This is a genomic window from Ralstonia mannitolilytica, assembly GCF_905397375.1.
In the GTDB taxonomy this organism is placed as follows: domain Bacteria; phylum Pseudomonadota; class Gammaproteobacteria; order Burkholderiales; family Burkholderiaceae; genus Ralstonia; species Ralstonia mannitolilytica.
In genome coordinates this window covers 112410-168016 of sequence record NZ_CAJPVG010000010.1, presented here as the reverse complement: position 1 = coordinate 168016, position 55607 = coordinate 112410, and the positions used below count along the sequence as shown (strand labels likewise).

Sequence of the window (55607 nt, the reverse complement as noted above, 5' to 3'; positions counted from 1 at the left end):
GTGGACATCTACGGCCTGTCGGAAGTGATGGGCCCCGGCGTGGCAAGCGAATGCGCCGAAACCAAGGACGGCCCGACCATCTGGGAGGACCATTTCTACCCCGAGATCATCGACCCGAACACCGGCAACGTGCTGCCCGACGGCGAATTCGGCGAACTGGTCTTCACGTCGCTGACCAAGGAGGCGATGCCGGTGGTGCGCTACCGCACGCGCGACCTCACCCGCCTGCTGCCCGGCACCGCGCGGCCCGGCTTCCGTCGCATGGAAAAGATCACCGGCCGCTGCGACGACATGATGATCGTGCGCGGGGTGAACGTGTTCCCGTCACAGATCGAGGAATTGATCCTCAAGCACGCGGCGCTGTCCCCGCATTACCAATGCGTGCTCGGCAAGGAGGGGCCGCTGGATACGCTGACGGTGCGCATTGAGGCCGCCCTTGGCGCACCGGCCGACGCCGCCGCATCGGCGAGCCGCCAGCTGGCGCATGACATCAAGTCGCTGATCGGCGTGACTGCTGCGATCGAGATCCTGGCTACCGGTGGCATCGAGCGCTCCGTCGGCAAGGCGCGCCGCGTGGTCGACTTGCGGCGCGGATAGGTCGCGCCCTGGAATGGGCTCACGCTCCGTAGCGAACGCGCCTGATCGGCTCAGAAAGCACAGCGGTGCACCAACCAGTATGGCAAACACGCATTTGGCAAGTCGGAGCCAAGCGGGCCCCGCCGTAGGATCGTGAGCGAATTAACGGGCGGCGACGCCGACGCTGCCGCCTTTGGGTACCAGCACCCACAAGCGGCCGGCCTGCTTCATGCGCCCGGCCAGATCGCCGGCGGCGTCGCCGTGGCCGAAGTAATAGTCGGCACGCACAGCGCCGCGAATGGCCGAGCCCACGTCCTGCGCGAACACCAGCTTCTGGATCGGCTCGGCCGACAGCGGCTTGGTCGTCGACAGGAATACCGGCGAGCCCAGCGGGATGTACGTCGGGTCCACCGCAATCGAGCGCTCATCCGTGAGCGGCACACCCAGCTTGCCGATCGGGCCGGCGGTGTTGCCTGGCGTTTCGGCAAAGAACACGTAGCGCGGGTTGATGTTGAGCATCTCTTCCACGCGGGCGGGGTTGGCCCGCGCCCAGGCCTTGATGCCCTGCATGGTGGCCTGCTGAGGCGTGATCTCGCCCATGTCGAGCAGCCAGCGCGCGAAGGAGCGGAACGGCTGGTTGTTGGTGCCGCCCACGCCCAGGCGCATGATGCCGCCCTCTTCCAGCTGGACTTGTCCGGAACCCTGGATCTGCAGGAACGCGGCCTCCACCGGGTCATCCACCCAGACGATTTCCTGGCCTTGCAGCGCCGGGCTGCGGATCAGTTGCGCGCGCGCCGGCAGCGTCTTGCCGCGCCACGCGGCGGGCATGCGATACAGCGGCGTCTGGTACGGCCCGTGCCGATAGCGCGAGCCGCGCAGCAGGGGTTCGTAGTAGCCGGTGATCAGACCGCTGTCGGTGCCGTCGTCCTTCACCACGCGATACGGCGTGAAATTCTCCTCAAAGAAGACACGCATGGCGATCGGGTCGCCAGCGTCGACCATCAAGCCGGCGGAACAGACGCGCGCCCAGTCGGCGCGGCGCTTCATCGCCTGGCAGTTGGATTGCAGCGCCGGCCAGGCGGTGGCGAGATCGTCGGCGGTCCAGCCCGCCACGTCGGCCCAGGTGGCGGGCGTCAGATGGCCGCCCAGCGTCCCGGTGGGGGCCTGCGGCGTTTCGACGCGCGGCGGCGGGCCGCTGGTGCACGCCGCCAGCAGGGCGGCAACGAGCGTGGCGGCCAGGCCGGCCCATCGGCGCGAAGCCGTGCCACGGGCAGGCGTCAATACGTCGGGAGTTGCTGCTGTCATGCCTGTTCCATCCTGTCCGGCGAGGCGGCGGGCTTGGCTACAATGCCCCGCATCCGCGCACCCCGCCGTCGATCATGAGCGAATTCTTTGAAAACCATCCGATGATGCTGTTCGGCCTGGAGGCCGGTGTGGCGCTGTTCCTGCTGATCTTCATCGTGGTCTGGACGATGTCGGGCGCCAAGAAGCACCCTCGCCCGCTGCGTGCGCCCCCCGAGCATCCGTCGCGCCAGGGCTCGGGCTCCAGTCCTTCGGAATCGACCGACGCCAAGCCGGAAGATTCGCAGCCGCCCAAGGCTTCAGCGTAATCAGTGCAGCATGCGCGGCATTGCCAGCGCAAACTCGGGGATCGGCGCCTCGAAGCGGTGGCCGTCCTCTGCCACACAGAAGTATTCGCCGCGCATCGTGCCAACGGGTGTGTTGATGGTCGCCCAGCTCGTGTACTCGAACGATTCGCCCGGCGGCAGCAGCGGCTGGTGGCCGACCACGCCCAGGCCGCTGACCTCCTGCACACGGTTATCGGCGTCGGTGATCACCCAGTGGCGCGAGATCAGCTGGCTCGGCACGTCGCCGGTGTTGCGGATGGTGATGGTGTAGGCAAAAGCGTAGTTGCCCTGCTCCGGCTCGGATTGCTCCGGCAGATAGCGCGTCCGGACCTGGACGGTGAGTTCGTAGCTCGGCATGTCGATCCACAATCAGAATTGGCGCCCATTGTGGGGCATGGCCGGACCAGCGGCAAGGCGCGGCCGGGCCACTGAACCCGGCTAAAATGGCGGCCTTCTTCCTGCATCCGCGTTCAATCAGCGCTCCATCATGCCTGTCGCCATCGACCCGTCCGGTTTCCGCATCGCTCCGTCCATCCTGTCCGCCGACTTTGCCCGCCTGGGCGAAGAAGTGCGCCGCGTGCTCGAATCGGGCGCCGATTGGATCCACTTCGATGTGATGGACAACCACTACGTGCCGAACCTGACCGTCGGCCCGCTCGTGTGCGAGGCCATCCGGCCGCACGCACAAAAGGATGGCAAGCCGGTGCCGATCGACGTGCACCTCATGGTGCGCCCGGTCGATCGCATCATCCCCGACTTTGCCAAGGCCGGCGCCGACCTGATCACCTTTCACCCGGAAGCGTCCGAGCACATCGACCGCTCGCTGGCGCTGATCCGCGACAACGGCTGCAAGGCCGGCCTCGTCTTCAATCCGGCCACGCCGCTGCATTACCTGGATCACGTGATGGACCGCCTGGACATGGTGCTGATCATGTCGGTCAACCCGGGCTTTGGCGGCCAGTCGTTCATTCCCGAGGCGCTGAACAAGCTGCGCGCCGTGCGCCAGAAGCTCGATGCGTACCAGGAAAAGAGCGGCCGCAAGATCCTGCTGGAGATCGACGGCGGCGTGAAGGCCGACAACATCGCCGAGATCGCCCAGGCCGGCGCCGACACATTCGTGGCCGGTTCGGCCGTCTTCGGCAAGCCCGATGCGGACGGCGGCTACCGCGGCACGGTCGGCGCACTGCGCCAGGCGCTGGCGGGCGTGGGGGCCTGATGCACAGGCCCGTGCGCGCCGTCATCGTCGACCTGGACGGCACGATGGTCGACACGGCCGGCGACTTCCACGCCGCCATCAACGCCATGCTTGAGGCGCTCGGCGCCACGCCGGACATGCCGGTGGAGGAAGTCGTCAGCTACGTCGGCAAGGGTTCGGAGAACCTCGTGCGGCGTGTGCTCGACGCGCGCCTGCCGCCGGCCCAGGCCAACAGCCGCTTCGCCGAGGCGCTGGATGCCTACCAGCGCGCGTACATCGCCATCAACGGCCAGTACGTGCGCGTCTATGACGGCGTGCGTGAAGGGCTGGCGGCACTGCGCGACATGGGCCTCGCCCTGGCATGCGTGACGAACAAGCCACGCGACTTCACGCAACCGCTGCTGGCGCAGCTCAGCCTGGACACCTATTTCGACCTCGTCTACCCGGGCGACGCCTTCGCCTACCGCAAGCCCGATCCGTACCCCATGCTGCGTGTGGCGGAGGCCTTCGGCGTGAATCCGACCGAAGTGGTGGCGATCGGCGACTCGGAAAACGACGCCCGCGCGGCCCGCGCCGCCGGCATGCGCGTGCTGGCAGTGCCGTATGGCTACAACCACGGCCAGCCTATACAGCACGCCGGAGCCGATGCTATAGTCGACACACTTTTTGCGGCAGCCGAGTGGATCCGGCCCCATGCGGAACCCCACAACGCCGTCTCTGCCGCTTCCAACTGACGATCCATGTTCCTGAATCGCAAACGCATCTTCGCTCGTGGTGACCGGGGGGCCTGGCCCTGGCGACCCTGGCACGCCCTCGCTCGGGCGTAAGCGTTTGACCGGCTGCTGATCGTTCTTCCCCCGGTTTCGGCGTACCCTGCCAGAACCACCTCTGTATCTCCTGCCCCAAACGCTGACCGCCCGCCGGTCTTCCGTTGACTGCCCTGTCGGCTTGCGGATGGCCCTTGCGGGATCGCATGGTGTTTCGCGTTCCCATCCCTCATGTTCTGCTAACGTTCCGACGGCACAACGCGCTTTGCCGTGGAGCGAACGCATGCCGGTGCGGGCAATAGCACGTGCCGGCGAATCGATCTGACCGCTCATGACCGAACTCGAATTCAAATCGCTGGCCGACCAGGGCTACAACCGCATCCCGCTGATTGCCGAGGCACTGGCCGATCTAGAGACGCCGCTGTCGCTGTATCTGAAGCTGGCGCAATCGCACGACCGTGGCACCAACACCTTCCTGCTGGAGTCGGTGGTGGGTGGCGAGCGCTTCGGGCGCTACTCCTTCATCGGCCTGCATGCGCGCACGCTGCTGCGCGTGAAGGGCAACCGCACGGAAGTCGTGACCGACGGCAAGGTCGTCGAGACGCACGAGGGCAACCCGCTGGACTTCATCGCCGCCTTCGAGCGTCGCCAGAAGGTGGCGCTGCGCCCGGGCCTGCCGCGCTTCTGCGGCGGCCTGGCCGGCTATTTCGGCTACGACGCCGTGCGCTTCATCGAGCCCCGCCTGGCCGAAACCGCCCCGCCCGACGATCTGCAGCTGCCCGACATCCAGCTCATGCTCTGCGAAGAGCTGGCCGTGATCGACAACCTGTCCGGCAAGCTCTACCTGATCGTCTACGCCGATCCGTCGAAGCCCGAGGCGTATTCGCACGCCAAGCAGCGCCTGCGCGCCCTACGCACCAAGCTGCACCAGCCGGTGGATGTGCCGGTGACATCGCCGTCGGTGCGCACCGACACCATCCGCGAGTTCGACAAGGCGGACTACATCACCGCCGTGCTCAAGGCCAAGGAATACATCGCTGCCGGCGACATGATGCAGGTGCAGATCGGCCAGCGCCTGGTCAAGCCGTTCCGCGATGCGCCGCTGTCGCTGTACCGCGCGCTGCGTTCGCTGAACCCGTCGCCGTACATGTACTTCTACAACTTCGGCGACATGCAGATCGTCGGCGCATCGCCGGAAATCCTGGTGCGCCAGGAAGAGCGCCGCATCCCGGCATCCACCAACGGCAACGGCGCCGACGAATCCGCCCGCATCGTGACGATCCGCCCGCTGGCCGGCACGCGCCCGCGCGGCAACACGCCCGAGCGCGACGCAGAACTCGCCACCGAGCTGCTCAACGACCCGAAGGAAATCGCCGAACACGTCATGCTGATCGACCTGGCGCGCAACGACATCGGCCGCATTGCCGAGATCGGCTCGGTCAAGGTGACGGACCAGATGGTCATCGAGAAGTATTCGCACGTGCAGCACATCGTCAGCTCCGTCGAGGGCCGCCTGAAACCGGGCATGACGAACATGGACGTGCTGCGCGCGACCTTCCCCGCGGGCACGCTGTCGGGCGCGCCCAAGGTGCGCGCGATGGAGATCATCGACGAGCTGGAGCCGGTCAAGCGCGGCATCTACGGCGGCGCGGTGGGCTATCTCTCGTTCTCGGGCGAGATGGATCTGGCAATCGCCATCCGCACCGGCATCATCAAGGACGGCAATCTCTATGTGCAGGCCGCCGCCGGCGTGGTGGCCGATTCGGACCCGGATGCCGAATGGAGGGAGACCGAACACAAGGCGCGCGCCGTGCTGCGTGCGGCCGAGCAAGTGCAAGACGGCCTCGACGCCGATTTCTGAGGTTAAGGAGACCACCATGCTGCTGATGCTCGATAACTACGACTCCTTTACCTACAACATCGTCCAGTACTTCGGCGAACTCGGCCAGGATGTGCGCACGGTGCGCAACGACGAGATCACGATCGAAGAGATCGAAAACCTGAATCCAGAGCGCATCTGCCTGTCGCCCGGCCCGTGCACGCCGACGGAAGCTGGCATCCTGGTTCCGGCGCTCAAGCACTTTGCGGGGCGCGTGCCCATCCTGGGCGTGTGCCTTGGACACCAGGCGATTGCCGATGCGTTTGGCGGCCGCGTGATCCGCGCGCAGAAAGTGATGCACGGCAAGGTCAGCACCATCGAAAACACCGGCGTGGGCGTGTTCGCCAACCTGCCGCGGCATTTCAAGGTGACGCGCTATCACTCGCTTGCCATTGAGCGCGAAACGCTGCCCGACTGCCTGGAAATTACCGCCTGGACCGAAGACGGCGAAATCATGGGCGTGCGCCACAAGACGCTGCCGGTGGAGGGTGTGCAGTTCCACCCGGAGTCGATCCTGTCGGAACACGGCCACGCGCTGCTCGCCAATTTCCTGAAGGAACGCGTCTGATGCGCCGCGCATGCGCGATCGCGGTCGCGATGATGGCGAGCCTTCCGGCGATGGCCGGTACGCTGGAAGCCTGCCGCGCCGCCCAGCCCGAGGCCGGCGACGTGTCGCGCTGCGTGCAGGCTGCCCGCAAGGCGGCCCTGGCGGAACTGGCCTCCGCCGAATCGGCACGCCGCACCGCGCTGCGCGCCGGCATCGCCGCCAACAACGGCACGGACAAAGGCGCCGCCATGGCGTTCGACCGCACCGTGCGCGCCCACCAGCTCTACCGGCAGGCCGAATGCGACCTGCACCGCCGCCTGGCCCGCAATACCACCGATGCCGACCTGGCTGAAGCCGCATGCGAGGCCGACCTCTTGCGCGAGCGCATCGGCGCCTTGCGCCAAGCTGTGCCGGCAACCCCGGCCCCGGCGTCCTCCAACTGAATCCCGAACGACCATGCCCATCACCCCGCAAGAAGCGCTCGTCCGCTGCATCGAACACCGCGAAATCTTCCACGACGAAATGCTGCACCTGATGCGGCTGATCATGCGCGGCGAGATGTCGCCCGTCATGGCCGCCGCGCTCACCATGGGGCTGCGCGTCAAGAAGGAAACCATCGGCGAGATCGCGGCCGCCGCCACCGTCATGCGCGAATTCGCCACCAAGGTCGAGGTGCCCGCTGAGGTGTCCGACCACTTTGTCGACATCGTGGGCACGGGCGGCGACGGCGCCAACACGTTCAACATCTCCACCGCCTCGATGTTCGTGGCAGCGGCGGCCGGTGCGCGCATCGCCAAGCACGGCGGACGCGGCGTCAGCTCCAAATCGGGCAGCGCGGATGTGCTCGAGGCGCTGGGCGTGAACATCATGCTCACGCCCGAGCAGGTGGCCGAGTCGATCGAGACGGTCGGCATCGGCTTCATGTTCGCGCCCAACCACCACCCGGCCATGAAGAACGTCGCCCCGATCCGCAAGGAACTGGGCGTGCGCACGATCTTCAACATCCTGGGGCCGCTGACCAACCCCGCCGGCGCGCCGAACATCCTGATGGGCGTGTTCCACCCTGACCTGGTCGGTATTCAGGTGCGCGTCATGCAGCGCCTCGGTGCAAAGCACGCCGTGGTGGTCTACGGCAAGGACGGCATGGACGAAGTGTCGCTGGGCGCCGCCACGCTGGTCGGGGAACTGAAAGACGGCGTGGTCACCGAATACGAAATCCACCCGGAGGACTTTGGGCTGCAGATGGTGTCGAACCGCAACCTGAAGGTGGCCGATGCGGAAGAATCCAAAGCCATGCTGATCGACGCGCTGGAAAACAAGCCGGGCACGCCGCGCGAGATCGTCTCGCTCAATGCGGGTGCGGCGCTGTATGCCGCCAACATTGCCGGCTCCATCGGCGACGGCATGAAGCTTGCGCGCGAGGCCATCGCCAGCGGCGCGGCGCGTGCCAAGCTCGACGAGCTCGTGCGCGTGAGCAACCAGTTCAAAGCCTAAGCCTGTTCACCATGTCCGACATCCTGAACAAGATCCTGGCCGTGAAGGCCGAAGAAGTCGCCGCCGCGCGCAAGCATCGTGACCTGGCCAGCGTGCGCGCCGAGGCCGAAGCCAACCGCAGCGACAGCACCCTCGGCCCGCGCGGCTTTGCCACGGTCATCCGCGAGAAGATCGCCGCCGGCCACGCCGCCGTCATCGCCGAGGTGAAGAAGGCCTCGCCGTCCAAGGGCGTGCTGCGCCCGAACTTCAAGCCCGCCGACATCGCCCGCAGCTATGCGGAACACGGCGCCGCGTGCCTGTCGGTGCTGACCGACGAGCAGTTCTTCCAGGGCCACGCCGATTACCTGCGCGAGGCGCGCGCGTCCTGTGCGCTGCCGGTGCTGCGCAAGGACTTCATGGTCGACTTGTACCAGGTGTACGAAGCGCGCTCGTGGGGCGCAGACTGCATCCTGCTGATCGTTGCCGCACTGGACCAGGGGCTGATGGTCGAACTCGAAGCGTGCGCGCTCGAACTGGGCCTCGACGTGCTGGTGGAGGTGCACGACGGCCACGAGCTGGACCGCGCGCTGCGCCTGCAGACCCCGCTGGTCGGCGTGAACAACCGCAACCTGCGCACGTTCGAAACCTCGCTCGACACCACGCTTGGCCTGCTCAAGCACATGCCGGATGACCGCATCGTCGTGACCGAATCGGGCATCCTCACGCCTGACGACGTGCGCAAGATGCGCGCCGCCGCCGTCAACGCCTTCCTCGTCGGTGAGGCATTCATGCGCGCCGACGACCCGGGCGCCGAACTTGCCCGCCTGTTTGCCTGATCGATGGCCCGTGAAATCGAACTGAAGCTGTCCGTGCCGGCGGGCGCGCACGATGCGCTGGTGGGCTGGCTGGATGCGAACGCCAAGGCGTCAGGCTCCGTGGAGTTGGCAAACGTCTATTACGACACGCCCGACCAGACCCTCGCGCGCAACCGCGCCGCGCTGCGCGTGCGCCGCCAAGGCAACCAGTGGCTGCAGACACTCAAGACCGCAGCAGTAAGTACGGCGGGATTGAGCGCCCGGCATGAATGGGAAGTGCCGCTGCAAAGCGATGCGCTGTCGGTCGATGCCTTCGTGACGCACGACGCCGCCGAAGCCGCCGACTATGTCCGGCCCCATGCCGCCGCACTCGCCCCGCTGTTCCGCACCGACTTCACGCGCCGCCTGTGGCGCGCGGCAGTGGAGGACGGCGAGATCGAGATTGCGCTGGACGCCGGCGCCATCCTCATCCCCGGCACCCAGGCACGCGAGCCGATCGACGAACTGGAACTGGAGTGGAAGCCGGCCGCCGGCACCACGCTCGGCGAAGAGGCGATCGCCCAGCGCCTGCACGCATGGACGCGCACGCTGCGCGCCGCAGTGCCGGGCCTCACGCCGCTCGACATCAGCAAGGCGCAGCGCGGCTACCACTTGCGTGCAAAGACCATCGAGGGCCAGGCATGACGCGACGCGCCCATCCCGCGCAAGCCGCCCTCTTCGATGAGCCCGCTGCGGACACGGCTGCCGTGGGCTTCACCCCGCTGGCCCGGCAGTTCGATGCCCTCCCCGCCGACTGGAAGGCGCTGCTCACGCCGTGCATCGCGCAGACCAACTGGTCGGGGCTTTGCGCTTTCGTCGACGGGGAGCGCGCGTCGGGCAAACCGATCTTCCCGACCGAGGTTTTCCGCGCGCTGCATCTGACGTCGGTGGACGATGTGCGCGTCGTCATCCTGGGTCAGGACCCGTATCACGGCACCGGCACGGTCGATGGCCGCGAGATTCCGCAGGCGCACGGCCTGGCCTTTTCGGTACCCGCCGGCGTGCGCGTGCCGCCGAGCCTGCGCAACATCTACAAGGAAATCGAAGCGGAATACGGCTGCAAGCTGCCAGGCACGTCGGGCAACCTCGAGGGCTGGGCGCGGCAAGGCGTGCTGCTGCTGAACACCGTGCTCACGGTCGAGCAAGGTCAGGCCGCCAGTCACGCCAAGCGCGGCTGGGAACGCATCACCGATTGCCTGCTGGAACAACTCGCGCGCGTCGGCCACAAGCGCGTGTTCATGCTGTGGGGCAGCCACGCGCAGGCCAAGCGCGCGCTGCTGCCGGACGGGCACCTGGTGCTGGAGGCGCCGCATCCGTCGCCGCTGTCGGCGCATCGCGGGTTCTTGGGGTGCGGGCATTTCAAGCGGGCGAATGAATGGCTCGCGGCACAGGGCCAACCCGCGATTGACTGGCTGAAGCCCCAGGCAGCCTGAGGGCGCGCCCCGCCTAGTCGCGGGCGACCCGCAACGCGCGACCCAGCGCCCCACACCGCAGCGCGATCTTCGCCGTATCGGCGCGCAGCGCCTGCAGGCGCCGCTCCAGCAAGTGCGCGGCCGACAGCGACTCGGACTGCGTGGCCGCCTCCACCATGCGGGAGCGCGCCGACTTGTCGGCGAAATCGGCAGCGCCGAGTTCCTGCGTATCTCGCGGGCGCACGCCCCAGCCGCCTTCGTGCACGGCCTGGTCGAAGCGCTCCTTGGCGCGGGCGAGGCTTTCGAGCGCCGCCTCGGCGGTCTGCTCGACGAGGGCGCGCGTGTCGGCTTCGTCGAGCTCCTGCGCGCGCTGGCGCACGAGGATACGCACCGCCGCCACATGCGCCGCCACCAGGTAGTTCTGCACGATGAAGCGGTTCAGGTTGTCGACGGCGCGGTGGCGGCTCTTGGGCTCGTCGAGCATGCGGGCGAAGGCCGAGATCAGCCCCGTGAGCGATTCCATGTACTGCTTGCGCTGCACGCGATACGCAAAGTCGTCCTTGAGCGTGCCGAGCAGCAGATCGCGCGCGGCCTCGATGAAGCGGCGGTTGGTGCGCAGCACGTCGTCCACCAGCTTGGGCAGGTTGCGATATTCCCAGCTGGGCAGCACGTAACTGAAGACGGTGGCGATGGCCGCGCCGATCAGCGTGTCGACCAGGCGCTCGCCGATCGCGCCCTTGCTGCCCGGCAGCAGCAGGTTGATCTGGATGAGCACCTGCACGCACGCCGCAATGGCGGTATAGCGGTAGCGCACGGTGACGAACGCCGCACTGGCCGCCGTCGACAGGTACAGCACGCCCATCAGGATCCACGTCGAATGGGTGAACCGCAGGATCACCGCAGCGATCACGCAGCCGATGAGCGTACCCAGCACGCGGTCGACGTTGCGCTGACGCGTCATGCTGAAGGTCGGCTTGAGGATCACAACGATGGTCAGCAAGACCCAGTAGCCGTGCGAGCTGTACGGCAGGCGGTCCGCAATCCACAGCCCGGCCGCCACGGCCATGGAAATGCGCAGCGCAAAGCGCAGCACCGGCGAGCGCCATGTCAGCTCCTCCAGCACCAGCCGCAGTTCGTACTTCTGGCGCGTGAGGAACGGCGTCATGTCGGGGCGCAGCAGCACCTGCGACAACTCGACCGGCGTGGCGGTTGCAGCATGCAGCTGCGCCATGAGGCGGATCGCGCCCTGCACGGTCGCCACCGATTCTTCCAGCGCGGCAATCGCCTCGATCGGCACACCGTGGTGGTTGCGCTGCAGTTCGTGCAACGCCGCCTCGATGGCGGCCATCTCCTGTTCGTAGGACATCGGCGTGGGCGACGGCCGGTCGCGGCCAACAGCATAGGCCACGCCTTCGATGTCCATGCGCATGCGCTCGATCACGTCGCGCAGCAGCCGCATCACCTCGGCGTCGGCCAGCCACTGGCGCAGCACGGGGTAATCGGTGTTGGACGACAGCAGGTACTCGTAGAGATCGAGCATCCGCATGTGGATCTGCACGAGACGCCCGTCGCTGGCGGTGCGGTTGTCGCGGAAAACAAAGTCGCGCGCCACCTGCTGCTTGTCAGCCACCGAAATCTGCTGGCGCACGAGCGCGTTGAACTGCTCGTCGAAATCCTTGGCGGCATCGTAGAAACCGGCCTTGCGCTCCACGTAGACGGCCAGTTCATACAGGCATTCGGCCAGCACCTGCTCCTTGATGCGGCGCCGCTGCACCCACGCGACCACCAGGGCGAACGCCATGTAGCCGCTGGCCCCGAGGAAGAACTGCAGCGTGTGCTCGACCGCCTCCCGAAAGGCGAACTCCTCGGTGAAGGTCAGCGTCATGACGAACAGCGCCGCAAACTGCAGCGGCATCGTCTTGTTGCCGTACGCCACCATCAGCCCGGCCAAAAAGGCCACCGCCACGATCACCACGGGCAGCACCGCGTACGGCGTGGCCACCGCCACGATGAACGTGACTGCGGTGGTCAGCAGCACGCACGCCATCATCTCGTTGAACTTGTGCCGCAGCGGGCTGGGCAGGTCCATGAGACTCGTGCACAACGCCCCGATGGAGACGACCATCGCGCCCTGCAGGTCCATCACCAGCAGCGCGAGCAGCGTCAGGCCGATCACGCCCGTGGCCGTGCGAATGCCGCGTGAAACGTAATGGCTGTAAAGAAACGTGCGTGGATCGTGGACGTAGTCCATTGGGCTGCGCAGCTCAGGCCGACTTCCCGCGCGCCGAACGCGTGCTGCGCGCCGCCGCCCGCTTGCCGAGCCACGCCGAGCGCAGCGGCGAGGGCTCCGGGGCCAGCGCCAGCGTGAACTGCGGCGTCGCATCGGTGGCCAGCTTCACGTTCAGCTGCATCAGCTCGTCGCGGCGGAACACGTGCACGGGGACGGTGTCGCCGGCGCGGTAGCGCGTCAGGGTCTTGTCCAGCTGGCCCGCCGGCACCCGCAGGCCGTCGACTGCGACGATCAGATCGCCGGCCGACAGGCCGCCGCGCTGCGCCGGGCCGCCGTCGAACACCTGCTGCAGCTTGACGAAGCCGTTTTCGACGCCCGCCTTGACGCCAAGCGCAAGCGCGGAATCCACCGCCTTGCGCGTCGCGCTGACGCCCATCGCCTTGAAGAGCGCCGGCAGCGGCAGGTCATCGCGGCCTTCGGTGGCCTGGCGCACCAGCGTGCGCAGGCGCAGGCCGGTGATCTCTTCCATCAGGGCGATCAGCTCGGCTTCGGTCACGCCACGCTGCACATGGCCGGGCGCATAGAAATCGCGGCCGTAGGCGGCCCAGAGAGCGCGCATCACGTCGTCGAGCGAGCGTTCGCCGCCGGTCTGCGTGCGGATCGTCAGATCGAGCGCCAGCGCCACCAGCGAACCCTTGGTGTAGTAGCTGACGATGGCGTTGGGCGCGTTCTCGTCCTGCCGGTAGTACTTCGTCCACGCGTCGAACGAGCTCTCGGCCACGCTCTGCTTGAGGCGACCGCTGCCGCGCAGCACGCCATTCCATGTCTTGGCGATCATCTCGAGGTACTGCGCCTCGGAAATGAGCCCCGAGCGCACCAGCATCAGATCGTCGTAGTAGCTCGTGAAGCCCTCGAACAGCCACAGCAGCGGCGTGTGGACCTCGCGGTCGAGCGCATACGGCACGAAGGCCGCGGGCTTGATGCGCTTGACGTTCCAGGTGTGGAAATACTCGTGGCTGACGAGGCCGAGGAAGGTGCGGTAGCCCTCGGTGGTCTCGTCGCGGCCGACGACGGGCAGATCGTTGCGCGCGCACATGAGCGCGGTGCTGGAACGGTGCTCCAGCCCGCCATAGCCGTCGGTGGTGACCATCGTCATGAAGACGTAGCGGCGGTTGCTGTCGAGAAACGGCGCGGTGGCCGTCTGCGGCTCGAACAGGCGGATCTGCGCCTCACAGATGCGCTTGAAGTCGCGGGCAATGCGCTCCAGGTCGAGGTTCGGCACGCGGCCCGTGAAGACCGCGTCATGCTGCGCGCCGCACGCTTCGAACGACACCAGATCGAAGGTGCCCATCTCGACGGGATGGTCGATCAGTTCGTCGTAGTCGACGGCTTCGTACCAGCCGAAGCCGTAGCGCTTGGCCCCCGCCCTGCCGTTGATGCGGCCGCTGGCTTCGCGCAGCGCCGTGGCCACGCGCCAGCTGCGGTAGGCGTCTCCGGCGGGAGGCTGGATGTCGACCAGGCAGCGCTGCGCATCCGCGCCCTCGACGCGCAGGAACACCGACGTGCCGTTGAAGAAGCCATGCGTGGCATCGAGGTGTGCGGCCCGCACGGAGAGGTCCCAGGCGTAGACGTCGTACGACACCGTGAGCGGCCCGCTGCACGGAGCGGCCTGCCAGCTGTGCTTGTCCAGCTTGGTGAGCCGCACCGGCTTGTCGCCGGACGACGCCTCGATGCGCACGATGTTGCGCGCGAACTCGCGGATCATATAGCTGCCCGGAATCCACGCCGGCAGCGAGAAGCGCTGGCCCCGGCCGTCAGGCGAATCGACCGTGACCGTGACGGTGAACACGTGCGCCTCGGGCGCGCTCGGAACGATGGTGTAGCGGATCGGCTTCATGGCGAGCATTGTAGCGTTGCCGCCCCATGTTACCGACGGCCACCGCGCGCAAATCGTCCGCGAATCGGCCTATCGATTGACGTCGACGACCACGCGCCCGCGCATCTTGCCGGCCATGATGTCGTGCGCCGCGTCGATGGCGCCCGAGAGCGTCACCTCGCGCGTGATGGCAGCGAGGCGGTCGCGCAGCAGGTCGACGGCCAGGCGCTCCCACGCGGCCTGGCGCAGGGCGCGCGGCGCCATCACGCTGTCGATGCCGCACAGCGTCACGCCGCGCAGGATGAAGGGGGCGACGGTGGCCGGAAAATCCATGCCTTGCGCCAGCCCGCACGCGGTGACCACGCCGCCGTAGCGCACCTGCGCGCACGCGTTGGCGAGCGTGTGCGAGCCCACCGAATCGACCACAGCGGCCCAGCGCTCCTTCTGCAGCGGCTTGCCGGGCGCGGACAGTTCCGCGCGGTCGATCACGTCGGTCGCGCCCAGCGCCCGCAGAAAATCGGCCTCGCCCGTCTTGCCCGTGGAGGCCACCACGCGATAGCCGAGCTTGCCCAGCAGCGCGATGGCGATCGACCCCACGCCGCCCGACGCACCCGTCACCAGCACCTCGCCGTCGCCCGGCTTCACACCGGCGCGCTCGAGCGCCAGCACGGACAGCATCGCCGTGTAGCCCGCCGTGCCGATCGCCATGGCCTGGCGCGCATCGAGCCCCGCCGGCAGCGCCACCAGCCAGTCGCCCGACAGGCGCGCCTGCTGCGCGAGGCAGCCCCAGTGCGTCTCGCCGACGCCCCAGCCGTTGAGGATGACCGCATCCCCCGTCCGCCAATCCGGATGCGACGACTCCAGGACGACGCCCGCGCCGTCGATGCCCGCCACCATCGGCCATTTGCGCACGACCGGCCCCTTGCCCGTGATGGCCAGGCCGTCCTTGTAGTTGATGGTCGACCAGTCCACGCGGATGAGCACGTCGCCGGCCGTCACCTCGTTGGCGCGCGCCTCTGGCGTGGACAACGCCGCGTCGTCGAGGTCAACGATATGGGCCAGCGGCCCGCCGTCCTGCTTTTCCAGCATCAGGGCGCGAAACGACATGTCGGTCTCCCAGCGTGTTGTGAATGCAAATGCCCAAAGAAAAAGCGCCGGACGAAACCGGCGCTCTTTGCGGCATGGCTTACGACTTCTTCAGCGCGGCGAACTTGCGCTCCAGCGTGGCCGCGTCGATCAGGCCCGGCGCGCGCGAGCCATCCGGGAAGATGATCGCCGGCGTGCCGGTCACGTTCAGCTGCTGCCCGAGCTTCAGGTTGGCCTCGAGCGGCGTGTCGCAGGTGCCCGTGCCGCCCGGCGCGGTCTTGGCCGTCATCCACTCGCGCCAGGCCTTGGCGCGGTCGGCCGAGCACCAGATCTGCTTGGCCTTGGTGTTCGAGTCTTCCGACAGGATCGGGAAGAGGAAGGTGTAGACCGTGATGTTGTCGACCTGCGTGAGCATCTGCTCGAGCTTGTGGCAGTACGGGCAGTTCGGATCGGAGAACACGGCGATCTTGCGCGAGCCATTGCCCTTGACCCACTTCACGGCGCGGTCCAGCGGCAGGTCCGACCACTTCACGCGGTTCAGCTCGGCCAGGCGCTCCTGGGTGATGTTGGTGGCGGTCTGCGTGTCGAGCAGGTCTCCGTTGAGCACGTAGCGGCCGGTGGCATCGGTGTAGATCACCTGGCTGCCGAGGTTCACTTCGTACAGTCCCGCCAGCGGCGACTTGGCCACGCTCTTGATCTCCACGTTGGAGCCCAGCGCCTTCTGCACGGTGGCCTTGACCTTGTCCAATGCGGGCTCGGCGGCACCGGCGCTCAATACGTAACTCGCGCCAATGGCCGCCACAGCCACCGCAGAGGCGATGGCCGCCACCCGAATACGAAACGACATAAAAGCTCCTGAAACCCCGAGAAATCGCACCAGAGGCTGCTGACTCAACCCAGCGCGTGCTTGATCAACAAGCGTTTAATGAATGGCGTCATCCCGACCAGCGCCATGCCCGCGTTGCGTACCGTGCGGGGCAGCGCGCCGGGCAGGGCGAACAGCCGATGCAGGCCGTCCGTGGCGGCCGTGAGCGAGAGCAGGTCTTCGCGGCGGGCACGCTCGTAACGGCGCAGCAACCTCAGATCGCCATGATCGCGCATGGTTTCCCGTTCGGCCATCACACGGCCGATTTCGGCCACATCCCTGAGGCCGAGGTTCATGCCCTGCCCGGCCAGCGGATGGATCACATGGGCCGCATCGCCCACCAGCGCCACGCGCGGCGCAACCAGCCTGCTGGCGTGCTGCAGCACAAGCGGAAAGCCTTGCGCCGGCGTGATGTTCGTCAGGCGCCCGAATCGCGCGGCCACGGCTCCGCCTGCGGCGGCCTCCACGGCCCGGAACAGCGCCTCGGGCGGCAGGGCCAGCAGTTCGCGGGCGTGCGCCTCATCGGCCGACCACACCATCGAGACCCGCCGATCGGGTAGCGGCAGCATGGCGAGGATCTCGCCGCGCGCTGGCATGGCGTCGCCTGCTGCGGCGGCCCGCTCGGCAGGGGTGCCGAGAAACCACTGCCAGGCGGTGTCCTGGTGCCAGTGCTCGGCCTGGAAGTTGGCCACCACGCCCAGCTGGCCGTACGGCTTGGCTTCGGCCTGGATGCCGGCCTGCTCGCGCACCCACGACTGCTTGCCGTCGGCGCCGATCACGCATTCGGCGCGAATCGTCTGTCCGTCTGCCAGCGTGAGGCGCACCGCGTCGGCGTCCATCTCGAAGCCGGTGGCGGCGTGCGGGAAGGTCTGCACGGTGTGTGCAAAGCGCAGCGCCGTCTCCAGCGCACGCTCGACCAGCGACGATTCAGCGATCCACGCCAGCTGCGGTGCGCCGGCTGCGTAGGCGGAAAAGTGCAGGTCGGCGTCGGCGTGCTCGCCGCGCGCGGCCGCGTCGTCGCCAAAGATGCGCATGTCGTGCACGGGCTGCACCCGTGTCATGTCGAGCGCGGGCCAGATGCGCAATTGCTCCAGCAGCGCCTGCGAACTGGCAGAGAACGCGTAGACGCGCGCGTCCCAGGCGTCCGGCCCCGCGGGAGCAGACGCCGGCGCCGGCGGCGCGACGTGCGCGACACGCAGGCCGATCTGCGCGAGCCGCAGCGCACACGCCCGCCCGACGATGCCGCCGCCGACCACGGCGATGTGGTACGCCACGGCGTCTTTGGCAGCCGCCCGGGAAGAGGAAAACGCGGGTGTATTCATGGTGGGCCGATTATAGCGGCGGGGGTGGGCCCGGCTTTGCTGGCGCGCAAATGCGTCGCGGCAGCCGTTTGACGGGCTGCCGCGGGATCGGCGCAAGTCAGAGCGATTGGCCCGCCGGCTAGTAGTAGGACACCGCCGCGTAGGCCTGGCGCACGCCGATGGCGCGGCGCTCGCCGCTGGCCAGGCGCATCAGTTCGTCCTGCCGCGGGCAGACGAGCGCACGCACGCGGGCGTCGTTGGCAAGGATGCGCATCATCAGGTCGCGCTTGCGGCGGACGTCTTCCACCGACAGGGCCGGACGCCGCGCGTGGCCCAGGCGCTCCATGTGGGCGGCGCATTCGCGTTCGAGCCGGCTCACCTCTTCCCAGTCGGCGCGCTCGGCTGCGTCGACCATGTCTTCGGACAGGCCGGCGATGGCTTCGTAGCAGGCGAACATGCCGGCGCTCTCGGAAACCGCGGGGGTCGGGTGGATGCGGCCGGTCGAGGTGGTGGTGGCGACGGTCCAGGACATGCTGTGCTCCAGAGGCGTATTGTTGTTCTGGAGCGAGGCAGTGCAATAGGTGTGCCTGGCCTCAAACGCGGTCGCTCCGCTTGGGGCCGGAAGGGCCGTCAGGCCTTGTCGGACTTGGCTACGCGCGATATGGGGCGGCCATGCAACTGCTGGGCCGCCCCCCGAAAGACCATCGCCAGGTGCGAAGTTGTTACGTCGATGGAACGTAACGCGTAACGGCTTCGTAACGCGCACATCACCCGTGGCAAGCGCGGCCCGGCACCATGAAAGCGGGCGCCGGCAACGCCCCTACGGCGGTCTGACCGGAGCCGGACCGGTTACAATCACGCCTTTCCGTGAACGACGCGCGCAGCCCCGGTTCCGCTGTGCTGGCGCCTCCCCCAGCGTCACGCAACCCCTTGATTTAGAGCCTTTTTCACCATGAGCCTCCAATGCGGCATCGTCGGTCTGCCCAACGTCGGCAAGTCGACCCTGTTCAATGCCCTGACCAAAGCCGGCATCGCCGCCGAGAACTACCCGTTCTGCACGATCGAACCCAACGTGGGCGTGGTGGAAGTACCTGACGCCCGCCTGCAGGCGCTGGCCGAGATCGTCAAGCCGGAGCGCGTGCTGCCGGCAGTCGTCGAGTTCGTCGACATCGCGGGCCTGGTGGCGGGCGCATCCAAGGGCGAAGGCCTGGGCAACCAGTTCCTCGCCAACATCCGCGAAACCGACGCCATCACGCACGTCGTGCGCTGCTTTGAAGACGAGAACGTCGTGCACGTGGCGGGCAAGGTCGACCCCATCGCCGATATCGAAGTCATCAACACCGAACTGGCCCTCGCTGACCTGGGTACGGTCGAAAAGGCCCTGCAGCGCTACACCAAGGCCGCCAAGTCGGGCAATGACAAGGAAGCCGCCAAGCTGGTTGCCGTGCTGGAAAAGGCGCAAAAGGTGCTCGACGAGGCCAAGGCCGTGCGCACGCTGAGCCTGACCGACGAGGAATGGGCGCTGCTCAAGCCGCTGTGCCTGATCACCGCCAAGCCGACGATGTATGTGGCCAACGTCAAGGACGACGGCTTCGAGAACAACCCGCACCTCGACGCCGTGCGGGCCTACGCCGCCCAGACGAACTCGCCCGTGGTGGCGGTGTGTGCGGCCATCGAAGCGGAAATCGCCGATCTGGACGACGCCGACAAGGCCGAATTCCTCGCCGACATGGGCATGGACGAACCGGGCCTGAACCGCGTGATCCGCGCGGCCTTCAAGCTGCTCGGCCTGCAGACCTACTTCACGGCCGGCGTGAAGGAAGTGCGCGCCTGGACGATCCACATCGGCGACACGGCCCCGCGCGCCGCGGCGGCCATCCACACCGACTTCGAGCGCGGCTTCATCCGCGCACAGACCATCGCCTACGACGACTTCATCCAGTACAAGGGCGAACAGGGCGCCAAGGAAGCCGGCAAGATGCGCGCGGAAGGCAAGGACTACATCGTCAAGGATGGCGATGTGCTGCACTTCCTGTTCAACGTCTGACCAGGCGAGCGCAACGACAAAGCCCCGCAATGCGGGGCTTTTTTCATGGGCTGCCCGAAACGCCGGCGGGCGGTTTTCAGCGGAGTTCAGCGCCCTTCAGTTCAGGGATGAGGAAGAACGTCGCCAGCATGTCGAGCACGTAGATGCCGGCCAGCAGCGCAATCGCCACCTGGAACGAATACGCGGACGCCAGGCTGCCGATCGCGATCGGCCCGAATCCGCCGATGGCGCGGCCGATGTTGAACAGCACGTTCTGCGCGGTGGCGCGGGCGGCTGTCGGATAGGCCTCGGAGATCAGCGCGCCGTAGCCGCCGATCATGCCGTTGACGAACAGGCCCATGACGGCACCGGCCCACAGCATCGCGACGGGATCGTTCAGCCGCGCATAGGTCAACACCATCGCCACGGCACCCGCCTGGAAGATCAGGAACGTCGGCTTGCGCCCGATGCGGTCGGCGAGATGGCCGAAGGCAAAGATGCCCACCATCATTCCGACGATCGTGACGGAGGTCCACAACGCCGACTTGGTCAGCGAGAAACCGAGCGTCTTGCCGAGATACGTCGGCATCCAGATCATGATGCCGTAGTAGCCGAAGTTCTGGACGGCGCAGAGGACGACGATGCCCGCGCTGGTGCGCGTGGTGCGCGCATCGGCCACCAGCAGCCTGAACGCGTTGCGCTTGCGGCCGGCGGTGTCGACGCGGCGCACAAACACCTCGGGTTCGTGCAGCGTCTTGCGGACGAGCCAGGCCACCAGCGCGGGCGCCATGCCCATCACGAACATGCCGCGCCAGCCGATCAGCGGCAGCAGCAACGGCGTTAGCAGCGCGGCCAGCAGCACGCCCGCCTGCCAGCCCAGCGCCACATACGACGACACCCGCGCCCGCTTGTGCGCCGGCCATGCCTCCGCGGCCAGCGCCATGCCGATGCCGAATTCGCCGCCCAGGCCGATGCCGGCGATGGTGCGATAGACGAGCAGATCGCTGAAACCCTGCGCGAAGGCGCACAGGCCGGTGAAGACGGCAAACAGCACGATCGTCCAGGTCAGCACGCGCACGCGGCCGTAGACGTCGCTGAGCGCCCCGAACACGATGCCGCCGGCCACGGCGCCGACCAGTGTCCAGGTCACCAGTGCGCCTGACTGGCTTGGCGACAACGCCAGTGCCGCGCTGATGGCCGGCAGCATGAAGCCAAGGATCAGGAGGTCGAAGCCGTCCATCGCATAGCCGATGGCCGAGCCTGCCAAGGCCTTCCAGGCGTAGGCCGAGCTCTGCGCCGGGAAAGGCGCCGACGCCCCGGACCCGGCGGCCGACACGCTTGCATTCGCTTCCATGCCCGGCCCCTTACAACACTCCGCGCGGCAAAGCGCGCGCGACAAACGCGATCGTCATCTCGTCCCCCGGTCCACGATATGGCTCCGCCCTGCCGGCCGAACGCCGGTCGCTGTGCGGTCGTCCACGGGCCCTGGGCAAAGGCGGTGATGATACTCCCGCGCGTTCGCCCGACGGGCGCAGCGGGTGCGCGGCAGACGTTACAACCCGAGCCGAGCCGGGGTCACTTTTTTACAAGGCCGTCCGATCGAAAGGCGCCCTTGCAGGCGCGCCGCGCCACCCCAAGCGCCGGAAAAACCCGGCAGGCACGACGATTGCTCGGCCCCTGCAAAGATGGATTGAACCTTGCTCGACATGCGGCATGCCGCGACCGTGGGTCTGCATGGTCGGCCCGGCGCTTCGCTTCCCCAGAACATGAGTTTGCATTCGCCCCTGATCGCCGATGTCGATGCCGTGCACGGCACCGGCCTTGAGGCCACGATCCAACCGCGCGGCGTCCTGCTGTGCCTGTCCGAGCCCGACCTGCAGATCTGCCAGGTGAGCGCGAACCTGGAGGCGGCGCTGGACACGGCGGTGCAGTCGGCGTTGCAGGCGCCGGTCGAGCTCGTGATCGGCATGGCCGGCCGCGAGGCACTGGAGCGCGCCCTGACCATGCACAGCGTGGACGATCACCCGCTCTACTTCGGCACCGTGCATACGCCGCGCGGGCAGGTGCTCGATGCCGTGGTGCATCGGCACAAGGGCGTGCTGATCCTGGAGCTGGAGCCTGCGTCGCATGCCGCCGCCGGGGCGTTTGCGTCGATGTATCCGCTGGTACGCACCTTCGTGAGCAGCCTGCAGGCGGTCAGCAGTGTCGATACGGTGGCGGAACTGGCGGCGCGCGAAGTCCATCGACTGACCCACTTCGGGCGCGTGGTGGTGTGCCGCCTCGAGGGCGATGGCGCCCTGCGGGTGCTGGCCGAGGCGCGGGACGCGGCCATCGGCTCGCTGCTCGGCGCGCACCTGCCCATCAGCGACGTGTCGCCGGACGTGCCCGCGCTGCATGGGCGCAATCCACTGCGGCTCGTGGCCGACGTCCACGAGGCCCCCGTGGGCCTGGTGCCGCCGCTGAACCCGTTGACCGACGCGCCCACCGATCTGACATATGTGGCGCTGCGCGGGGCCTCCCCGGCCGAGCGCGACGCGATGCGGCGCGTGGGCGCAGCCGCGTCGCTCACGCTGGCACTGACGGTGCGCGGCCAACTCTGGGGCGTGATCGCCTGCCACCACGCACGGCCGTGCCCACTCTCGTTCGAAGTCCGCACGGCGTGCGAGCACCTGGCGCAGATCCTGGCGCTGCAGATCGAGGCCAAGGAAGACCGCGCCGAGATCGCCCACCGGCTGGAGCTGCGCCGCATCCTCGTGCGGCTGCTGGCCGCCATGACGGATCGCGAGAACTTCCAGGACGGCCTACTGGAACACCCGAGCGACCTGCTGCGCTTTGCCTCAGCCAACAGCGCGGCCATCGTCCGCCGCGACGAATGCGTGCGCGTGGGCGCGGCGCCCGATGCGCAGAGCATCCTGCGGCTGACCGAATGGCTTGCGCGCGAACACCCCGGCGAGATCTTCCACACGGACCGCCTGGCCGCCCTGTATCCCGACGGCGCCGCCCTGCTGCCGCAGGCCAGCGGGGTGCTGGCGGTCCAGGTGTCGCAGCTGCATCGTCACTATGTGCTGTGGTTCCGCACCGAGGCGCCGCACAGCGTGCCCCGCCCGGCCGGTCCGCTCGAAGGGGCCGACGACGCGCACGACGCAGATGCCGAGATCGCGGCCGCCCCCGCCTCCGTAGAGCCGCGGCGCAGGCAGGTCGCCCGCGCATCGCGCCCATGGCGCACGAGCGAAGTGGAAACCGCCGCCGAGTTCCGCTACGCGGTGCTCAACATCGTGCTGCGCCGCGCCGAGGAAGCGGCCGAACTGGCCGGCGAGCTGCGCCGCGCCAACCACGAGCTCGAAGCGTTCTCGTATTCGGTGTCGCACGACCTGCGCGCGCCGCTGCGCCACATCGCCGGCTATGCAGAACTGCTGGACGAGACCGAGGGCGACCACGTCTCTGCGCGCGGCCGGCACTTCCTGCAGACGATCTCGGAGTCGTCGCGCTTTGCCGGCAAGCTCGTCGACGATCTGCTCACGTTCTCGCAAATGGGCCGCGGTGCGCTGCGGCTGGCCGACGTCGACCTCACGCAACTGATGCGCGGCATCGCGCGCGACGTGTCGGCCGACCAGCAAGGCCGCCACATCGAATGGCACATCGCCGCACTGCCCGTGGTGCGCGCCGACCCCGCCTTCCTCCAGCTGGCCGTGCGCAACCTGCTCTCCAACGCCGTGAAGTACACGCGCGACCGCAATCCGGCCCGCATCCGGATCGAGGCCGAAGACACGCCCACCGAAACCGTCGTACGCATCGCCGACAACGGCGTGGGCTTCTCGATGGAATACGTCGACAAGCTGTTCGGTGTGTTCCAGCGGCTGCACCGGATGGACGAGTTCGAGGGCACGGGCATCGGCCTGGCGAACGTCCGGCGCATCATCGAGCGCCACGGAGGCCGCACCTGGGCCGAAGGCGAGCTCGACCGCGGCGCCACGTTCTATTTCACCCTGCCCCGCACGCCCGAGCCGCACGAGGCCGCAGAGCCGGGCGCCGGGCGGCCGTCTGTCCGCGGTCTCGCCTGACCGCCCGTTTCAAGCGCAACGCCATCATGCTGAAACCCATTTTGCTCGTTGAAGACAACCCGAACGATCTGGAGCTGACCCTGCTGGCCCTTGAGCGCAGCCAGCTCGCCAACGACGTAGTTGTCGCCCGTGACGGCGCCGAAGCGCTGGACTATCTCCATGCGCGCGGTGCCCATGCCAACCGTGTGCCCGGCAACCCGGCCGTGGTGCTGCTCGACCTGAAGCTGCCGAAGATCGACGGCCTCGAAATGCTGGCCGAGATCCGGGCCACGGCCGCGCTCAAGAGCCTGCCCGTCGTGATGCTCACGTCTTCGCGCGAAGAGACCGACCTGCTGCGCAGCTACGAACTGGGCGTGAACGCCTACGTCGTCAAGCCGGTCGAATTCCGCGCGTTTGTGGATGCCATTGCCGACCTCGGGGTATTCTGGGCGGTGCTCAACGAACCGCCGCCCGGCTCCACACGGGCGCGCCGTCCATTACAGGCGGCAGGCTAGCCGTCATTTCCGGAGCATCCGTTCTCATGCCCAACCTGCAACTGCTGCTGGTCGAAGACAACCCGCTCGATGCCGAACTCACGCGTGCACGGCTGGAGGCAGCCAACCTGCCCGCCGACACCGTCCTCGTCGACAACGAGACCGACTTCATCGCCCAGCTCAGCGCGCGCACGTTCGACGCCATCCTGGCCGACTACATGCTCCCGCAGTTCACTGGCGCCGAGGCGCTGGACATTGCGCGGCGCATGGCCCCGCAGACGCCGTTCATCTTCGTGTCGGGCGCGCTGGGCGAGGAACACGCCGTCGACATGCTCAAGCGCGGCGCCACCGACTACGTCATCAAGCAGCGCCTGCAACGCCTGCCGGTGGTACTGCTGCGCGCGCTGGCCGAGGCCGCCGAGCGCCGCCAGCGCATTGCCGCCGAAGCCGCGCTGCGCGAGACCGAGACGCACTTCCGCCTGCTCATCAACGCGCTCAAGGAGCATGCCGTGCTCTCGCTCGATCCGCAGGGCATCGTGCGCACCTGGAACGCGGCCTCGCACAGCATCCTGGGCTACGCGCGTGAAGACATCCTCGGCAAGTCGGCCGAGATCCTGTACCCGCAGGCCGCGCGCGAGGCGGGCGACTTCCAGCGCAAGCTCGAGCGCGTGCGCCGCGAGGGCAGCCTCACCGACGACCGCTGGATGCTGCGCAAGGACGGCACGCCGTTCTACGCATCGAGCGTGGTCACCGCGATCCATAACGAGAACGGGCAGCTGATCGGCTTTTCGAAGATCATCCGCGATGCCACCGAGGAACGCGTGGCGGCCGACACGCTGCGCCGCGCCAAGGAAGAAGCCGAGACGGCCAACCACGCCAAGGACCACTTCCTCGCCGTGCTGTCGCACGAACTGCGCACGCCGCTCACGCCCATCCTCACGGCCGTGCACCTGCTGGAACTGCGCCAGGACCTGCCCCAGTACGTGGTCGCCCAGCTGGAGGTGATCCGGCGCAACGCCGAGCTCGAAGCCCGCCTGATCGACGACCTGCTCGACATCACCGGCATCTCGCGCGGCAAGCTGGCCGTGAGCTTTGCGCCGGTCGACCTGTATGCGTTGCTCGAGAGCACGCTCGACATGTCGCGCAACGACATGCAGAGCAAGCGGCTGTCGCTCAAGACTCGCTTCGAGGCCAGCCGCAGCCGCCTCTTCGCAGACGGCGCGCGCATTCAGCAGGTGATCTGGAACCTCGTGCGCAACGCGGTCAAGTTCACGCCCGAGGGCGGCGCCATCGAAGTGCGCGTGTGGAATCCGGGCCCGACGACCATCGCCGTGGCGGTCAAGGACAACGGCATCGGCATCGAGCCCGAAGCGCTGCCGCGCATCTTCTCCGCGTTCGAGCAGGCCGACGCGTCGATCACGCAGCGTTTTGGCGGCCTGGGCCTGGGCCTGGCGATCGCGCATGCGCTGGTGCAGAAACACGAGGGCTCGCTGACCGCCGAAAGCGCCGGCCGCCATCAGGGCGCGACCTTCACGCTCACGCTGCCGCTTGCCGCCGCAACCGCAGAGCCGGAAACGCCGCCCGCTCCGCCCATGCCGCGTCCGCAGCCCACGCGGGGGCTGCACGTGCTGCTGGTGGAAGACAACGTCGACACCGCCGAAGCCATGTCGCAGATGCTGGAGATCCTGGGCCACACCGTCACCGTGGCCAACGGCGCGCGCACGGCCATGCAGGCGGCGGAATCGGGCACCTTCGACCTGCTCATCAGCGACATCGGCCTGCCGGACGGCAGCGGCCTGGACGTGGTGGGCGTTTTTGCCGAACGGCAGGCCGCGCCGTCCATCGCCATCACGGGGTACGGCATGGAAGATGACATCGCGCGCTGCCGCGAGGCCGGCTTCACAGACCACCTGACCAAGCCGGTGGACTTCAAGCGCCTGGAGGCGCTGCTGGCCGGCTATCTGGCCGCGCGCGATGCGCGGACCGCCGGCGCCCACGCGGGCTGACCGCGCAAGAATGCCGCACCGGGCACCGCCGCAGGCCCGGCCTTAGCGGCGCACGAGGCCCCACACCGCCGGCAGCAGCATGGCGCCCACCACGGCAGCCGTCCATGCCAGGATCTGGCCGTCGGCATACAGGTGGGCGAACTGGCCCCCGTAGTACCCGAGCAGCGCGCCGAGGGCACCCGTGCACAGCGCCGGCCGCCACCCCATCCGCCGCCCGCCCGCATGGGTGGGATGCAGCCAACGCGCCGCCGCGCCCACCGCCAGACCGATCCACAGCGGCCCAATCCACCCCATTTGCCTGTTCTCCGTATTGCCGGTTCGACTCAATTGGACGCGTACCTTAGCGCAGGACGGCACGGAAGGCCAACGGTCAGGCCAGGAGTGCCCCGCGTGATGCATAACCTACATTTGGCGCCGGGGCCTGGCGGCGTGCGCGCCGCGCCCTGCCGTGGCGGGGCCCCGGCGTTATAATTCTGCGTGCTCAAAATTTGTGCCGTTTCGTAAAACCGGCCGCCCCACATGCAGTTGCTCACCCTTGGAATCAATCACCACACAGCGCCGCTTTCCCTGCGCGAGAAGGTGGCGTTTCCGCTTGAGCAAGTGGGACCGGCGCTCGCCACCCTGCGCCAGCACCTGCCGCACCGCAAGCGCACCGCCGAAGCGGCCATCCTGTCCACCTGCAACCGCACCGAGCTCTACTGCGCCACCGACGGCAACCTGCCCGAAGACACCGCGCACGAGCACGCGATCCGCTGGTTGGCGCATCACCACAACATCGACGCCGCAGAGCTCGCCCCGCACGTGTATTCGCTGGGCCAGTCGCAGGCCGTGCGGCACGCGTTCCGCGTAGCCAGCGGGCTCGACTCGATGGTGCTGGGCGAGACGCAGATCCTCGGCCAGATGAAGGACGCCGTGCGCACCGCCACTGAAGCAGGCGCGCTCGGCACCTACCTGAATCAGCTGTTCCAACGCACCTTTGCGGTTGCCAAGGAGGTGCGCGGCACGACCGAGATCGGCGCGCACTCCGTATCGATGGCCGCCGCAGCCGTGCGCCTGGCGCAGCGCATCTTCGAGTCGATTGCCGAGCAACGCGTGCTGTTCATCGGCGCCGGCGAGATGATCGAACTGTGCGCCACCCACTTCGCCGCGCAGACGCCGCGCGAAGTGGTGATCGCCAACCGCACGCTCGAGCGCGGCGAAAAGCTGGCCGAAGCGCTGTCGAACCAGGGACTGAACGCCCGCGCCGTGCGCCTGGCCGAGCTGCCGACCAAGCTGGCCGAGTTCGACATCGTCGTCTCGTGCACGGCGAGCACACTGCCGATCATCGGCCTGGGCGCCGTGGAGCGCGCCATCAAGCAGCGGCGCCACCGCCCGATGTTCATGGTCGACCTGGCCGTGCCGCGCGATATCGAGCCGGAAGTCGCACGCCTGTCCGACGTGTTCCTCTATACCGTGGACGACCTCGGCGCCATCGTGCGCGAAGGCAATGCGCTGCGGCAGGCTGCGGTGGCGCAGGCCGAGGCCATCATCGAGACGCGCGTGCAGAACTTCATGCACTGGCTCGATGCGCGCAGCGTGGTGCCGGTGATCCGCGACCTGCACGCGCACGCTGAAACACTGCGCCAGGGCGAGCTGGAACGCGCCCAGCGCATGCTCGCGCGCGGCGACGATCCGGCGCAGGTACTGGAAGCGCTGTCGCACGCACTCACCAAGAAATTCCTCCACGGCCCGACGCACGCGCTGAACCACGCGCAGGGCGAAGGCCGCGAGCAGCTCATCGACCTGCTGCCGGCACTGTTCCGCCAGTCCAGCCACTCCGAACGCTAGCGGCGCTTCCTCGCATGCGCGCCGCTGCTGCGCGCTCCACATGGCGCGGTATCATCCGCGGCCCGCGCCGTCCGCCGCCTTCGGCACCTCTTTCGCGATTGCCCGAATGAAGCCCAGCATGCTGTCCAAGCTCGACCAACTGGCCGAGCGCACCGTCGAAATCAACGCGCTGCTCGCGCGCGAAGACGCCACCGCCAATCTCGACCAATACCGCAAGCTCACGCGCGAGCACGCCGAGCTCGAGCCCGTGGTTGCGCAGTACGCAGCATGGAAGCAGGCCCAGGAAGACGTCGCCACCGCCCAGGAGCTGCTGGCCGATCCCGACATGAAGGCCTTTGCCGAAGACGAGATCCGGGCCGCGCGCGAACGGATGGCGTCGCTCGAAGGCGAACTGCAGCGCCTGCTGCTGCCGAAAGATCCGAACGACCACCGCAACATCTTCGTGGAAATCCGCGCCGGCACGGGCGGTGATGAATCGGCCCTCTTCGCCGGCGACCTGCTGCGCATGTACACGCGCTTTGCCGAACGCCAGCGCTGGCAGGTGGAGATCGTAAGCGAATCGCCGTCGGACCTCGGCGGCTACAAGGAAGTGATCGCCCGGCTGGTGGGCGAAGGCGCGTACTCGCGGCTGAAGTTCGAATCGGGCGGGCACCGCGTGCAGCGCGTGCCGGCCACCGAGGCGCAGGGGCGCATCCATACATCGGCCTGCACCGTGGCGATCATGCCCGAGGCCGATGCACTGGCCGACATTCAGATCAACCCGGCGGACCTGCGCATCGATACGTTCCGCGCGTCGGGCGCGGGCGGGCAGCACATCAACAAGACCGATTCCGCCGTGCGCATCACGCACCTGCCGACCGGCCTGGTGGTGGAGTGCCAGGACGACCGCAGCCAGCACCGCAACAAGGACCGCGCCATGCAGGTCCTGGCCGCGCGCCTGAAGGACCGCCAGGAGCGCGAGGCGCAGGCCAAGGAAGCGAGCGCGCGCAAGAGCCTGATCGGCTCGGGCGACCGCTCCGACCGCATCCGCACGTACAACTTCCCGCAAGGCCGCGTGACCGACCACCGCATCAACCTGACGCTGTACAAGATCGATGCGATCATGGACGGCGACCTCGATGAACTGTTGGGCGCGCTGGCTGCCGAGCATCAGGCGGAGCAGCTCGCCGCGCTGGGCGACGAGAACTGAGCCGGCCAATTGTTAAAAAGCGCCGGCCTCGTAACATCCGCTTGCGTTTGATACAGCTTTGCGCGGTGGCGTGACGTCCACCCGTTCCTATAATCGATCCGATCGCGCCGAGTGCGCCGCTGGTCGCCCCCGGTGGCCTCCCATCCAGACAGGCGCGGCAACCACCACGACGATCAGGAGAATCGCAATGCGTACCCAACTGCTGGCCATCACTGTTGCCACCACCCTCGCACTCGGCCTGGCCGCCTGCGGCAAGAAGGACGATGCCGCCGACCAAGCCGCGAAGAGCGCGCTGGAACAATCGAAGGATGCGGCCAAGCAGGCGGTCGACAACGCCGGCACCGCCGTGAGCAAGGCCGCCGACGCCGCCAAGGTCGAGCTCTCGCAAGCCGCGTCGAATGCGCAGGTCTCGGCTTCGGGCGCGCTCGCCCAGGCGAAGGACGCCGCCAAGGAAGCCGCCGACAAGACGGCCGATGCCGCGAAGGTCGCCGCCGACAAGACCGCGGAAGCCACGAAGGAAGCGGCCAACAAGGTCAAGGACGCGACCAAGCAGTAAGCGCCGCGCCTGCTTGCGCACCGACCCGCTCGCGGGCCCGCGCCACATCGGCCGGGCCCGTGTTATTTTGTGCGCCCGATTGCTGCCCGTCCGTCCGCCGTGCCGTCTGCCCCGCTCATTCCGCCCGAATCCCTCGCCCGTGTGGCCGATGCGCTGGCCGCACTCGCGCGTGCGGGCTTGCCGGCGCTCGAGGCCCGCATGCTGGTATCGCACGTGACGGGCCTCTCGCGCGTGCAGCTCATTACGCAGGACGCCTGCGCAGTGGAAGACGCCGCCCGCCGCCGGATCAGCGAGCTGGCCACGCGGCGCCTGGCGGGCGAACCCATGGCGTACCTGCTCGGCGAGCGGGAGTTCTTCGGCCGGGTGTTCAGGGTGTCGCCGGCCGTGCTGATTCCACGCCCGGATACCGAAGTGCTGGTCGAACAGGCGCTGGACCGTCTCGAAGAACGCGACGCCCCCAGCGTGCTCGACATGGGCACCGGCAGCGGCATCATCGCCGTCACGATTGCGCTGGCACGGCCCGACGCGCGGGTATGGGCCACCGACGCCTCGGCCGAGGCCCTGGCGGTCGCAAGGGACAACGCACAGGCGCTGGGCGCACCGAACGTACAGACGGCGCTCGGCGATTGGTACGGCGCGCTCGCCGCAACCGACGCCCCGCCGGCATTCGACCTGATCGTCAGCAACCCACCCTACATTGCCGCGGCCGATGCGCACCTGGGCCAGGGCGACCTGCGCTTCGAACCGGCCGGCGCCCTCACCGACGACGGCGACGGCCTGCGCCATCTGCGCACGATCGTCGCGGGCGCGCCGGCACGCCTGGCGGCCGGAGCCTGGCTGCTGCTCGAGCACGGCTACGACCAGGGCGCGGCCGTGCGTGCGCTCTTGGCGGGGGCCGGTTTCGCCGACGTCTTCACCGTGCAGGATCTGGGCGGCCAGGACCGCTGCAGCGGCGGACAATGGCGGGCAGAGAACCGCGCCTGACGAACCCCGCTAAAATGAACGGGTTTTCCAATGTGGACGCGGCTGCGCCGCTCCCCCAACGAATCGAGTTCCCCATGAGCACCACGCACGAAAAGATCGACCAGATCGTCAAAGGCCACCCCGTCGTCCTCTTCATGAAGGGCACGGCGCAATTTCCGATGTGCGGCTTCTCCGGTCGCGCCATTCAGATCCTGAAGGCGTGCGGCGTCGATCAGCCGTACACCGTGAACGTGCTGGAGGATGACGAGATCCGCCAGGGCATCAAGGAATACGCGAACTGGCCGACCATTCCGCAGCTGTATATCAAGGGCGAGTTCATCGGCGGCTCGGACATCATGATGGAGATGTACCAGAGTGGTGAACTGCAGCCGCTGCTGGCTGCCTGAGCGCGTCGACAGCGTCGTTCAGCGTGACTGCGCCCGCGCCTTCCCCCCCTGCCAATGCGGCGCGCCCGCGCCGCATCATCGTGGCGATCACGGGCGCGTCGGGGGCGATCTATGGCGTGCGGCTGCTGCAGGTCCTGCAGGGACTGCGGGAATCGGCGGGAGTGGAATCGCACCTGCTGATGTCGCCGGCGGGGCTGATGAACGTGCAGCATGAGCTGCACATGGCCCGCGAGGAAGTGGAAGCGCTGGCGCACGTGGTCCACAACGTGCGCGACATCGGTGCGACCATCGCCAGCGGTTCATTTGCCGCCGAAGCCATGGTGGTGGCGCCGTGCTCCATGAAGACGCTCGCCGCCGTGGCACACGGCCTGTCGGACAACCTCATCGCCCGCGCGGCAGACGTCACGCTCAAGGAGCGCCGCCGGCTCGTCCTCATGGTGCGCGAAACGCCGTTGAACCTGGCGCACCTGCGCAATATGACGGCCGTCACCGAGATGGGCGGCATCGTCTTCCCGCCCGTGCCGGGGTTTTATCAGCGGCCCAAGACGATCGACGACCTCGTCGACCATACGGTCGGGCGCGTGCTCGATCTGCTGGGCCTGCCGCAGACCCTGGCGCCCGGCTGGCCCGGGCTGCATTCTCCGGACTAGGGCAGGTCCGTCAGCGGTGGTAGTAGTTGAAGCGCACCGCCGGCCCCCAGTAGCCGTAACCACCGTAGTAGACCGGCGCCGGAGCCGCATAGACCGGCGCGGGCGCCACGGCCACCGGTGCCGGGTAAACGGCACATCCCCCAAGTGTCGCGGCCAACAAGGCCAGAGCCACGATTTTCATGATGAGTGTCCTTCGGCCCCTCCATTGAGGCCACGCGGACGTTATAAGCGGCGGCGCGCGACGCCTGGGTCATGCACGTGTAAGCGCTGTAACGGAAGGTGACGGACGCGTGTCGGTCACCTCACTGATGTGATGCCGAGTTCCCGCCACTCGCCTTGCCAGCCGCCGCCGGCGCAGAAGCCGCCACACCGGACGCGGGCTTGGGCGCGTCGGGGTCCACCTCGGCGCGCATCTGGTCCATCACCGCGCCGGCGCGGGGCGCCCAGAGAAACTCCACCGTGCCGTTCTGCGGCTCTTCCGGAATGGCATACATCGTGACGATGGTCTGCGCGCCGGTCCAGCGCGCACGCAGCGATTCCACCGTCTTGCCCGACCTGAGCTTGAGCGGCGCCTTGCCTTCCTGCGCCGGCTTGCCATAGCGGTCGGACAGCGCCTGGAACACACGCTGCTCCGTATCGACGCCGCGCGTCGGCACGAACAGCCCGGCAACGTTGCCTTGATCGATCAGGAGCACGGCTTGCGGGCCGTCCATCAGCTCGGGCCGCTTGGCCGACGGCACGCCAAGCGAGCGGGTGCGGCCATGCGACTCGAGCACGTCGGAGCAGTATTCGGAGACGTCCTTGCCGCCGGCCGCACGCACATCCTGGCACGAAGGCAGCCTGGGCAGCGGCTTGCCGAGCGGAAAGGCGTCCAGCAGCGCCGCCACATCGCCGGGATCGCGCGCCGCCTTGGCCGATGCTGCCTGGGGCGCGTTCTTGGCGGCAGGGGCGGCAAACGCCGCGGCCGCCAGCAGCGAAGTCGAAAAGGCAAGCGCTGCAATCGTGGCAGCGCGTCGCGTCCAGCGGGTCATGCGAACTCCATGAAAAAAAGAGCCGAGAGTGTGCCATGCGGAAACGCCGGCACGCAGCGAACCGGTTCTGACCGTAGGCCGGCGGCCCGCGTTCCCGTCAACCGAACGGCTGAGTGGCGGGGAGCCACAGCTTTACACGCGGTTTGACGCGGTTACCGGCAAGATGGAGGCGAAAACGTTATCAAAATGTTGCCACTTTTGATCTCACAAAGATCCGGCGGGTAAAATCTCGGCGGCACAGACGAATGACCGGCAGGCTCCCAGCGTCACGTTCCTTGGGCCGGCCGCATAAACGCGATCTCATTTTGAACATTCCCTCCGCTGTTCCCCCCCGTTCCCCGCTGGCGGCCCGGGCCCGCTCGGTGGCCGGCTATGCGCGGCTTGCCGTGGGCCTGCTGGCGCTGGCCTCGGCTCATGCGGCGCTCGCCTTCGGCCTGAACGACGTGGCCCTGCGCGCCCGCCAGCTGGCTGCCAAGCCGTACCAGGCGCCCGCCAACACCCTGCCGCGCGAACTGCGCGAGCTGCGCTACGACCAGTACCGCGAAATCCGCTTCAAATCCGACCTGGCCTACTGGCGCAAGGACAAGCTGCCGTTCGAGCTTGGCTTCTTCCACGAAGGCTCGTATTACGACCAGCCGGTGAAGATCAACGAGGTGTCGCCGGCCGGCGTGCGCGAGATCCGCTTCGACCCAGGCCTGTTCGACTACGGCCCCATCAAGCTGGACCCGAAGCAGCTGCACAAGCTCGGTTTCGCGGGCTTCCGGGTGCACTACCCGATGAACACGCCCAAGTACAAGGACGAAGTGATCGTCTTCCTGGGCGCGTCGTACTTCCGCGCGATCGGCAAGAACCAGGTCTATGGGCTGTCGGCACGGGGCCTGGCGATCGACACCGCGCTCAATTCGGGCGAAGAATTCCCGCGCTTCACCGATTTCTGGATCGAGCGCCCCGCCGCCAACGCGAAAGAACTCACGATCTACGCGCTGCTCAACTCGCGCCGCGCCACGGGCGCCTACCGCTTCGTCATCAAGCCGGGCACCGATACCGTGGTGGACGTGAAGGCGCAGCTCTACATGCGGGAGAACGTGAGCAAGCTGGGCATTGCGCCGCTCACCAGCATGTTCTTCTTTGGCGAGAACCAGCCGGCCGCCAACCTCGACTTCCGCCCCGAGGTGCATGACTCCGACGGGCTGTCGGTGCTCTCAGGCACCGGCGAATGGATCTGGCGTCCGCTGACCAACCCGAAGCGCCTGCTGGTGAGCTCGTTTGCCACCACCAACCCCGGCGGCTTCGGCCTGATGCAGCGCGACCGCGCGTTCTCGAGCTACGAAGAGATCGGCGACCGCTACGAGCTGCGTCCCAGCGCATGGGTCGAACCCGTGGGCAAGTGGGGCGCGGGGCGGGTCGAACTCGTGCAGATCCCGACGCCTGACGAGACCAACGACAACGTCGTCGCCTACTGGGTGCCCGAAAACCCGCCCAAGCCGCAGCAGCCGTTCAATCTCGAGTACCGCATGCTGTGGCAGAAGGAGAGCGACAGGAAGCCGGCCCTGGCGTGGGTCGCGCAGACGCGCCGCTCGCATGGCTGGACGACCAAGCGCCCGGACGAACGCAAGCCCGACGACACGATCGCCTTCGTGGTCGACTTCGAAGGGCCCGCACTGGCGAAGCTGCCGCCCAACGCACCGGTGGAGCCGGTGTTCTCTGCAGACGCCAACGGCAAGATCGAATCGATCTTCGGCCAACCCAACACCGCGACCGGCGGCTGGCGCGTGACCGTGCGCCTCAAGCGGGTCGACGACGACAAACCAGTGGAGCTGCGCGGCTACCTGCGCAGCCGCGGTACCGGACTTTCTGAGACGTGGAGCTACCTGCTACCCCCGGGCTGACCGCCCAGACCGGCGGCGCCGCGGGCCCTGCCACCCCCGGCCCGGCCACGGCGCAATCCGTGGCCGATCGTTATCTTGAGGCGCTGCCGCTGGCGCCAGACGCACGCGCGGCGCTGCTGCGCGATGCCGGCATCGGCCGTGGCGACGACGACGCCGTTGCGCTGACCAAGCTCCACCGCGCCCTGGCAAAGCTCGACGCCGCGCAGACCACCTCGCTGGAAGCGCAAGCGCCCGCCTACGCATCCGTGGGCACGCGCCTGGACGCCGCGTACGGCGCCACGCGCGCGAACGCCGCATCAGCGGAGCCCGCGGCCGAGCCGGCGCCGCCCATTCAGCACGACGGCGAAGGCCGCATTCATCTGGACACGGGGCCCCAGCCCGCGCGCCGCTCGATGGTGCCTTGGCCGTGGGTGCTCGGGCCGATCTGGCGCGCGCGCAAGGCCGTCGAGCGCTGGATGCACGGCGGCAAGAAGCCGGTGCCGTATGAAGCGCCGGACTCGCCGGACCCGAAGGGCATCTGGCGCTTCGTCGGCACGCGGCGGCGCCTGACGCTGCTTGCGCTGATGATCGCCCAGACCGTCGCCGCCACCTGGGCGATGAGCACCGTGCTGCCGTACCACGGCCGCGACTGGCTCGAAGCCGTCATCATCGTGCTGTTCGCGGTGCTGTTCTGCTGGGTCTCGGCGGGGTTCTGGACGGCCATCACGGGCTTCCTGCTGCTGGCCTTCCATGGCGACCGCTTTGTCATCTCGCGCCGCGCCGCACGCGATGCGGTGATCCCGGACGATGCGCGCACCGCCATCGTCATGCCGATCGCCAACGAAGACGTGCAGCGCGTGTTTGCCGGGCTGCGCGCGACCTACGAATCGCTGGAGCGCACGGGCCACCTGGAACACTTCGACTTTTTCGTGCTGTCGGATTCCGGTGACCCGGACATCCGCACCGCGGAGGCCGACGCCTGGCTGCACCTGTGTCGCGCGCTGAACGGCTTCGGCCGCATCTTCTACCGCTGGCGCCGGCACCGGGTGAAGCGCAAGAGCGGCAACATCGACGACTTCTGCCGGCGCTGGGGCGGCAAGTACCGCTACATGATCGTGCTCGACGCCGACAGCGTCATGAGCGGCGATTGCCTGACGCGCCTGGTGCAATTGATGGAGGGCGCGCCTTCGGCCGGCATCATCCAGACCGCACCGCGCGCTGCCGGCCGCGATACGCTGTATGCGCGCATCCAGCAGTTCGCCACGCGCGTGTACGGGCCGCTCTTCACGGCGGGCCTGCACTACTGGCAACTGGGCGAATCGCACTACTGGGGCCACAACGCCATCATCCGGCTGGACCCGTTCATCAAGCACTGCGCACTCGCGCCGATTCCGGGCAAGGGGTCGCTGTCGGGCGAGATCATGTCGCACGACTTCGTCGAGGCCGCGCTGATGCGCCGCGCCGGCTGGGCCGTCTGGATTGCCTACGACCTTGACGGCAGCTACGAAGAGATGCCGCCCAATCTGCTGGACGAACTGGGCCGCGACCGCCGCTGGTGCCACGGCAACCTGATGAACTTCCGCCTGTTTGGCGCCCCAGGGTTCCATCGCGTGCATCGCGCGGTGTTCATCACCGGTGTGATGGCGTACCTCTCGGCGCCGCTGTGGTTCCTGTTCCTGCTGCTGTCGACGGCGCTGCTGGCCAAGCACACGCTGATCGCGCCGGAGTACTTCACGCAGCCGCGCCAGCTGTTCCCAATCTGGCCGGAATGGCACCCGGAAAAGGCTGCGGCGCTGTTCTCGGCCACGGCCACGGTGCTGTTCCTGCCGAAGATACTGAGCGTGCTGGTGCTGTGGGCGCAGGGCCCGAAGCGGTTCGGGGGTGCGCTGCACCTGGCGCTGTCGATGGTGATCGAAGCGGCGTTCTCGGTGCTGGCTGCGCCGGTGCGCATGCTGTTCCACACGCGTTTCGTGACGGCGGCATTCCTCGGCTGGAAGGTGCACTGGAAGTCGCCACCGCGGGAAGACGCACAGACCCACTGGAGCGACGCCTTCCGCCGCCATGGGCTGCACACTCTCATCGGCATCGTGTGGGCCGCGCTGGTGTACTGGCTGAACCCGAGCTTCCTGTGGTGGCTGTCGCCGGTGGTCGGGGCGTTGGTCATCTCCATTCCGCTGTCGGTGTTCTCGAGCCGAGTCAGCCTGGGCCGGCGCATGCGCCGCCTGCGGCTGTTCATGATTCCCGAAGAGGTGCGTCCGCCGCGCGAGCTGCGCGCCATGCGCAAGCACCTGCGCAATGCGCCGCCGATGCCGGACTTCCGCCAGGCTGTCGTCGATCCCGTCACGAACGCCCTGATGTGCGCGATCGGCACGGCGCGCTTTCCACACGATCCGCGCTTGGTCGCCGTGCGGGAGGCGACGGTGCGACACGCGCTGCAAGTGGGCCCGGACAAGCTCACGGGCAAGCAGAAGCTGGTACTGCTCTCGGATCCGTTTTCGCTGTCGGCGCTGCATCTTGCGGTGTGGTCGTCACCCGAACAGCGTGCAGCGTGGCGACCGCCCGCCCAGGCCTGAACACGACGCAGGCACGAATCGCCGCGCCCCATCCGGCTCTTGCCGATGGGGCGTTTTAACTTTCCGTTACATCGGTAGGATTTGCGTATCACCTGAACCGGGCTCCGATTCATAGAATGGCATCACGAACTTGATATACGAAGTCGACGGCACAACGGCCCGGCCTCGCAACCGTAAGGAGAAGCATCATGAAACGCACACTGCTCGCATTCGTTCTGGGTGGCGCCGCGCTGTGCGCCTCGACGGCCGCGCTGGCGCACGTGGACGTTGGCGTGTCGATTGGCGTGCCGGCACCGGTGTATGTCGCCCCGGCGCCTGTATATGTGCCGCCGCCCCCGGTCGTGTATCGCCCGGCGCCGGTCTACGCGCCCGCCCCTGTGGTCTACGGCGGTTACTACCGCGACGATTGGCGCGAACGTGCCTGGCGCCGCCACGAATGGCGTGAGCACGCCTGGCGCGAACACGAATGGCGCGAATGCCACGGCTGGCGCTGAACCGCTCCAGTTCGACGTCCTGCCCGGGCCGCTCATCTGAGCGGCCCGATGCTTTTGTGCCCTATCCTCGCACCAGCGCGAAACCGACCTATGCTGACGTAGCGGCCACAGCAATTCCGCCGCGGGCCGCCAACCCATACGGGAGGACGCCATGTCGATCTCCAGCACCCTCGACAGCTGCCTGCGCAGCAAAGGCTGCCTGTACGAGGTGATTCGCCATCCGCACAGCCACACCAGCACTGAAACGGCGCAGGTCGCGCACGTGCCCGGCGACCGTCTGGCCAAGACGCTGCTGCTCGAAGACAAGCTCGGCTACGTGGCGGCCGTGCTGCCCTCGACGTACCACCTGCATCTCTCGGAACTGCAAAAGGAGTCGGGCCGTCAGGATCTGACGCTGGCCGACGAATCGGAGCTGCGCGAAGTCTTCAAGGACTGCGACGTGGGGGCCGTGCCGCCGGTGGGCATGGCGTACGGCATGCCGACCTACATCGATAGCAGCCTCATGACCCACGGCGATGTGTACTTCGAAGCCGGCGACCACGAGAACGTGGTCCACATGGACATGGACCAGTTCATGGCGCTGATGCGCGATGCCAAGCCCGCGCGCTTCGCCTATCGCATGCAGGGCGTGCTGTTCTGAGCTGTTCGCAGGAGGCCATCATGGCCGACGACGTGGTCGTCACGGTCCGCAACAACGGGCCGTGTCACATCAAGGGAAGCTTTCGGATCGTCACCCAGAACGGGCGCGAGTTGACAGTGGCAGCAGACCAGGTCTGGCTGTGCCGATGCGGGCATTCGTTGAACAAACCGTTCTGTGACGGCTCGCACAAGCGCATCGAGTTCGACAGCAACCTCGACGCGTTGCCGCCGGTCGAGGCCGACCGGTCGCCTTAAAAAGGAGCGCGGGCCGGCAAGCCCGCGCGTTTCCTTTAACGAACGACCGGCTTGTAGCGGATGCGCTTGGGCTTGGCGCCCTCTTCGCCCAGGCGCTTTTTCTTGTCGGCTTCGTATTCCTGGTAGTTGCCCGGGAAGAATTCGACGTGCGAATCGCCCTCAAACGCGATGATGTGCGTGGCGATCCGGTCCAGGAACCAGCGGTCGTGCGAGATCACCATCACGCAGCCGGCAAACTCCAGCAGCGCGTCTTCCAGCGCACGCAGCGTTTCCACGTCGAGGTCGTTCGACGGCTCGTCCAGCAGCAGCACGTTGCCGCCCGAGATCAGCGTCTTGGCCAGGTGCAGGCGCCCGCGCTCGCCACCGGAGAGCGTGCCGACCTGCTTCTGCTGATCGCCGCCCTTGAAGTTGAAGCGGCCGATGTACGCACGCGACGGCGTTTCGTACTTGCCGACGGTCAGGATGTCGGCGCCGCCCGAGATCTCTTCGAAGACGGTCTTGTCGGCGGACAGCGCATCGCGGCTCTGGTCCACGTAGGCGAGCTTGACGGTCGGGCCGATCTTGATGGTGCCGGAGTCCGGCTGCTCCTTGCCGGTGATCATGCGGAACAGCGTTGACTTGCCCGCGCCGTTCGGACCGATGATGCCCACGATGGCGCCAGGCGGAATCGTAAAGCTGAGGTTGTCGATCAGCAGGCGGTCGCCGTAGCTCTTGCTCACGTTCTGGAATTCGATCACCTCATTGCCCAGGCGCTCGCCGGCGGGAATGAAGATTTCCTGCGTTTCGTTGCGCTTTTGATATTCCTGGCTGTTGAGCTCGTCAAAGCGGGCCAGACGCGCCTTCGACTTGGCCTGGCGGCCCTTCGGGTTCTGGCGCACCCATTCGAGTTCCTTCTTCAGCGCCTTCTGGCGGGCCGATTCCGTGGCCTCTTCCTGCTTCAGGCGCGTCTCCTTCTGGTCGAGCCACGAGCTGTAGTTGCCCTTCCAGGGGATGCCGTGGCCACGGTCCAGTTCGAGGATCCACTCGGCGGCGTTGTCGAGGAAGTAGCGGTCGTGGGTCACGGCCACGACGGTGCCCGGGAAGCGCGTGAGGAACTGCTCGAGCCAATCCACCGATTCGGCGTCCAGGTGGTTGGTCGGTTCGTCCAGCAGGAGCATGTCGGGGCGCGAAAGCAGCAGCTTGCACAGCGCGACGCGGCGCTTTTCACCGCCCGAGAGGTGCTCGATCCTGGCATCCCACGGCGGCAGGCGCAGCGCGTCGGCGGCAATTTCGAGCTGCAGTTCGACGTTGTCGCCTGCACCGGCCGCGATGATCGCCTCCAGGCGCGCCTGTTCTTCGGCCAGCTTGTCGAAATCGGCGTCGGGCTCGGCATAGGCGGCGTAGATGGCTTCGAGCTGCTTCTGCGCGTCCATCACTTCGCCCATGCCGCTTTCGACTTCCTCGCGCACGGTCTTTGCCGGATCGAGCTGCGGCTCCTGCGGCAGGTAGCCGATGTTCAGGTTCGGCATCGGCGTGGCTTCGCCTTCGATGTCCTTGTCGATGCCCGCCATGATCTTCAGCAGCGTCGACTTGCCAGAACCGTTCAGGCCCAGCACGCCGATCTTGGCACCGGGAAAGAACGACAGCGAGATGTCCTTGAGAATCTGGCGCTTGGGCGGAACGATCTTGCCCACGCGGTTCATCGTGAAAACGTACTGTGACATAGGTAAAAAGCGGGCGTAAAAGCGGAGAAAACCGCTCGAATTGGGGAACCTGCGGAGTGTAGCAAAGCCAGGATGCCAAGCCGCATGGGCAAAAGAAAAGGCGCCCGCTGGGGGCGCCCTTCCGGCGTTGCAGGAGGCCAGGCCTGCGTTACATCGTCATCATGTTGGCATTCATGTTGTGCATGACCCACAGCGAGCCGACGATCACAATCGCCAGGATCAGCAGCGTGAACAGGAAGGCCATCACGTTCCAGCGCTGAGCCGACGAGCCGTCCAGGTGCAGGAAATAGATCAGGTGCACGACGATCTGGACCACGGCCAGGGCCATCACCGTCACCAGCACGGTCTGGTGCGAATAGCCGCCGTCCATGACCATCTTGAACGGGATGACGGTCAGGATCACGGCCAGCACGAAGCCGATCAGGTAGCCCTTAACCGTGGCATGGCCTGCGCCGCCGGCGGCATGGCCTTGGGCGTCATCATGCGCGACGACGGTCGTTGCGTTGGTCTGTTCCATTTACATCGCTCCCAGCAGATACACGACGGTAAACACGCCGATCCACACCACGTCCAAGAAGTGCCAGAACAGCGACAGGCACGCCAGGCGCGTCGATTGCGTCTGCGTCAGGCCCTTGCGGCTGATCTGCCACATCAGGACGGCGATCCACAGCAGGCCGCTCGCGACGTGCAGACCGTGCGTGCCGACCAGCACGAAGAACGACGACAGGAACGCGCTGCGGTTCGGACCCGCGCCTTCCGCGATCAGGTGGTGGAACTCGTTGATTTCCATGCCGACGAACGCGGCGCCCAGCAGGAACGTGATGCCCAGCCACAGCATCACCTGATCCTTGCGGCCGTTCTGCAGGCTGATCATCACCATGCCGTAGGTGATGGACGACACCAGCAGGATGCCGGTTTCGATCGCCACGTACGACAGATCGAAGAGCTCCTTGCCCGTCGGGCCGCCCGCCGTCGCACCGCGCAGCACGCAGAACGTGGCAAACAGCGACGCGAAGATGATCAAGTCGCTCATCAGGTACACCCAGAAGCCGAAGACCTTGGTGTCTGCGGCATCGTGGTGGTGCGCATGGTCATGCGCGTGGCCATGCGCGGCGGCGTGCGCCGCGTGGCCGTCTAGAACATTGGTAGCCATGGTTTACGCCTGCGAACCGATACGTTGGAAGTAGGCCGACTCGGTCTCGTGGACCTCGTGAGCGGGCACGTAGTAATCGATGTCGTCGTTGTTGCTGCGGAGGATGAAGCTGACGATCATGCCGGCCAGGCCAAGCACGGCCATCCACCAGATGTGCCAGATCAGCGCGAAGCCCATCACCACCGAGAACATGCCGATGAAGAACCCGGCGCCGGTGTTCTTCGGCATGTGGATCTTCTCGTAGCTGGCCGCGGCCTGCGTCGGTACTTCACCGCGCGCCTTCATGTCGGCGAAGGCGTCGATGTCGCGCACGACGGGCAGCACCGGGAAGTTGTAGTGCGCCGGCGGCGACGACGTCGCCCATTCCAGCGTACGGCCGCCCCACGGGTCGCCGGTCACATCCGCCAGTGCGTGGCGGTTGCGGATACTGACGAAGATCTGGATCAGCTGCGAAGCGATACCACAGGCGATGATGGCGGCGCCGATCACGGCGACGATCAGCCACGGCTGCCATGCCGGGTTGTCGGTATGGTTCAGACGGCGCGTCATGCCCATGAAGCCCAGCACATACAGCGGCATGAACGCCGTGTAGAAGCCCACGAACCAGCACCAGAAGGCGCGCTTGCCCCACTTCTCGTCCAGCTTGAAGCCGAAGGCCTTCGGGAACCAGTAGGTGATACCAGCCAGGTAGCCGAACACCACGCCACCGATGATGGTGTTGTGGAAGTGGGCGATCAGGAACAGGCTGTTGTGCAGCAGGAAGTCGGCGCCCGGCACGGCCAGCAGCACGCCGGTCATGCCGCCGATCACGAAGGTGATCATGAAGCCGATCGTCCACAGCATCATCGAGTTCAGCTCGACGCGGCCGCGGTACATCGTGAACAGCCAATTGAAGATCTTCACGCCCGTCGGGATCGAGATGATCATCGTCGCGATGCCGAAGAACGCGTTGACGTTCGCACCCGAGCCCATGGTGAAGAAGTGGTGCAGCCACACCAGGAACGACAGCACGGTGATGCCGGCGGTTGCCCACACTATCGACGTGTAGCCGAACAGCTTCTTGCGCGAGAACGTCGAGACGATTTCCGAGAACATGCCGAACGCCGGCAGGATCAGGATGTACACCTCGGGGTGGCCCCAGATCCAGATCAGGTTCACGTACAGCATGGCGTTGCCGCCCAGTTCGTTCGTGAAGAAGTGCATGTCGAGGTAGCGGTCGGCGCCCAGCAGCGCCAGCGCCACGGTCAGCACCGGGAAGGCGGCCACGACCAGGATCATCGAGCACAGCGAGGTCCAGGTGAAGATCGGCATGCGCATCAGCGTCATGCCCGGCGCGCGCATCTTGAAGATGGTCGCGACGAAGTTCACGCCGGTCAGCAATGTCCCGAGGCCAGATATCTGCAACGCCCAGATGTAGTAGTCGACCCCCACGCCGGGGCTGTAAGCCAGCTCCGACAGCGGTGGGTACGCCAGCCAGCCGGTGCGGGCGAATTCGCCCACGCCCAGCGACACGTTGATCAGCACCACACCGGCAGCCGCCAGCCAGAACGACAGCGTGTTCAGGAACGGGAAGGCCACGTCGCGCGCGCCGATCTGCAGCGGCACGATCAGGTTGATCAGGCCCGTCATCAGCGGCATGGCCATGAAGAAAATCATGATCACGCCGTGCGCGGTAAAGATCTGGTCGTAGTGCTCAGGCGGCAGATAGCCGGCACCGCCGCCCGAGGCGACTGCCAGTTGCGAGCGCATCATGATGGCGTCGGCAAAGCCGCGCAGCAGCATCACGATGGCCAGAATGCAGTACATCACGCCGATCTTCTTGTGGTCGACCGAGGTGATCCACTCATTCCAGAGATACGACCACTTCTTGAGATAGGTGATCAGGCCCACCAGCCCTGCCCCACCCAGCAGAATGGCCGACACCGTCACGACCACGATGGGCTCGTGCAGCGGAATGGCCTCCAGACTCAACTTGCCAAACATCGTCAACTCCTAGGAATTCTTGCGCACTGCGTTGGCAGCGGCGGGGGCCGGCAGGGCCGACTGCACCGGGGCCGGCGTCGCAATCGTCTCGGCCGTTTCCACGGTGCAGGCGCCATTGCCCAGCGCCTCGTCGAGCGTCAGGACCTTGTCCGAGTCGCCCATGTATTTGTGCAGAATGCTGTGGTACAGCGTCGGGTCCACCGAGGCGTACATCGCCGGCGGCACCTTCTCGCTCGGCTTGGCCAGCGCTGCGTAGCCTTCCTTGGTCAGGCTCTGCGACGACGCGCGGACCTGCTTGACCCAGGCGTCGAATTCTTCGTTGGTCATGGCCGTGGCCTTGAACTTCATGCCCGTGAAGCCGGAGCCGCTGTAGTTCGACGACATGCCGTCAAACACACCGGTCTCGTTGGCGATCAGGTGCAGCTTGGTCTGCATGCCCGCCATGGCGTACACCTGGCTGCCGAGTTGCGGGATGAAGAACGCGTTCATCACCGTGTCGGACGTGATCTTGAAGTTGATCGGGGTGTTGGCCGGGAACGCGAGCTGGTTGACCGTCGCGATCTTCAGCTCCGGATAGATGAACAGCCACTTCCAGTCGAGCGAGACGGCCTCGACCGTGATGGGCTTCACATCCGATTCGATCGGCTTGTACGGATCGAGCGCGTGCGTGGACTTGTACGTGATCCAGCCCAGGACAACGATGATCAGGCACGGGATCAGCCACACCACGGCTTCGATGGCGTTGGAGTGCGACCAGTCCGGCTCGTAACGGGCCTTCGTATTGGTGGCGCGATACTTCCACGCAAACACCAGCGTCAGCACGATCACGGGAATGACCACCAGCAGCATCAGGCCGGTCGCCACCAGGATCAGCGTCTTTTCTTCGGCGGCGATCATCCCCTTCGGGTCCAGGACCGTCAGGTTGCAGCCCGCCAGCAGGAGCGGAAGGCTTGCGGCGAGGAGCCGCTTCATATGTGGAACGAGTGTGTTCTTCATGTCTTGCACAATTGCGCCGGCGATGCGCACCAACATCACGAGAGCCCAGCAGCCCAGACTGCAGCCACAGGCGGAAAAACGCGGGAAATGAGAAAAGACCGTGCTGCCGGCACTTCGGAATCGGCTGGTGCGGCAGCGGATCTTCGATCACATCTGGCGCCGGTCAGGGAGAAGCTGAACCCAGCGCGCCCCGTCGACGGGGCGGACTTCGCTCATGCCGGGCATGCGCGAGGCCGAGCGCCGCCGCGTCGCACAAAGCGGCGTACGACACATCGGGGGCGGTTGAGATGGGAGCAGGCACTACGTCAGGCGCTCGTTGGGGGAGCGCGGTATGGAGTGGAATGCGGGCGCGATCTTACCGCCAGACGGCGCTTCGGATCGCGCAATTTGCTCAGGCAAATAGAAATGCGAGCCGATTGACAAGTGACGGCTGCGTCGTCCGCCTAGGGTTTACGCGGCTTTGCGGGTAAGCCAATCGAAAGTGCATGTTGTTGCACTGCGACAATCGGCCACAGTGGCGCGCAGGCCACGATAGGCCGCAAGAGGCGGGAGAGCACCGACAGCATCACCGGCACCACCGCCACCACGCAGCCAGCGAAGAGGTTCATCCACGGGTGTTCTTCCGCAGGCCCAGCACGGCCTTGTCGTTGCACAACAGCAGCAGGAACACCGTCGCGCTCGGCAGCAGCATGCCGGCCTGCGATGCAGCGAGTGCCGCACGGCAAACACATCGCCCATCGCATATGCGGTCGAAAGCGACACCGCGCATGCGCCGATGATGCTGGCGTCCGGCAACGCGATCGCGAATACCTGCCGAAGGCGCCGGCGTCGTTGTCTCCGACCATCACGACCAGGCCCGGCCCGACGATGGCGAGCAACGTCCGCCAGCGCGCGTCAGGTGCCGAGCGCGCCCCGAATGTCACCCACATGGGCGTCGTCGCGTGCGGCATGACGCGGCGCGCCGATGCCCGAAGCGAATTGCGTCATATCGACCCCAATTGGTGCGCGTTGTTGGCGTTACCAGTACGTGCGCGACAGGCGAATGGCCGCCGCGACGTAACCGTGGTTCGCGAGCGCTGGGCCGCCAACGCCGGCGCGGCGGGTCGATGGCCCGGGCACGGCACCGGCACGCTCGGGCGCACCGGCCCGGGCCTGCACGAACGGCGAGCTGAACGGCAGTGCGATCGCCGAAAAACGACGGGCGGGGATGTTGAATTTGCGCATGGTGCACTCCTTGCGGCACGCCCGCCATGTGGGCGCGGCCTGCCGCCATCGCCACGGCTGCGCGCGGCGTGTTCAGACATTCAAGGAGCGATGGGAGACACCGCCGCCTTGCCGGGCCGCAAGTCAACAGCAAGGAACAACCGTGCAGCGGACTCGCCTTGAGGAAAATGCGTTCGGATAGGGTCGACTCGGACTGTCCATGTGGGCCCTCCGTAGGTCTTGGAGTTCGGTGGGGGCGCGCATGCCCACGCGGTTGACGACGCCGCGATCGCGGCCGTAGCCAGGGCCCCGATACGCTGAAGATCAGGGCAGCCCGCCAGCGCCCTGATCGATGGCGAGCGGTAGAACGCATGAGGCCTCTCGTCCGCGTGCGACGTGGACGCAGGCAGACGCCGGCCGCCGGCTTGCCGATGGCGCGCGCAAACGCACGCGGCCACGCATACGGTGCCGGACACCAACACTCGATTCAGGGAGACGCTTGCGCAGAGAACCCACGCAAGAGCCACCACCTGCCGTGCAACGCGGCTAGGCAGTGGCGGGAAGGACGGCCAACACGCCTGGACTGCTTAGCCGTTCAATGGCGATCGAAGATCGACTGGAACAACTGTCCATGGAGACCACTCCGTAGCTGTGACGGGGCGCAGAGCAACAAAGTGTCGCGGGGGGCCGGCAAGCCCTTGGTGGCCGCTACTGCAGATACCCAACGATGAGCCGCGTCGCCTCGTCGATCAGCGGCGCGAAGCGCGCTTCGGCAAAGCGCTCGGCGTGGTGCAGGACAGCGTTGTGCGTGAGCGCCTCGATGGAGGTCACGCACACGAACGCGGCAAGCTCGAGATCGAGCGGACGCAGCTCATCGCGATGGGCCTCCAGGTACGCGAAGAACATGTTGTAGATCTCGGCGTTGAAGCGCTCGGTGTTCGCGAGCCGCCCGGTGCGCGGTATCTGCTCGGCGAGCACGCGGTGCAATTTGGGATCGACGCCATGCGCGTGAACGGCAGTGGTCACCAGCCTGCGCACCGCCTGCGCCACCGGGAGCGTGGCAGCGTCAGCGAGCGCATCACGCGTCAGCGCCATGAGTTCGCTGCTGTGCCGCTCCATCACCGCCACCACGAGCGCCTCCTTGCTCGGAAAATACTGGTACAGCGATCCCACGCTCACGCCGGCCTTGGCCGCAATCCGGTTCGTGCTCGCCTTATCGAACCCCTCTTTCACGAGAATGCGAGCGGTGGCTTCGATCAACGCATCCACCGTGGCGCGCGATCGCGCCTGCGCGGCTTGTTTGCGGGGTTGGGTCAGCGGCTTGCGAGCCATTTTCCTGGGCGTCGAATGCGAGTATGAAACACGAGTCATCGCTCATATTATGCATGGCGCGAGTTGCTCGCCAACCGTGCAAGACAAGGAGCCACCTCATGTCTCACCCACCCTACACGCAACTGCTCGCCATCAAGCAATGGGCCGACCGCGGTCTGTATGACGCCGTGTGCCGGCAGTTCGATCAGCTGAGCCATGAAGACGCGACGCTCATGCTGCGCGTCCTCGATCACGTCCACACAGTGGACCGCATCTTCCAGCACCATCTGCAGGGACTGCCGCATCCATTCGCTGCGCCCAGATCCGAGAAGCTTCCAGAACTCAGCACGCTGGCCCAGCACGCGCAGCAAGTCGACGACTGGTATGTGTCTTACGCGCAGACCGTGACGCAGGCCAAGCTCGACGAGCCGCTTGAATTCACCTTCACCAGCGGCAAGCCGGCGCGCATGCGTCGCGGCGAGATCCTGCTGCACGTGTGCCTGCACGGCACCTACCATCGCGGCAACGCCGGCGCGCTCCTGCAGCTAAGGGGCCTGACGCCAAGCCGGGATGCAATGACGGACTTTCTTGAAGACACCGCCTCGGCTGCGCCATTCGCGGTCAGCTGAGACGATCCGCATGCACGGCGCGTGGAAGCCCTACGCGTGGTGGTGCCATGCAAGCCCCGGGGGGATCGGACACAATCCGCTTCCACCCTCTACCCCGAAGGCCATGCACCACATCCCTACCGAAACCGGAGAAGTCGTCATCCCGCCCGAGCTGGAAGCCGATGTCGCACAGTTCCACTACGCGCCCGCAAGACGTGTCGGCGATTTCGTCTACCTGTCGGGCATCGTCGCGTGCAATCGTGAAACGACGCCCATGGACGCCACCGCCTTCGAGGCCGAACTGCGTCAGGTCTTCCGCCAGATCGAACGGCTGCTGGCGGCCTGCCAGGCACGGATGGTCGACGTGATCGAGCTGCAGATGTTCCACGTGCTCGGCAGCCCGCGTCTTGCGCTGGACAAGGCCGGGCAGCTCGCAGCCATTGCGCGTGTGCGGGACGAATTTTTCCCGGCCCCGTACCCTGTGGCAGTGGAATTGGGCGTTGCCGAACTGAACCCCGAAGGCGGTCTGGTGGAGATCAAGGCGGTCGCTTACGCGCCGTTGACGGAGCCGAAGTAGTCCGATCGGCGGACTGTCGCCGTGCAATTCCGAATGTGCGATCTGGATGGGCGAGCGCCAAAGACAAGCGGCTTCCCAGTGGGAAGCCGCTTCGGTATTGGTGCCGGCTGCAGGACTCGAACCCGCCACCTGATGATTACAAATCAACTGCTCTACCAGATGAGCTAAGCCGGCAAAGAACGGCGATTCTACAGCAACCCGTGCTACTTGACGACTTTCAGCGCGGGCTTGCCGCCGATGCGGGGTACGTTGGGCGGCGGTTCGTCGTCCGGGCCGCCGTCCGCTTCTGCGGGGGCCGGCGGAAGAGCGGACTCAGCATCCACAGCAGCCAGCTTGGGCGGCGGATTGTTCTCGCGCTCGGTCGCAGCCTGCGTCACAGGATTGCTGCGCTCGACCGGGAAGGCCATGCCCTGCCCGTTCTCGCGCGCATAAACGGCCAGCACGTTCTCGACCGGCACCTCGATCTTGCGCGACACGCCCGAAAAGCGCGCGTGGAACGTGATCCACTCGTTCCCCATGTCGAGCTGGCTGGTCGCGTCGAAGCTGACGTTCAGCACGATCTCGTCATTCTTGACGAACTCGCGCGGCACGTTGGTGTTGTTGTCGACGAAGACCGCGATGTATGGCGTGAAGCCGTTGTCCGTGCACCATTCATAGATGGCGCGGATCAGATAGGGCTTGGTGGAAGTTTCCGGCATGATGAAATGGTGACCAACGCAGCTGCGGCCGCACACCCGCGCGGCCGGCAACCCCGGCGGCAATCAGCGGCGCATGACCTTTTCCGACGGCGTCAGCGCTTCAATATACGCCGGACGGCTGAAGATGCGCTCGGCGTATTTCATCAGCGGCGCGGCGTTCTTCGAGACTTCGATGCCGTAGTGGTCGAGACGCCACAGCAGCGGCGCAATCGCCACGTCCAGCATCGAGAACTCTTCACCCAGCATGTACTTGTTCTTCAGGAAGATGGGCGCGAGTTGCGTCAGGCGGTCGCGGATGGCGGCACGGGCCTTCTCGTGGTTCTTTTCGGCGGCCTTGCCCTTTTCGTTCTCGAGCACGGAGACGTGCGTGAACAGTTCCTTCTCGAAGTTGAACAGGAACAGGCGGGCGCGGGCACGCTGCACCGGGTCGGCCGGCATCAGCTGCGGGTGCGGGAAGCGCTCGTCGATGTACTCGTTGATGATGTTCGACTCGTACAGGATCAGGTCGCGCTCAACCAGGATAGGCACCTGGCCGTACGGGTTCATTACCGCGATGTCTTCCGGCTTGTTGAAGAGATCGACGTCGCGGATCTCGAAATCCATGCCCTTTTCAAACAGGACGAGGCGGCAACGCTGCGAGAACGGGCAGGTGGTGCCCGAGTACAAGACCATCATGGTTGTAGTTCCTTGGCGCATGGGCCGGGGGCGGCCCGATGACGGTACAACCGCGGCGACAAACAGCATCGCCACGGCACAAAAGCGAAAAGGCAAAGGGCTAGGACCAGTGTTTCACCGGCCTAGCCCTTGCCCGGAAAACAGCGATTTTACTTGATGTCCTTCCAATAGGCCGCATTCAGGCGCCAGGCGAGCACGAAGAACACGCCGATGAACAACAGCACCCACACGCCGAGGCGCTTGCGCAGGTTACCGGCGGGCTCAGCCATCCAGTCCAGATACGTGACGAGATCGGCGACGGCCTGGTCATATTCGACGTTGCTCATCTTGCCGGGCGTGACCTGGTCGAAGCCGACCAGCTTGTGCTCCGGCTCGCCGCCGTGCTCGGACTTGACCGTCTCGTACTTCGGCACGCGCTGGCCTTGCAGCTCCCACAGCACATGCGGCATGCCGACCTTGTCGAAGACCAGGTTGTTCCAGCCGGTCGGCCGCGTGTCGTCGCGGTAGAACGTGCGCAGGTAGGTGTAGAGCCAGTCGCTGCCGCGTGCACGGGCGATCACCGACAGGTCGGGCGGAACGGCGCCGAACCACTTCTTGGCGTCGTCCCGGTCCATGGCAATGTGCATCGTGTCACCGATCTTGTCGGACGTGAACAGCAGGTTCTGCTTGATCTGCTCTTCCGTGAGGCCGAGGTCACGCAGGCGGTTGTAGCGCATGGCGCTGGCGCCGTGGCAGTTCAGGCAGTAGTTGACGAACAGCTTGGCGCCGCGCTGCAGCGCAGACGCATCGCTGGACTGGTTGGGCGCCGTATCGAGCGGCACGCCACCCTCATTGGCCATCACGGGCGCGGCAAACACGAGACCGGCCAAGGCGAAAATCGCAAGCAGCTTTTTCATTCTTGTGTCCTTCATGGGTCCTTGTGCGCGGGCTCGAATCAGTGCGGCGTGAACGTGACGCGCTCAGGCACTGGCTTGAACGTCCCGATCCGGCTCCAGATCGGCATCGCGAGGAAGAATGCGAAGTACACAATGGTGCCGATCTGCGAGACGATCGAACCGATCGGGCTCGGCGGCTGGATACCCAGGTAGCCCAGCACCGCAAAGGCGATCACGAAGATGATCAGCAGCGTCTTGTGGAAACCCGGACGATAGCGGATCGACTTGACCGGCGACTGGTCCAGCCAGGGCAGGAAGAAGAAGATCACCACCGAGCCGCCCATGACCACGACGCCCCAGAACTTCGCGTCGATGAAGGCAAAACCAAGCGCCAGGATCACGGCCACAGCCACGGCCACGCCCTTGACCTTGAAGCTCCTCGAGCGCACGAACAGCAGCCCCAGCATGATCGCGATGAACGCCCACAGCCACGGCAGGAAGTCCGACGTGGTCGCGCGCAGCATCGAGTAGAACGGCGTGAAGTACCAGACCGGCGCGATGTGCGGCGGCGTCTTCAGCGAGTCTGCCGGGATGAAGTTGTTGGCTTCCAGGAAGTAGCCACCCATTTCCGGCGCGAAGAACACGATCGCGCTGAAGATGAACAGGAACACCGCAACGCCGACGATATCGTGCACCGAGTAATACGGGTGGAACGGAATGCCATCGAGCGGGATGCCACGCTCGTCCTTCTTGGCCTTGATCTCGACGCCGTCCGGGTTGTTCGAGCCCACTTCGTGCAGCGCGATGATGTGCGCCACCACCAGGCCCAGCAGCACCAGGGGCACCGCGATGACGTGGAACGAGAAGAATCGATTCAGCGTCGCGTCCGACACCACGTAGTCACCACGGATCCACAGCGACAGGTCCGGGCCGATCAGCGGAATGGCAGAGAACAGGTTCACGATGACCTGCGCGCCCCAGTACGACATCTGGCCCCACGGCAGCAGATAGCCCATGAAGGCTTCGGCCATCAGGCACAGGAAGATCAGGCAGCCGAAGATCCAGACCAGCTCGCGCGGCTTGCGGTACGAGCCGTACAGCATGCCGCGGAACATGTGCAGATACACAACGATGAAGAACGCCGAAGCGCCGGTCGAGTGCATGTAGCGCACCAGCCAGCCCCACGGCACCTCGCGCATGATGAACTCGACGCTCGCATAGGCGACGGGAATGCCGGCAGCGTTGAGCGTGCCGTCCGGCTTGTAGTTCATCACCAGGAAGATGCCGGTGACGATCTGGATCACCAGCACCAGCAGCGCCAGTGAACCAAAGAAATACCAGAAGTTGAAATTCTTCGGCGCGTAGTACTCCGACAGATGCGCCTTCCACGTCTCGGTCAGCGGGAAGCGAGCGTCGATCCAGCCCAGCAGCCCGGTTGTCTCCACCTTCTTCTCGGCCATGATCAAGCCTCCCCTTTCTCGTCTTTGCCGATCACCAGCTTCGTGTCGGACAGGAACATGTACGGCGGCACGTCGAGGTTCTGCGGTGCGGGCTTGTTCTTGAACACGCGGCCAGCAAGATCGAACGTCGAGCCGTGACACGGGCAGACGAAGCCCGGATCGGCGCCAAGCTGCGGATTGGAGCTGGCCGGAAACGGGCCAGAGGGCGAGCAACCCAGATGGGAGCAGATGCCGACCACGACCAGCAGGTCCTTATGTTCGGCACGCGAGCGCGTTTCATTCTTGCAGTAGTCCGGTGTCTTCATGGTGAAAGGCACGTCGGACTTCGGATCGGCGACTTCGGAGTCGGTCTTCTTGAGCGATTCCAGCATCTCGGGCGTGCGCTTGAGCAGCCAGACCGGTTTGCCGCGCCATTCCACCACCTTCATCTGGCCAGGAGCCAGGTCGCTTACATCGGCCTCTACGGGCGCGCCCGCTGCGCGGGCTTTTTCAGATGGTGCGAATGTGCAAACGAAAGGGGCCGCAACCGCTACCCCTCCCACACCACCAGCCACGGACGTCGCAATCAAAAGATTGCGGCGACCCTTGTCCACGTTTTGCTGGTCACTCATTCAAGACCCCAGGGTGAGAAATCAAGATGGATTCGCGTCAACCGAAAATTATACCCGAGCGTACGTCGCCGACGATAGCGGTCGCGGGGGGCGGCGGTTGCAGATATAGTGAATGCGCCGATGGCCCGCCAACCCAGCACTGACAAGGCTTCGGCACGCGGATTGCAACCCCGTTTTCAACAATTCAGGTCAACCGATCCGCAGCTTGACCGTTTGTCTCGAATCAAACAATCCGGAGAAAACCGATGGCACTGATGCAAGATTTCAAAAAATTCGCCATGCGCGGCAACGTGATCGACCTGGCGGTTGGCGTCATCATTGGCGCCGCGTTCGGCAAGATTGTCGATTCGCTGGTCAATGACCTGATCATGCCGTTGGTGGGCCGCATCGTCGGCAAGCTGGATTTCTCGAACCTGTTCATTGCGCTTGCCGACGCGCCCGCAGGCGTGCCCCACACGTTGGCCGACCTCAAGAAGGCCGGCGTGCCGGTGTTTGCCTACGGCAACTTCATTACCGTGGCGGTCAACTTCCTGATTCTCGCCTTCATCGTGTTCCTGATGGTACGTGCCATCACGCGCGTGATCGACGCCAACCCGCCGGCCGCCCCGGCCGAAACGCCCGAAGACATCGTGCTGCTGCGCGAGATTCGCGACAGCCTCAAGAACAAGCCGTGAACAGGCGTTGCGATATCACACCGGATTCGGGATGTCGATGAAGGTGTGGCGTACGCCAAAACGCCCGGCGAGGTGGTTGCCAAGCGCCCGCACGCCGCCGCGCTCGGTGGCGTGATGGCCGGCCCCGATATAGGCCACGCCCGATTCACGCGCCAGATGCGTCGTCTGCTCAGACGCCTCTCCACTCAGATAGACGTCCACGCCGGCCGCCACGGCCGCATCGAACCAGCCTTGCGCGCCCCCAGTGCACCAGCCGACCGTGCGCACGGGGCGGTCCAGATCGCCAATCACCAGCGGCGCACGCTCCAGCCGCGCCGAAATCGTCTCTGCAAACGCGGCCAGCGTGGTCGGCTGCGGCAGCTCGCCAATCCAGCCGAGCTCGTCATCGCCAAACCGGCCTTTGGGCTCGATGCCGAGCAGCGCGCCGAGCTGCGCGTTGTTGCCGAGTTCGGGATGCGCGTCGAGCGGCAAATGGTAAGCAAAGAGGTTCACGCCGTGCGCAAGGAGCGCCTTGAGACGCGCGTGCTTTTGGCCGACGATCCGGGCGTCTTCGCCCTTCCAGAAATAGCCGTGATGCACGAGGATGGCATCGGCGTGCGCGTCGATGGCGGCTTCCACCAAGGCCAGGCTGGCCGTCACCCCGGTCACGATGTGCATCACGGTTTCGCGCCCTTGCACCTGCAGACCATTGGGGCAATAGTCCCGAAAACGGGCCGCCTGCAACAGGTCGTTCAAGTACAATTCAAGTTCTTTTCGATCCATTTCGACTCAATTTCGCCCTATGTTGCGCCGCTTTTGGCTGTTTTTTGCGCAAGCCGTCACGGTCGTCCTGGCCATCTGGTTTGTGATCGCCACGCTCAAGCCCGAGTGGCTGCAGCGCGGCAGGGTGGCGGTGCAATCCGGCTCGCCCATCGTCGCGCTCAAGGAAGTTGCGCCGATCGGCCATGGCGGCACCTCGAGCAACTCCTACGCGGAGGCCGCCAAGGTGGCGATGCCTGCGGTGGTCAACATCTTCAGCAGCAAGAATGCGCCCAAGCGCAGTAACCCGCAGGCCAGCGCGGATCCGTGGTTCCGCTTCTTCTTCGGGGACCGTGCGCCGGAGCAGCGCCAGGAGCCCACGGCCAGCCTCGGCTCCGGCGTGATCGTCAGCTCGGAAGGCTACATTCTAACGAACCATCACGTCGTGGACGGCGCCGACGAGATCGAAGTCGCCCTTACCGATGGCCGCAAGAGCAACGCCAAGGTGGTGGGCTCTGACCCGGAAACGGATCTGGCCGTCCTCAAGATCAACCTGCCCGACCTGCCCGCCATCACGCTCGGCCGACTCGAGAACGTGCGCGTGGGCGACGTGGTACTCGCCATCGGCAACCCGTTCGGCGTGGGCCAGACGGTGACGATGGGGATCGTCTCGGCGCTGGGCCGCAGCCACCTCGGCATCAACACGTTCGAGAACTTCATCCAGACCGATGCGGCCATCAACCCCGGCAACTCTGGCGGCGCGCTGGTGGACGCGGAAGGCAACCTCGTCGGCATCAATACGGCGATCTACTCGCGTTCGGGCGGCTCGCTGGGCATTGGCTTTGCGATTCCGGTGTCGCTCGCCAAGCAAGTGATGGAGTCGATCATTTCGACCGGCAGCGTGGTGCGCGGCTGGATTGGCGTCGAGCCGCAGGATGTGACGCCGGAGATTGCCGAATCGTTCGGCCTGTCGCGCAAGGATGGCGCGCTGATCGCCGCGGTGGTCCAGGGTGGGCCAGCAGATCGGGCCGGGCTGCGTCCGGGTGACATTCTCACCAGCGTCAATGGTGAGTCGATCCTCGATACGACGGCGCTGCTCAACAGCATTGCGCAGCTCAAGCCCGGAGCCGAGGCCAAAGTGACGGTGTCGCGCAAAGGCAGACCCGTGGAGCTGACGATCATCGTCGGCAAGCGTCCGCCGCCGGCACGGCGCAACGTGCCGATGCCCACGCCGGACGACGAACAATAAGCGTTGCAGCCTCAACAGCAGACGGCGGCCGGTGTGCCGCCGTTTTTTGTTGGCGGCCCGCAGCGGAAGCGCAGCACGGAGATGTCGTTGCTGCGGCGCTTTCTTGCCACCTCGCTTCGAGCAAGCAGCGCCCACCATCTCTTCGCCGCTTTGCTGCGCCGCGGCCGGCACCATTCAGGCGGTGCAGTCAGAGTGCCCGCTGAACTCGCAACGAAAAAAGGCACGACGCGGCGAGCTCCGCCCAATCAGGGCGACTCCACACCGCGACTCTATCGGCCCAACCCGGCCCAGAAAGCGCGTTCCTGATCGAGGGCTGAGCAGATACCACTCCCCCATCGCCCAACATTGAGGCCTTACCGGCGAGAAGCATGACTCGTTTCGTGCCC

At 66.4% G+C, this 55607-nt stretch carries 55 protein-coding genes, 1 tRNA gene and 2 pseudogenes (1 of these 58 only partly in view); 30 read left to right on the top strand and 28 right to left on the bottom strand.

The genetic code is table 11. From position 1 onward, the window contains the following. On the top strand, positions 1 to 597 hold the 3' end of the coding sequence (gene paaK / locus KHN96_RS18135) for a phenylacetate--CoA ligase PaaK (RefSeq protein WP_062739488.1). The gene continues 708 nt to the left of window position 1, outside the view; 597 of the gene's 1305 nt are visible here — the last part of the coding sequence; its start codon lies beyond the left edge, outside the window; the stop codon is at positions 595 to 597. A gap of 141 nt (positions 598 to 738) precedes the next feature. Here paaK and mltA read toward each other — a convergent pair whose 3' ends face one another. Next, entirely contained in the window at positions 739 to 1881 is a 1143-nt protein-coding gene (gene mltA, locus KHN96_RS18130) for a murein transglycosylase A (protein WP_062739487.1), read from the bottom strand. Between the two features lie 74 nt (positions 1882 to 1955). Here mltA and KHN96_RS18125 point away from each other — a divergent pair, with 74 nt between their 5' ends. Then, the gene (locus KHN96_RS18125) at positions 1956 to 2186 is read left to right on the top strand and encodes a hypothetical protein (RefSeq protein ID WP_045787670.1); all 231 of its coding nucleotides are present in this window, start codon (positions 1956 to 1958) and stop codon (positions 2184 to 2186) included. Here the strand turns inward: KHN96_RS18125 and apaG are convergent, their stop codons facing one another. After that, complete coding sequence (gene apaG, locus KHN96_RS18120; protein ID WP_045787671.1) at positions 2187 to 2561, bottom strand: Co2+/Mg2+ efflux protein ApaG; 375 nt, start codon at positions 2559 to 2561, stop codon at positions 2187 to 2189. 130 nt (positions 2562 to 2691) lie between these two features. On the opposite strand from apaG, the gene rpe reads away from it, so the two are divergent. The 9 genes from rpe (at position 2692) to KHN96_RS18075 (ending at position 10352) form a co-directional block, all read left to right on the top strand. Next, positions 2692 to 3420 (top strand): ribulose-phosphate 3-epimerase, encoded by a 729-nt coding sequence (gene rpe / locus KHN96_RS18115; protein ID WP_045784935.1) that lies wholly within the window; start codon positions 2692 to 2694, stop codon positions 3418 to 3420. Then, on the top strand, positions 3420 to 4133 hold the full coding sequence (locus tag KHN96_RS18110; RefSeq protein WP_045784936.1) for a phosphoglycolate phosphatase: 714 nt from the start codon (positions 3420 to 3422) through the stop codon (positions 4131 to 4133). The genes rpe and KHN96_RS18110 overlap by 1 nt, the downstream gene beginning before the upstream one ends. A gap of 364 nt (positions 4134 to 4497) precedes the next feature. Continuing rightward, a complete protein-coding gene (gene trpE, locus KHN96_RS18105; RefSeq protein WP_062739486.1) occupies positions 4498 to 6027 on the top strand; it encodes an anthranilate synthase component I in 1530 nt (509 codons plus the stop codon). A 16-nt stretch (positions 6028 to 6043) separates the two neighbouring features. After that, on the top strand, positions 6044 to 6613 hold the full coding sequence (locus KHN96_RS18100) for an anthranilate synthase component II (RefSeq protein WP_062739485.1): 570 nt from the start codon (positions 6044 to 6046) through the stop codon (positions 6611 to 6613). After that, a complete protein-coding gene (locus KHN96_RS18095) occupies positions 6613 to 7035 on the top strand; it encodes a lysozyme inhibitor LprI family protein (RefSeq protein WP_062739484.1) in 423 nt (140 codons plus the stop codon). Before KHN96_RS18100 ends, KHN96_RS18095 begins: the two co-directional genes overlap by 1 nt. Before the next feature lie 13 nt (positions 7036 to 7048). Beyond that, entirely contained in the window at positions 7049 to 8086 is a 1038-nt protein-coding gene (trpD, locus tag KHN96_RS18090) for an anthranilate phosphoribosyltransferase (RefSeq protein ID WP_045784940.1), read from the top strand. 11 nt (positions 8087 to 8097) lie between these two features. Further along, positions 8098 to 8901, top strand: a complete 804-nt coding sequence (gene trpC / locus KHN96_RS18085) for an indole-3-glycerol phosphate synthase TrpC (protein ID WP_062739483.1) — start codon at positions 8098 to 8100, stop codon at positions 8899 to 8901. 3 nt (positions 8902 to 8904) lie between these two features. Then, entirely contained in the window at positions 8905 to 9564 is a 660-nt protein-coding gene (locus KHN96_RS18080; RefSeq protein WP_045784942.1) for a CYTH domain-containing protein, read from the top strand. Beyond that, complete coding sequence (locus KHN96_RS18075; protein ID WP_062739482.1) at positions 9561 to 10352, top strand: uracil-DNA glycosylase; 792 nt, start codon at positions 9561 to 9563, stop codon at positions 10350 to 10352. Before KHN96_RS18080 ends, KHN96_RS18075 begins: the two co-directional genes overlap by 4 nt. A 13-nt stretch (positions 10353 to 10365) precedes the next feature. On the opposite strand, the gene KHN96_RS18070 is transcribed toward KHN96_RS18075, so the two are convergent. The 6 genes from KHN96_RS18070 to KHN96_RS18045 form a co-directional block, all read right to left on the bottom strand. Further along, entirely contained in the window at positions 10366 to 12582 is a 2217-nt protein-coding gene (locus tag KHN96_RS18070; protein WP_062739481.1) for an FUSC family protein, read from the bottom strand. 13 nt (positions 12583 to 12595) lie between these two features. Next, positions 12596 to 14458 (bottom strand): M61 family metallopeptidase, encoded by a 1863-nt coding sequence (locus tag KHN96_RS18065; protein ID WP_045787672.1) that lies wholly within the window; start codon positions 14456 to 14458, stop codon positions 12596 to 12598. A 69-nt stretch (positions 14459 to 14527) separates the two neighbouring features. After that, on the bottom strand, positions 14528 to 15544 hold the full coding sequence (gene acuI / locus KHN96_RS18060) for an acrylyl-CoA reductase (NADPH) (RefSeq protein ID WP_045784945.1): 1017 nt from the start codon (positions 15542 to 15544) through the stop codon (positions 14528 to 14530). Between the two features lie 79 nt (positions 15545 to 15623). Continuing rightward, positions 15624 to 16370, bottom strand: coding sequence for a DsbC family protein (locus tag KHN96_RS18055; protein ID WP_045784946.1), 747 nt, complete (start codon positions 16368 to 16370; stop codon positions 15624 to 15626). Between the two features lie 44 nt (positions 16371 to 16414). Then, a complete protein-coding gene (locus KHN96_RS18050; protein WP_115044096.1) occupies positions 16415 to 17710 on the bottom strand; it encodes a UbiH/UbiF family hydroxylase in 1296 nt (431 codons plus the stop codon). 118 nt (positions 17711 to 17828) lie between these two features. After that, the gene (locus KHN96_RS18045) at positions 17829 to 18221 is read right to left on the bottom strand and encodes a flagellar protein FliT (protein WP_045784948.1); all 393 of its coding nucleotides are present in this window, start codon (positions 18219 to 18221) and stop codon (positions 17829 to 17831) included. A 420-nt stretch (positions 18222 to 18641) separates the two neighbouring features. On the opposite strand from KHN96_RS18045, the gene ychF reads away from it, so the two are divergent. Further along, entirely contained in the window at positions 18642 to 19736 is a 1095-nt protein-coding gene (ychF, locus tag KHN96_RS18040; protein ID WP_045784949.1) for a redox-regulated ATPase YchF, read from the top strand. A 76-nt stretch (positions 19737 to 19812) separates the two neighbouring features. Here ychF and KHN96_RS18035 read toward each other — a convergent pair whose 3' ends face one another. Beyond that, the gene (locus KHN96_RS18035; protein WP_062739479.1) at positions 19813 to 21069 is read right to left on the bottom strand and encodes an MFS transporter; all 1257 of its coding nucleotides are present in this window, start codon (positions 21067 to 21069) and stop codon (positions 19813 to 19815) included. 412 nt (positions 21070 to 21481) lie between these two features. Between KHN96_RS18035 and KHN96_RS18030 the strand changes: the two genes are divergently transcribed. Genes KHN96_RS18030 through KHN96_RS18020 form a run of 3 tightly spaced genes read left to right on the top strand, consistent with a single transcriptional unit; the run spans position 21482 to position 26255 of the window. Beyond that, positions 21482 to 23776: an ATP-binding protein gene (locus KHN96_RS18030; RefSeq protein WP_062739493.1), complete on the top strand. Its 2295-nt coding sequence runs from the start codon at positions 21482 to 21484 to the stop codon at positions 23774 to 23776. A gap of 26 nt (positions 23777 to 23802) precedes the next feature. Continuing rightward, positions 23803 to 24270: a response regulator gene (locus KHN96_RS18025; protein ID WP_115044098.1), complete on the top strand. Its 468-nt coding sequence runs from the start codon at positions 23803 to 23805 to the stop codon at positions 24268 to 24270. A 26-nt stretch (positions 24271 to 24296) separates the two neighbouring features. Continuing rightward, positions 24297 to 26255: a response regulator gene (locus KHN96_RS18020; RefSeq protein WP_045784953.1), complete on the top strand. Its 1959-nt coding sequence runs from the start codon at positions 24297 to 24299 to the stop codon at positions 26253 to 26255. A 42-nt stretch (positions 26256 to 26297) separates the two neighbouring features. Here KHN96_RS18020 and KHN96_RS18015 read toward each other — a convergent pair whose 3' ends face one another. After that, positions 26298 to 26549 (bottom strand): GlsB/YeaQ/YmgE family stress response membrane protein, encoded by a 252-nt coding sequence (locus KHN96_RS18015; RefSeq protein ID WP_045784954.1) that lies wholly within the window; start codon positions 26547 to 26549, stop codon positions 26298 to 26300. Positions 26550 to 26774: 225 nt separating this feature from the next. Between KHN96_RS18015 and hemA the strand changes: the two genes are divergently transcribed. From hemA to KHN96_RS17985, 6 genes are all read left to right on the top strand, one after another. Beyond that, positions 26775 to 28082 carry a glutamyl-tRNA reductase gene (gene hemA, locus KHN96_RS18010; RefSeq protein WP_045784955.1) on the top strand — a complete coding sequence of 436 codons (1308 nt, stop codon included), beginning with the start codon at positions 26775 to 26777 and terminating at the stop codon, positions 28080 to 28082. Between the two features lie 106 nt (positions 28083 to 28188). Continuing rightward, positions 28189 to 29271: a peptide chain release factor 1 gene (gene prfA, locus KHN96_RS18005; protein WP_062739477.1), complete on the top strand. Its 1083-nt coding sequence runs from the start codon at positions 28189 to 28191 to the stop codon at positions 29269 to 29271. A 187-nt stretch (positions 29272 to 29458) separates the two neighbouring features. Further along, positions 29459 to 29827: a hypothetical protein gene (locus KHN96_RS18000; RefSeq protein WP_045784956.1), complete on the top strand. Its 369-nt coding sequence runs from the start codon at positions 29459 to 29461 to the stop codon at positions 29825 to 29827. A 99-nt stretch (positions 29828 to 29926) separates the two neighbouring features. Then, complete coding sequence (gene prmC / locus KHN96_RS17995; protein ID WP_062739492.1) at positions 29927 to 30811, top strand: peptide chain release factor N(5)-glutamine methyltransferase; 885 nt, start codon at positions 29927 to 29929, stop codon at positions 30809 to 30811. Between the two features lie 74 nt (positions 30812 to 30885). Further along, positions 30886 to 31197: a Grx4 family monothiol glutaredoxin gene (gene grxD / locus KHN96_RS17990; protein WP_045784958.1), complete on the top strand. Its 312-nt coding sequence runs from the start codon at positions 30886 to 30888 to the stop codon at positions 31195 to 31197. Positions 31198 to 31220: 23 nt separating this feature from the next. After that, positions 31221 to 31847 carry a UbiX family flavin prenyltransferase gene (locus tag KHN96_RS17985; protein WP_045784959.1) on the top strand — a complete coding sequence of 209 codons (627 nt, stop codon included), beginning with the start codon at positions 31221 to 31223 and terminating at the stop codon, positions 31845 to 31847. Positions 31848 to 31857: 10 nt separating this feature from the next. Here the strand turns inward: KHN96_RS17985 and KHN96_RS17980 are convergent, their stop codons facing one another. Further along, the gene (locus tag KHN96_RS17980) at positions 31858 to 32028 is read right to left on the bottom strand and encodes a hypothetical protein (RefSeq protein WP_045784960.1); all 171 of its coding nucleotides are present in this window, start codon (positions 32026 to 32028) and stop codon (positions 31858 to 31860) included. Positions 32029 to 32149: 121 nt separating this feature from the next. Further along, positions 32150 to 32878, bottom strand: coding sequence for a hypothetical protein (locus tag KHN96_RS17975; protein WP_062739476.1), 729 nt, complete (start codon positions 32876 to 32878; stop codon positions 32150 to 32152). A gap of 362 nt (positions 32879 to 33240) precedes the next feature. On the opposite strand from KHN96_RS17975, the gene KHN96_RS17970 reads away from it, so the two are divergent. The 5 genes from KHN96_RS17970 to KHN96_RS17950 all read left to right on the top strand — a co-directional run bounded on the left by KHN96_RS17970 (position 33241) and on the right by KHN96_RS17950 (position 38707). Continuing rightward, positions 33241 to 34767: a glucan biosynthesis protein G gene (locus tag KHN96_RS17970; RefSeq protein ID WP_164491291.1), complete on the top strand. Its 1527-nt coding sequence runs from the start codon at positions 33241 to 33243 to the stop codon at positions 34765 to 34767. Beyond that, entirely contained in the window at positions 34740 to 37319 is a 2580-nt protein-coding gene (mdoH, locus tag KHN96_RS17965) for a glucans biosynthesis glucosyltransferase MdoH (protein WP_062739475.1), read from the top strand. Before KHN96_RS17970 ends, mdoH begins: the two co-directional genes overlap by 28 nt. 188 nt (positions 37320 to 37507) lie before the next feature. After that, complete coding sequence (locus tag KHN96_RS17960; RefSeq protein ID WP_062739474.1) at positions 37508 to 37813, top strand: hypothetical protein; 306 nt, start codon at positions 37508 to 37510, stop codon at positions 37811 to 37813. A 151-nt stretch (positions 37814 to 37964) separates the two neighbouring features. Beyond that, entirely contained in the window at positions 37965 to 38453 is a 489-nt protein-coding gene (locus tag KHN96_RS17955; RefSeq protein ID WP_045784965.1) for an aminoacyl-tRNA deacylase, read from the top strand. Between the two features lie 20 nt (positions 38454 to 38473). Continuing rightward, positions 38474 to 38707, top strand: a complete 234-nt coding sequence (locus tag KHN96_RS17950; protein WP_062739473.1) for a CDGSH iron-sulfur domain-containing protein — start codon at positions 38474 to 38476, stop codon at positions 38705 to 38707. A 35-nt stretch (positions 38708 to 38742) separates the two neighbouring features. On the opposite strand, the gene ettA is transcribed toward KHN96_RS17950, so the two are convergent. The 9 genes and pseudogenes from ettA to KHN96_RS17915 all read right to left on the bottom strand — a co-directional run bounded on the left by ettA (position 38743) and on the right by KHN96_RS17915 (position 47077). After that, a complete protein-coding gene (gene ettA, locus KHN96_RS17945; protein ID WP_045784967.1) occupies positions 38743 to 40410 on the bottom strand; it encodes an energy-dependent translational throttle protein EttA in 1668 nt (555 codons plus the stop codon). Positions 40411 to 40558: 148 nt separating this feature from the next. After that, positions 40559 to 40927: a cytochrome o ubiquinol oxidase subunit IV gene (locus KHN96_RS17940; RefSeq protein WP_045784968.1), complete on the bottom strand. Its 369-nt coding sequence runs from the start codon at positions 40925 to 40927 to the stop codon at positions 40559 to 40561. Continuing rightward, a complete protein-coding gene (cyoC, locus tag KHN96_RS17935) occupies positions 40928 to 41563 on the bottom strand; it encodes a cytochrome o ubiquinol oxidase subunit III (RefSeq protein ID WP_045784969.1) in 636 nt (211 codons plus the stop codon). It lies immediately after the preceding gene. 3 nt (positions 41564 to 41566) lie between these two features. Continuing rightward, positions 41567 to 43546, bottom strand: a complete 1980-nt coding sequence (gene cyoB, locus KHN96_RS17930; protein WP_115044100.1) for a cytochrome o ubiquinol oxidase subunit I — start codon at positions 43544 to 43546, stop codon at positions 41567 to 41569. Positions 43547 to 43555: 9 nt separating this feature from the next. After that, positions 43556 to 44518 carry a ubiquinol oxidase subunit II gene (gene cyoA / locus KHN96_RS17925; RefSeq protein WP_099050666.1) on the bottom strand — a complete coding sequence of 321 codons (963 nt, stop codon included), beginning with the start codon at positions 44516 to 44518 and terminating at the stop codon, positions 43556 to 43558. A 575-nt stretch (positions 44519 to 45093) separates the two neighbouring features. Beyond that, positions 45094 to 45352 (bottom strand): annotated as a pseudogene (locus tag KHN96_RS22820) (divalent metal cation transporter); the annotation flags it as partial. Next, positions 45340 to 45529, bottom strand: a pseudogene (locus tag KHN96_RS23015) (divalent metal cation transporter); the annotation flags it as partial. The pseudogenes KHN96_RS23015 and KHN96_RS22820, both read right to left, overlap by 13 nt. 30 nt (positions 45530 to 45559) lie before the next feature. Beyond that, entirely contained in the window at positions 45560 to 45766 is a 207-nt protein-coding gene (locus KHN96_RS17920; RefSeq protein WP_062739472.1) for a hypothetical protein, read from the bottom strand. Positions 45767 to 46453: 687 nt separating this feature from the next. Further along, the gene (locus tag KHN96_RS17915) at positions 46454 to 47077 is read right to left on the bottom strand and encodes a TetR/AcrR family transcriptional regulator (RefSeq protein ID WP_045784973.1); all 624 of its coding nucleotides are present in this window, start codon (positions 47075 to 47077) and stop codon (positions 46454 to 46456) included. A 98-nt stretch (positions 47078 to 47175) separates the two neighbouring features. Between KHN96_RS17915 and KHN96_RS17910 the strand changes: the two genes are divergently transcribed. Both KHN96_RS17910 and KHN96_RS17905 read left to right on the top strand, forming a co-directional pair. Continuing rightward, positions 47176 to 47685, top strand: coding sequence for a DinB family protein (locus tag KHN96_RS17910; protein WP_045784974.1), 510 nt, complete (start codon positions 47176 to 47178; stop codon positions 47683 to 47685). 103 nt (positions 47686 to 47788) lie between these two features. Further along, positions 47789 to 48241: a Rid family hydrolase gene (locus tag KHN96_RS17905; protein WP_062739471.1), complete on the top strand. Its 453-nt coding sequence runs from the start codon at positions 47789 to 47791 to the stop codon at positions 48239 to 48241. A 98-nt stretch (positions 48242 to 48339) separates the two neighbouring features. Here the strand turns inward: KHN96_RS17905 and KHN96_RS17900 are convergent. The 6 genes from KHN96_RS17900 to petA form a co-directional block, all read right to left on the bottom strand. Further along, positions 48340 to 48415 (bottom strand) — tRNA-Thr (locus KHN96_RS17900). Positions 48416 to 48444: 29 nt separating this feature from the next. After that, positions 48445 to 48939 (bottom strand): ClpXP protease specificity-enhancing factor, encoded by a 495-nt coding sequence (locus KHN96_RS17895; RefSeq protein WP_045787674.1) that lies wholly within the window; start codon positions 48937 to 48939, stop codon positions 48445 to 48447. Between the two features lie 63 nt (positions 48940 to 49002). Then, entirely contained in the window at positions 49003 to 49614 is a 612-nt protein-coding gene (locus KHN96_RS17890) for a glutathione S-transferase N-terminal domain-containing protein (protein WP_004634649.1), read from the bottom strand. A gap of 149 nt (positions 49615 to 49763) precedes the next feature. Then, on the bottom strand, positions 49764 to 50510 hold the full coding sequence (locus KHN96_RS17885) for a cytochrome c1 (RefSeq protein WP_045784976.1): 747 nt from the start codon (positions 50508 to 50510) through the stop codon (positions 49764 to 49766). 38 nt (positions 50511 to 50548) lie between these two features. Beyond that, complete coding sequence (locus KHN96_RS17880) at positions 50549 to 51952, bottom strand: cytochrome b (RefSeq protein ID WP_062739491.1); 1404 nt, start codon at positions 51950 to 51952, stop codon at positions 50549 to 50551. Next, on the bottom strand, positions 51952 to 52560 hold the full coding sequence (gene petA / locus KHN96_RS17875; RefSeq protein WP_045784977.1) for a ubiquinol-cytochrome c reductase iron-sulfur subunit: 609 nt from the start codon (positions 52558 to 52560) through the stop codon (positions 51952 to 51954). The genes KHN96_RS17880 and petA overlap by 1 nt, the downstream gene beginning before the upstream one ends. Before the next feature lie 245 nt (positions 52561 to 52805). Between petA and mscL the strand changes: the two genes are divergently transcribed. Then, positions 52806 to 53234 (top strand): large conductance mechanosensitive channel protein MscL, encoded by a 429-nt coding sequence (gene mscL / locus KHN96_RS17870; protein ID WP_045784978.1) that lies wholly within the window; start codon positions 52806 to 52808, stop codon positions 53232 to 53234. A gap of 15 nt (positions 53235 to 53249) precedes the next feature. Here the strand turns inward: mscL and KHN96_RS17865 are convergent, their stop codons facing one another. Next, complete coding sequence (locus KHN96_RS17865; protein ID WP_045784979.1) at positions 53250 to 53996, bottom strand: Nif3-like dinuclear metal center hexameric protein; 747 nt, start codon at positions 53994 to 53996, stop codon at positions 53250 to 53252. Positions 53997 to 54015: 19 nt separating this feature from the next. Here KHN96_RS17865 and KHN96_RS17860 point away from each other — a divergent pair, with 19 nt between their 5' ends. After that, positions 54016 to 55221: a Do family serine endopeptidase gene (locus KHN96_RS17860; RefSeq protein WP_045784980.1), complete on the top strand. Its 1206-nt coding sequence runs from the start codon at positions 54016 to 54018 to the stop codon at positions 55219 to 55221. Positions 55222 to 55607 lie beyond the last annotated feature (386 nt).

Coding starts and splice junctions, on each gene's coding strand:
- KHN96_RS18100 (WP_062739485.1), top strand. CDS start 6,044: ATGCTGCTGATGCTCGATAACTACGACTCCTTTACCTACAACATCGTC.
- KHN96_RS17905 (WP_062739471.1), top strand. CDS start 47,789: ATGCACCACATCCCTACCGAAACCGGAGAAGTCGTCATCCCGCCCGAG.
- KHN96_RS17955 (WP_045784965.1), top strand. CDS start 37,965: ATGTCGATCTCCAGCACCCTCGACAGCTGCCTGCGCAGCAAAGGCTGC.
- KHN96_RS18015 (WP_045784954.1), bottom strand. CDS start 26,549: ATGGGGTGGATTGGGCCGCTGTGGATCGGTCTGGCGGTGGGCGCGGCG.
- KHN96_RS17980 (WP_045784960.1), bottom strand. CDS start 32,028: ATGAAAATCGTGGCTCTGGCCTTGTTGGCCGCGACACTTGGGGGATGT.
- KHN96_RS18050 (WP_115044096.1), bottom strand. CDS start 17,710: ATGAATACACCCGCGTTTTCCTCTTCCCGGGCGGCTGCCAAAGACGCC.
- KHN96_RS18000 (WP_045784956.1), top strand. CDS start 29,459: ATGCGTACCCAACTGCTGGCCATCACTGTTGCCACCACCCTCGCACTC.
- KHN96_RS18030 (WP_062739493.1), top strand. CDS start 21,482: ATGAGTTTGCATTCGCCCCTGATCGCCGATGTCGATGCCGTGCACGGC.
- KHN96_RS17960 (WP_062739474.1), top strand. CDS start 37,508: ATGAAACGCACACTGCTCGCATTCGTTCTGGGTGGCGCCGCGCTGTGC.
- KHN96_RS17895 (WP_045787674.1), bottom strand. CDS start 48,939: ATGCCGGAAACTTCCACCAAGCCCTATCTGATCCGCGCCATCTATGAA.
- rpe (WP_045784935.1), top strand. CDS start 2,692: ATGCCTGTCGCCATCGACCCGTCCGGTTTCCGCATCGCTCCGTCCATC.
- petA (WP_045784977.1), bottom strand. CDS start 52,560: ATGAGTGACCAGCAAAACGTGGACAAGGGTCGCCGCAATCTTTTGATT.
- KHN96_RS17975 (WP_062739476.1), bottom strand. CDS start 32,878: ATGACCCGCTGGACGCGACGCGCTGCCACGATTGCAGCGCTTGCCTTT.
- KHN96_RS18075 (WP_062739482.1), top strand. CDS start 9,561: ATGACGCGACGCGCCCATCCCGCGCAAGCCGCCCTCTTCGATGAGCCC.
- hemA (WP_045784955.1), top strand. CDS start 26,775: ATGCAGTTGCTCACCCTTGGAATCAATCACCACACAGCGCCGCTTTCC.
- KHN96_RS17950 (WP_062739473.1), top strand. CDS start 38,474: ATGGCCGACGACGTGGTCGTCACGGTCCGCAACAACGGGCCGTGTCAC.
- KHN96_RS17890 (WP_004634649.1), bottom strand. CDS start 49,614: ATGATGGTCTTGTACTCGGGCACCACCTGCCCGTTCTCGCAGCGTTGC.
- KHN96_RS17915 (WP_045784973.1), bottom strand. CDS start 47,077: ATGGCTCGCAAGCCGCTGACCCAACCCCGCAAACAAGCCGCGCAGGCG.
- KHN96_RS18125 (WP_045787670.1), top strand. CDS start 1,956: ATGAGCGAATTCTTTGAAAACCATCCGATGATGCTGTTCGGCCTGGAG.
- mscL (WP_045784978.1), top strand. CDS start 52,806: ATGGCACTGATGCAAGATTTCAAAAAATTCGCCATGCGCGGCAACGTG.
- ettA (WP_045784967.1), bottom strand. CDS start 40,410: ATGTCACAGTACGTTTTCACGATGAACCGCGTGGGCAAGATCGTTCCG.
- cyoC (WP_045784969.1), bottom strand. CDS start 41,563: ATGGCTACCAATGTTCTAGACGGCCACGCGGCGCACGCCGCCGCGCAT.
- KHN96_RS18035 (WP_062739479.1), bottom strand. CDS start 21,069: ATGGAAGCGAATGCAAGCGTGTCGGCCGCCGGGTCCGGGGCGTCGGCG.
- KHN96_RS17910 (WP_045784974.1), top strand. CDS start 47,176: ATGTCTCACCCACCCTACACGCAACTGCTCGCCATCAAGCAATGGGCC.
- KHN96_RS18020 (WP_045784953.1), top strand. CDS start 24,297: ATGCCCAACCTGCAACTGCTGCTGGTCGAAGACAACCCGCTCGATGCC.
- cyoA (WP_099050666.1), bottom strand. CDS start 44,518: ATGAAGCGGCTCCTCGCCGCAAGCCTTCCGCTCCTGCTGGCGGGCTGC.
- acuI (WP_045784945.1), bottom strand. CDS start 15,544: ATGTCGTTTCGCGCCCTGATGCTGGAAAAGCAGGACGGCGGGCCGCTG.
- cyoB (WP_115044100.1), bottom strand. CDS start 43,546: ATGTTTGGCAAGTTGAGTCTGGAGGCCATTCCGCTGCACGAGCCCATC.
- KHN96_RS17865 (WP_045784979.1), bottom strand. CDS start 53,996: ATGGATCGAAAAGAACTTGAATTGTACTTGAACGACCTGTTGCAGGCG.
- trpC (WP_062739483.1), top strand. CDS start 8,098: ATGTCCGACATCCTGAACAAGATCCTGGCCGTGAAGGCCGAAGAAGTC.
- KHN96_RS18055 (WP_045784946.1), bottom strand. CDS start 16,370: ATGTCGTTTCGTATTCGGGTGGCGGCCATCGCCTCTGCGGTGGCTGTG.
- KHN96_RS18065 (WP_045787672.1), bottom strand. CDS start 14,458: ATGAAGCCGATCCGCTACACCATCGTTCCGAGCGCGCCCGAGGCGCAC.
- KHN96_RS18095 (WP_062739484.1), top strand. CDS start 6,613: ATGCGCCGCGCATGCGCGATCGCGGTCGCGATGATGGCGAGCCTTCCG.
- trpD (WP_045784940.1), top strand. CDS start 7,049: ATGCCCATCACCCCGCAAGAAGCGCTCGTCCGCTGCATCGAACACCGC.
- KHN96_RS18080 (WP_045784942.1), top strand. CDS start 8,905: ATGGCCCGTGAAATCGAACTGAAGCTGTCCGTGCCGGCGGGCGCGCAC.
- KHN96_RS18110 (WP_045784936.1), top strand. CDS start 3,420: ATGCACAGGCCCGTGCGCGCCGTCATCGTCGACCTGGACGGCACGATG.
- KHN96_RS18045 (WP_045784948.1), bottom strand. CDS start 18,221: ATGTCCTGGACCGTCGCCACCACCACCTCGACCGGCCGCATCCACCCG.
- KHN96_RS18025 (WP_115044098.1), top strand. CDS start 23,803: ATGCTGAAACCCATTTTGCTCGTTGAAGACAACCCGAACGATCTGGAG.
- trpE (WP_062739486.1), top strand. CDS start 4,498: ATGACCGAACTCGAATTCAAATCGCTGGCCGACCAGGGCTACAACCGC.
- ychF (WP_045784949.1), top strand. CDS start 18,642: ATGAGCCTCCAATGCGGCATCGTCGGTCTGCCCAACGTCGGCAAGTCG.
- KHN96_RS17860 (WP_045784980.1), top strand. CDS start 54,016: ATGTTGCGCCGCTTTTGGCTGTTTTTTGCGCAAGCCGTCACGGTCGTC.
- KHN96_RS18070 (WP_062739481.1), bottom strand. CDS start 12,582: ATGGACTACGTCCACGATCCACGCACGTTTCTTTACAGCCATTACGTT.
- KHN96_RS17940 (WP_045784968.1), bottom strand. CDS start 40,927: ATGGAACAGACCAACGCAACGACCGTCGTCGCGCATGATGACGCCCAA.
- KHN96_RS17920 (WP_062739472.1), bottom strand. CDS start 45,766: ATGCGCAAATTCAACATCCCCGCCCGTCGTTTTTCGGCGATCGCACTG.
- prfA (WP_062739477.1), top strand. CDS start 28,189: ATGAAGCCCAGCATGCTGTCCAAGCTCGACCAACTGGCCGAGCGCACC.
- apaG (WP_045787671.1), bottom strand. CDS start 2,561: ATGCCGAGCTACGAACTCACCGTCCAGGTCCGGACGCGCTATCTGCCG.
- KHN96_RS17885 (WP_045784976.1), bottom strand. CDS start 50,510: ATGAAAAAGCTGCTTGCGATTTTCGCCTTGGCCGGTCTCGTGTTTGCC.
- mltA (WP_062739487.1), bottom strand. CDS start 1,881: ATGACAGCAGCAACTCCCGACGTATTGACGCCTGCCCGTGGCACGGCT.
- grxD (WP_045784958.1), top strand. CDS start 30,886: ATGAGCACCACGCACGAAAAGATCGACCAGATCGTCAAAGGCCACCCC.